Origin of the sequence: Arcicella sp. LKC2W (genome assembly GCF_034931005.1) — a bacterium.
Taxonomy (GTDB): domain Bacteria; phylum Bacteroidota; class Bacteroidia; order Cytophagales; family Spirosomataceae; genus Arcicella.
Genome location: NZ_JAYGIN010000017.1, coordinates 115,344 through 173,014 on the forward strand (window position 1 = coordinate 115,344; position 57,671 = coordinate 173,014).

Below are 57,671 nucleotides of genomic sequence, written 5' to 3' on the forward strand. Positions count from 1 at the left end.
GCCAGAATGCAGGAGCAGTTATCATTATCTACCGAAAAGAAGGTTGTGATACCTATAAACCCGCCGTTTGTACCGTTGGTTTGCCTGCTAATTTAGGGTATGTTGAAGTTGGGCGTGTGCCAGTTTCTGCTACAACTTATATTGACCGAAATCTTAAACGCAATACTGATTATAGTTACAGAACGGTTGTGTTATTTACCAATGGAACAAACTCAACAATGAGTGTTACTTCAGACCAAGCCTGTGCTAATTTACCGTTTCAAGGTCCAGTGATTACCAATGTAACTGTTGATAAAACAAATCCAACAGATGGGGAAATTACAGTCAAATGGATACGTCCAATTAGTTTAGACAAATCGCAGTTTAAAGGCCCATATCAATTCCGTTTATTCAGAGCTACTGGTGAAACTGGTGCCACTGGATTTACGCAAGTATCGCCAAATATTGATACCGACTTAACGGCGGGTAAATTAGATACGCTTTTTGCCGATAATAAATTAAATACAACTGATAATGTATATCGTTACCGCTTAGTATTTTACTATACTGATAACTCAACATTGACACCTTTAGATACCACTGAAATAGCAAGTAGTGTACGCTTAACTGCTACGGGCGGTTTAAAAAATGTAAGTTTATCATGGAAAGCAACTGTGCCGTGGAATAATGAAAATCAGATTCATAGAGTTTATCGTGAGACTAAACAAGGCTCTGGAATTTTTAATAGAATTGCCGAGGTTCCAGTTACCAATACAAGTACATTTAGATTTACAGACACAGGAGTAGATACTTACGCTGCTGATGGTGTTGTGATTGCTAAAATGTCTCCAGATTCATCATATTGCTATAAAATTGAAACTGTGGGTACGTATGGTGATGCCAAAATAAAACCAACCTTGTTGTATAATTTCTCGCAAATTACTTGTGCAACCCCATTTCTATTACCTTGTCCTCCTGATTTAACAATTGATATTTTAGATTGTAATCAATTGAAAAATGATGAATCAAAATGTAATCAGACAACTTTTGAGAATAAGTTGAAATGGACAATGCCAACCAAAACAAGTGCTATTGAAGAATGTGACCCTGAGATTGTGAAATATACCATTTACTTTGCACCACGTGCAGGAGTAGATTTCACTAAAATAGGAGAGGTAACATCTCCAAGACCACCCGATAGAGCATTTACACATACCAAAACTGACTCATATTTAGGTTGTTATTACGTTACAGCTACCAATCGTTTCGGGAAAGAAAGTGAGAAAAGTAATACCGTTTGTAAAGACAATTGTACAAGTTTTGACTTACCAAATATCTTTACGCCAAATGGTGATGGTAAAAATGATATTTTTCAAGCCATGAAATGTCCACAAGCTGTTCAGAGTGTAAACTTTATTGTTTATAATCGTGCAGGACAAAAGGTGTATGAATACGTAGGAGCAAAATTGGAATGGAATGGCAATGATGCCTCAGGTAATCAAATGCCAGCAGGTTCATATTTCTATACTTGTGACGTACAATTCTTAACATTAGACCCCACTTCACCATTATTAAGTCTGAAAGGTTGGGTTGAATTGGTTAGATAATAATCTTTGATTATCAACTATTAACGTCGTTGAGTAATTCCATAGCCGAATTATTCAACGACGTTTTTTTGGCAGAACCATGATTCAGAAGAATAGAATATTTCAAGATTTTACTTTAGTCATATTCTATTCTAAAATGATATATCGTTTTGTAAGCCTACCGTTAAATCATAGTTCAGAGGATTTTACAAACAAAAACGCCATGAAAAATTACTTTCATGGCGTTTTTATAATAGAGGATTGATACTATACTAAGCTATCAGCAATTTGCTTGAACTCTTCAACGTCAATACTCTTTGATTCAATTTTCATATTGGCGACAATTACATCAGAGATTTTAGAAGCATACACTTCATTAAACATCTTCATGAAATTGTCTTGTTTATTCTTGTCTGTCAAATACCCGTTAGCAATACGGTCAATCATTTCGTTCATGCTATCATCAGCACCACCCATCATGCCAAACTGTCCACGAATCATATCTTTCGTTCTCTCTAAAACTTCTGGATATTCAACTTTGATTTCGTTTTTAGTAGCGATTTCGTTTTTGATTAAATTCCAACGAATGTCTTTTTTAACATTCTCGAAATCATCTTCAATTTGTTCTGGAGTGAATTTCCCTTCGTTGATTTCAACTAACCAAGATTTCAAAAACTCTTCTGGCAATTCAATTGAAACATTTTCTAAAAGAGCTTTTTCTGAATCAATTTTCAATAAATATTCAGATTCACGCTTATAGTTAGACTTGATGATTTCCATAATTTCAGCACGGAAATCTTCTTCCGAAGAAACTTTACCTTCACCTAAAATTTTATCAAAAAATGCTTGGTTCAATTCAGCAGGCATTTGACGAGTAATATCTTCTACTACAAAAGTTACTTCACCCGTTAAACCTGTTTTATTACCAGTTGCCAATTCAATTGATTTTTCATCAACAAAAGTAGCTTGTAAGTCAAATGTTAAAGTAGCATCTTTAGCAACTCCGATAAAAGTTCCTTTTGCTTCTTCTTTGATAGCTTTGAATGGAATTGCAGATTTTTCAGACCACTCACCTTGCGTAAATGTTCCAAAAATCATATCACCTTCCTCAATAGAATCTGGGTGAATTTGTTCTCCACCATTTTTCTTTAAGTTCTCAAGTGTTTCTTCTACTTCTTTCTCAGTTGCTTGAATATCATAAGTTTTTACCGCTGGAATTTTATCAAAATCAACTATAAATTCTCCTGCTAAGCCAAGATTATAAGTAAAGTTAAATTCCTTTTGGGTATCCCAATCAATAAGGTCTTGTTCCCCACGTGCAGGCATTGGTTCGCCTACAAGGTTTAGGTTGTTTTCACGGATGTATTCTTGTACAGCCTTTCCTAACATTTGGTTAATTTCTTCAACTAAGACTGATTTACCAAACATCTTTTGAACCATCTGCATTGGTACCATACCTGGACGGAAGCCTTTGATATTAGCACGCTTACGATAATCTTTAAGATTTTTATCAACTTGAGGTTTGTAATCTGCTTCTACAATTGAAACGACCAAACGGGCATTTACAGGGGTACTTTTTTCGAGAGAAATGTTCATTTTTTGATTTCGGATAGTTGATTACGGATTACGGATTTTATTTCCGTCAAATCAATTGATGGCATTAATTTTTAAATAATTTTATCAAGTGCTGATAATTTGAAACTCAATAAAATGCACTATAAATTCAGATTAGTGAGTATTTCGTAAATCCGCATTCCGAAATTACCAAACTGAAATTAAAAAAGCCCTCAAAACCGAATCGGTTAAAAGGGCTTTGATTCTTTTCACTTTATGACTTGATAAGTGAAATAGTACGGGCGGAGGGACTCGAACCCCCATGCCTCACGGCGCCAGATCCTAAGTCTGGTATGTCTACCAATTCCACCACGCCCGCTTGCGTTGTTGGATTCGTTCCTTTTGGGAGTGCAAAATTAAGAAGACCTTTTTTTATTTGCAAGAAGTTTGGCAAAAAAGTTTTTATTTTCTTTTAATTTATTTCAAAACCATCAATGCTTTTACCAATGGTTCTGAACCAGTATCTATTTTTACAAAGTATTTTCCGTTAGGTATGTTGCTGACATTCAGCACTATTTCAGTTCGAGAAAGACGGGTTGGATTGGTGTTTAATATTCGTCCGTACACGTCTGTTACCGTTAATTCTACATTGTTTTTAGCAAAAACTTCTGACGAAATGGTTGTTTCTACTTGGGCTGGGTTAGGAAAAATAGCTAAATCGGAGATTGGTGCTTCATTTTCATTCGCTAATACTGTTGGTGCTTTGAAAATAGGAGCTGGTTTAAATGTTTGGTCTAATAGTATATTTTTTACCGAACTGGCACTTGCTCCCATCCAATCTTGCAAAATGGCTGAATACACGGTTCTAAAATCTGTTTGTAAAGGAATATTATTGTCTTTGGTAGTGAGTAGGTTCAAATCAGGGTTTTTGCCAATTACTTGAGTTTTTACGGCATTGCCAAAAACAAATAATGGTGCCGCCCAACCGTGGTCTGTTCCCTTGCTACCGTTCGAGAATCCACGACGACCAAATTCTGAAAATGTCATACCTACCACACGGTCTTGTGTACCTTGTGCTTTTAGGTCATCCATGAAAGCGGTTATGCCTTCTGATAATCGTTGCATAAGTGTTGCGTGTGAACCCGTAGAAGTGTCGGTGGCTACTTGGGTTGAGTGTGTATCAAATCCACCAAGCGTAACATAGTATATTTTGGTTTGTAAACCTCCGTGAATAAGCCTCGCAACAATTTTTAATTGGTCTGCTAAACTATTGCTTGTTGGGTATGTTACTAAATTTTTACCTAAACCTGCTGCTGTTTTCAGTTGTCCTGCGTAGGCAAATGAAGAGGTTTGTTGTTGACGAATGAAAGCAGTATATTTTCCTCCTGCGGTATTTGGTAAAGGGCTTGGACTAATATTGGGTTTGTCGCCTACAATTCTTGCAAAAGCATCGGGGTCTTGAAGGGCAATGGCTGAGGTTATGGATGATGTATTAAAAACCGTTGCCGAAATGGACGAAATCTGAATCGCCAATGGGTCAGGGTTGGTTGTGCTTGGGTAATTATCGGGAAAACCAGGATAGCGGTCAGAAACATACCTGCCCAACCATCCTGAAGTTGAGAGTTTGTCTGAGTCAACGGCTGTAAACCAAATATCACTGGCTCTGAAGTGTGAAAAATTTGGATTAGGATACCCCGCCGAATGAACAATGGATAATTTCCCTTCGTTATAAAGCCTTTGCAAGCCTGTCATAGAAGGGTGCAATCCTGTTTGTTCTGTCCCCTTAAGTTTTAAAATTTTACTCTCGCTAATGGCAATATTTCCTCTTACCGTCGGAGAAGAATACACTCCATATTGGTCGATGGGTAACACCATGTTTAGTCCATCGTTTCCACCTGATAATTGAATGACAACTAAAATATTATCGTTGGTCTCAGCAGCATCCAACATGGCTTGCATAAACGGCGTGGTTGCTTGCGTATGTGCTTTTGCTCCGAATCCATCAAGAATTAAAGGCAAAAAGAAAGATGCTGAAGTATATTGTATAAAATCTCTACGTTTCATGTTAATTTGGACTTTAATGGATTGAGAAAATTCAAAAGATAAGTTGATTATGATTTTGATAAAAACCATAATCAACTTATCCCATTTGGAATTCAGCTAATCTAAGAATAAATGTTACCAATCGGTCTAAACGAGTTTTGGCGTTATTTTTCTTAGTATTATTAGTTGGTGCATTTGTGTATTCATCCCAAATTGTTACCCATTCGTAATAAGGTGCTCCTGCCATGAGTGGTTGTTCTACCAAATATTTCACTTGGTCGTCGGTCAATGGAAAAGAAAATAGGGCATCTGTTAATTCTCTAACCATTTTGTAAGGGTCTTTTGGGTCAGAAGTCAACAAAGGAAGTCCCAAAGTATTAATGTCAACCGCCGTTGCTGCAGCACCTTTAACTACATAATCCGTCCACGCTCCTCTCAAGGCAAGGGTAGTAGAGTTTATCCAAATTTCATAAAAATCTGTATCATAATATGGTCTCCAACCAAAAACAGAAGGTTGGTCAATGATGTCCATTTGTTGTTCTCTCAAACGTCCGTTAAAATAATTGGTAGCGGCATCGTACTTTGTACGCTCTTTTATAGGGTCGGGGAGTTGATAATTGAAACTTCTAAGCGTACCTACAACTAAATCAGCAGGAGATTTTATCTGTGAGCCGTACAAAGCCTCATCAAAAAAATGCTGACTATTAAACAATGTTTGTAGTGTAATTTTTATATCATAATTTTTTCTAAAAATAGCCGCTAAAGGTTCTATAAAATCTTTTTCAATTTGAGTTGAAATATCAGCTTGAACGAACCAACGATAAAATTTACGAACCATGAACCGAGCCGTTTCTGGCTGAGCCAAAATCATGTCAATTAATTCTTTCAGTTCCTCTTCGCCTGCACTAAGTCCAGATTTTCCTTTAATTATTCTTTTTTGATAAGCATCTGAAAAGACTTTATCGGCTGTATCATGAGAAGTTGAACGAAATTCTGACCCTATGTAAGTAGAACTGATATTTCTATAATTTAATGAACGCCAACCTGTTAGCACTCTTGCCGCCGCTTTTACATCGTCCTCATTATAATTTCCTTGTCCAATCGTGAATAATTCCATTAACTCACGAGCATAATTTTCATTGGGTTTCCCGACAACATTAATTGTTCCATCCAAGTATTGAAGCATAGCTGGGTCTTTAGTAATTTCTATGACAAATTCTCTGAAATTCCCAAAAGCATATTTGCGAAGTAATTGATTTTGACGGTACAAATAACGCACATCCGAAATGTCAGTCGAGGTTGAAACAAAGTGATTTTGCCAAAACAAAGTCGTTTTTTCTAATAAAGAAACAGGCTGTGTAACCATTAATCCAATCCACCACAATTTGAGTCGCCCCCGTCGGGTTCCATCAAAAGCATTACGTTCGGTATCGTTTGTACCAGTTCCACCCCAAACTAAATCATGAAAAGTTTTTTGATTCTCGTCAGTTGGGTCGGGAGGAGTAGCTTGATTTGCCAGTAATTTTTGAACGATAAAATCGGCTTTTTTGCCAGTAAATTCTTTTACTTGGGCAGGAGTTGCTCCGAAGGAAGCTCTACGCAATAAATGCGTTACTTGACGAGCCGTGAGATTTTGCGTAAAAGCGTCAATCAGTGCCATAAAATGATTTTCGGAAGTTGAATATAAAGAGTTTAATGCTTAGACTATAATAAGGAATGATGGTTTAACGAGTCGTGAAGAAATTGTAAATAATTGATTGGCAGGCGAATAGAAGGGCTTTTTTTAATGATGATGATTCAAAAATACAATATTTTGGAAATAATAAAGAAATATTTATTGTATCTTTTAAAGATTAAATGTGGCATTTTCTACTTGAAAGAAAGTTGATAACCCATTGTTCTTCGATAGATTACATGAAAAAGCGTCAATGAGTTTGGAGTCATTGACGCTAAAAGAGATTAAAAGAATGCAATCAATTATTGATTCTCTTGAAATAACTTATCCATATTTATTTACGGAACTATCTACAATTTGTCGCAGAATAAAATTAGCCCACAGATTGTACTGATTCAACGGATTTACACGGATAAATTTAAAGAAAAATCAGTGTAAATCTGTTCTATCCGTGGTCTAATTTTGTCTTGCGACAAATAGTAGATTATTCCGTTTATTTATTCAAAATACGCTTAATATCATTAGCTTGAGTGAGATAGTCTTTGAATTTGTCGTAACTGTCGGAAATCATCAACCCCTTGAATTTCAGTAAGGTAGTGATGTATTCGTCTAAAACATCAATGATATTTTCTTGATTTTGACGGAAAATGGGAATCCATGTTTCTGGATTTGATTTTGCCAAACGAACCGTCGATTCAAAACCAGAACTTGCCAAATTAAAAATACTTTCTTCGTCTTTTTCCTTTGCCAAAACCGTTGAAGCAAGAGCAAACGAGCAAATATGCGAAATATGCGAAATATAAGCCGTATGAATATCGTGTGCCGTTGAGTCCAAATACGTAACCCGCATTTTTAAGCCTTCTTCGTACATTTTTTTAATGAGTTCAACCAACTCAGGCTTAGAATCTTCCACATCACAAAGCACACAGTTCTTGTGGTCAAATAAATTCCTAATAGCCGCATCTGGACCCGAAAATTCTGTTCCAGCCATCGGGTGAGTTGCCACAAAATTTTGACGATTTGGGTGAGACTTTACCGCATCAATAACAGGTTTTTTTGTTGACCCAACCTCAATAACTACATGGTTTGGAGAAATTACATCCAACACCTTCGGGAGCAAAGAGATTAGCGTATCCACAGGTGTAGCCATGATAATAATATCAGATTGACTAATGGCTTCATCCAAAGTGGAGATAACGTCAACTAAACCCAAAATAAGGGCTTTTTCAGTATGCAAAGCATTGTTATCAACCCCAATTATTTTATCAGCAAAATTATTTTCTTTCAGACTGAGAGCCATTGAGCCACCAATGAGTCCAAGTCCAACAACGGTAATTGTCATATTTTTAGTGATGAGTTATAATCGATGAGTTATGAATGATAAGTTATGTTCATGAATAACACTCACAACTTATTACTCATAACCCATCACTATTTTAGATATTTCCTTCAAAAACTTTTACGGCAGGACCAATTAGATAAATATTATCATAGCCGTTTTCTGTACGATTAAACTCAATGCGAAGATTACCGCCTACAACTTTTATATCCACAAATTTATCAAAACCCAATCTCGAATTTGCCGACAATGCACAAGCCGTTACACCCGTTCCGCAAGCATAAGTTTCATCCTCTACACCACGTTCATACGTGCGAACGTTCAACTTATTATCACTTACAACCTCTACAAAATTAACATTAGTTCCACCTTTACTCACAAATGGTTCTCCGTATCGAACCGCTTTTCCTTTGGCAAACACATCAAAATCTTCCAAATTTTCAACGTATTCTACATAATGAGGAGAGCCAGTATTCATAAAATCATACGACTCTGTTTTTTCCATCGAATTGACATCAATCATTTTCAACGAAATAACCTCTGGTGTAATCTTCGCTTCGTGTTCACCATCAGTTGCAATAAAAGTGGTAGAGTTGCCAATAACGCCCAAATCATGAGCAAAACGAACCAAACAACGACCACCATTTCCACACATTGAACCTTCCGTTCCGTCAGAATTGAAATATACCATTCTGAAATCATAACCCTCAGCATTTTGCAAAAGCATAAGTCCATCTGCCCCAACGCCAAAACGACGGTGACACAAATCTGCAATTAATTTTTGAGAAACAGGAAATGTTTCATCACGGTCATCAATAACCACAAAATCATTACCTGTACCTTGATATTTATAAAATTTCATAAAATGTGCAACGATTTTCCAAAATCGTAGATTAACCAATATTATATTTTTCTTTTAACACTTTCAAATGATGTAATTCATGTCCCGCAATCATCGTCACCAAAGCACGAACAGAAACAGGATTATTATTAGCAAATCCAATTTGAGAAGCAATCTCATCCGAGAAAGTAGAGAACAACGCAATTGACCCTTCACGAACCAAACGATACTGCTCCAACAAAGATTCAAAATTTTGAGATGAAAATTGTGCTGCATTAGCATAATCATTTTCATCAAAAGGCGGCAAAGACTGTTTTTCTCCCCGTGCTATACACAACGCACGGTACCCAAAAATTCTTTCCGTATCTGTCTAATGACCCAAAATTTCTTTCGGCGACCACTTTCCTTCAGCATATTTGAAGTTTTTTTGTGCTTCAGACAAATTTTTATACAAATTTTTTACAACATCTTTTTGTAACGTAAGTGCTTTAATAACATTTTGATTTTCAACTTGTTCTATGTAGTAAGAGAAATAAATATTCTGCGGATATTCGCTCTGAAGAGGTTTTGACATAATTTTTTTTCGTTTTTTTTTCACAAAGGTATTGCATTGTCAGAAATTTCGACTAATTTTGCATCACAATCAACGAAAACGAAATGATTTTAAAGTCAAAATTAATTTGTTTAGAAGATAAAGTAAAAGGTTTGGTAGTTCAGTTGGTTAGAATACATGCCTGTCACGCATGGGGTCGCGGGTTCGAGTCCCGTCCAGACCGCCAATTATTAAGATAAAGCACTGATTTTCAGTGCTTTATTCGTTTATACGGGTTTTTGGAAAGTACAAAAAAAGTGCTTTGAATATCGTTTAAAATCAATAGGTATCATTACATTTAGTACCTGTTTTTGTACCGTATTATTATGCCAGATGAATTATATGTTTGTGGAATAATCTTAACAATTAATCCAATAAGCAAGTATGAAATCTTTATATGTACGTTACGAATTTATTTTTAATCGTAAGAAAAGCCTTAATTCTAATGGTGAAGCTCTAATCCAAATTAGAATGTATCTCAACGGTTTAAATAAATTTTACTCCACAGGGATTTATGTAAAACCCTCAGAATGGAACGAGTCTAAAAACGTTCCTAAAAGCCCTATTCTTCTCCGCAAAGTAAATTCCATTAAACAAGAACTCTCAGATTTTGAATTTGATTATAGAAAGCGTTTTGGCAGTTTTGAATTAAAACACTTTGACAGATTTGGAGAAGTGCTTGAGTTGCCTTCAACTGAAAAAATCAAAGAGACTTCTTTTGTACACTTTATGGTTAATCAGCATCTTGCTGAAAAGTCTTTAAGACAAGCATCTTGGGGCAAAAGGCTGCATACATTAAAGGTATTTAATGAGTTTAGACCTAATGTCTCCTTTTCGGAAATTAACTATTCATTAATAGAGGGGTTTGATTTTTTCCTGCATAGCAAAAAATTACACGCTAATACAATTGCTAATCACCACAAACATATTAAGAAATATATTTTACGGGCTATTAAGGACGATTTGATAGAGCAGAAAGCTAATCCATATTTGTTTTTCAAGGTAAAGAAAGTTGAGGCAAGAAGTCAGTTTCTGACGAGTGATGAGATAGAGCGTTTAGAAAATCTTGTTTTTGAAGAGTCCAATACAATTCAAGAAAGGGTTAGAGATATGTTCTTGTTTGGGATTTATACAGGTCTAAGATTTAATGATATTTATAAGCTACGAAAAATGAACTTTTATGATAGTCCTGATGGAATGGTATTAAATTATCAAGCTAATAAAACCTTGAAGCATGGAGTTAAGTTTTTAGATATTCTATTCTATGGCAAACCGAGAAAAATTGTTGATAAGTATATTCCAGATGATAATACAAAGACACTTTTCAAAGGTTTGACTAATCCTAAAGTTAACATTATTCTTAAAACATTATCAACAAAGGCAAGGATAGCCAAGCCTCTGTGTTTTAAAGATGCTCGTGACACTTTTGCCACACAGTTAATCAATCTAAACTTACCACTTACAATAATACAGGCGGAGTTGCAGCACGGTAACATTAGAATAACCTCAAAATATCTTCATGTTACTGGTGATGGTACTAAGAAAGCAATGAAAAATTTATGGAAGCAATGATGAGTAGTTATCCTCAAGATAAATTTGAGACAAATATTAAACTTGAAATTCCTGAAATCATTGAAAGGGATAGTATGTATAGACTTTACGGTAAAAACAGTAATAGTAATACTGCTATGGGAAAGAAGGTTTCTGTGAAACATTATCTAAATTTCAAAATCAAACAAAACTTGGTTCATGTTTATGATGGAGAGTATGACGCAATAGGTTATACAAATGCCTCTACTTTTCCATTATATGTGCAAATTACCTTTAATAGGAAAACAACAACAGTAAGAAGTGCGACTCGATTATTTTTGTCAGAGGAAGAGTTTATTGAGAAACAACATGATGTAGACTTTGTAGAAATAACAAATAGAGAAATCAAATTTATAACCTTTCATATTGAAAGATTATATCAATATTCATTACAAAGTTTTGGGCAAGAGTATCATTTAAGAAAAGAAGAGTTACAAAGAGATAAACGAGTATTTGATAGTCTTATTTTTAAGTATTTTGAAGAGAAAAACGTTATTAATGGTTTTGTTTATTCTGATAATCACATTGATAAGTATATAGATTCATTACTATATGATGAGATTTTGAGTTTCATTAAAAAGATTGAAAAGAGTGATGCTGAAACTTCAGCCGTTTCAAGAGTAGAGCTATTGCATTCAGAATACATCAATTCATTCATTGACATTTTGAATTCTACCCAAATGAGATTAGAACCGTTGAAGTTACTTACATTCTTAGAAAGGCGAAATCAGAAATATAGTGTAATAAGAAGTCATTATTCTTCCGAAATATGGAATTTCAGTATTTATTATGAGATATTGGCTAAAGATACCATGTGTAAGTATTCCAGATTAGGAGCAACAATCTTAGATTTTATAGATGGAGATTTTAGAGAGGTTTTTCTTCAAAAGTTTAGATTTGAAAGAAAAACGGCATCTTCGATTCTTTATGACATAGAGAAGTTATTACATTTAAGAAAAATTATATAATTTTTCTTAAATGTTTAGTTTAAACAAACATCTATTATTAATATTGTGTGTCAATAAACATCAAATGACATCAATATAAATGAAATCATTATCCTTGTCCCCACAAGACCCAAATTTTCAGCAAATCATCCTTGCTGAATTAGCCGAAATCAAGCGAAGACTTGATGTTCATGCTTCAACAGAGCAATCTATTGGAAAGCTACTACAACCAAAAGAGGTTTGCCAGAACTATGGAATTGCTCGAAACACCTTAGAAAAATTTTTCAACACAGGCTTACTTACTCCGCTTCGACTTTCTCCTGAGAGTCGCAAGATTTATGTAGCGGAAAGCCAGTTAAACCAAATTTTCAAATCTCAAATTAGCCGAAATCGGTAATCAAAAACATTATTATTTCTTAATCAATTTTTCACCAAGTGGGGCTTGGGCATAAAAAAACCGATGTGTTCCCGCACATCGGTTCGTCGGTCAGCCTTAGCCAAACCTAAATTTCAAAACAAAGGTATGAAAAACCTGCAAATTTCCAAACTCCACCTTCGGGTGGGGTTTGCTTTGTATTGCCCAAATTGTAAGAGTTCACTCACATTTTGGCTTAGTCATTTCCGTAATTCTCTCACATCGAAGTTGTTCCTGCTATTTAATTTTTCAACATTTATTCCTTTATTAAAATATGTCTGATTATCCTTTTAGATTCGAGAAGCACCCAAAGAAAAAAGGTGTTTGTCCAAATTGTGGTCATAAAGACCAATTTCGCTTTTATGAAGATTATTTAGGAAATAGGATGAGTAATATATATGGAAAATGTGAGCGTGTTAACAGTTGTGGCTATCATAAAGTACCAACGTTATCTCAGAATATTAAAACTAATAATATAGTTTTTGAAAACGCTGATAATCAAGTAGTTATTTTTCCAAATGAAGAATGGATTGCTAAATTTGAAAAGTGGGAACAGAATAGCTCAAGTAATTTACATCAATTTTGGATGGCCCGTGGAATTCCCCAGGAGCATTTTGAAAAGCACGGTGTTGCAACTGATAATCGAGGGAAAACGGTTTTTATTCTTAGGAATATTGAGAATAGAATCGTGAACGCTAAATGGTTCTCGTATGATGTCGATGGACATAGAGTCAAAGGGAAAAATTCTGTTAATGCTTATTCTATGAGTCCACCCAAAGATGGCAAGATTAAATACGGAATGTGTCTTTACGGAGAAAATTTATTAGACCCTACAAAGACAAAGACTGTGGTTGTGGTAGAGTCAGAAAAGACCAAAGTGATTGCATCCTTTTATTATCCAGAGTTTGATTGGGTTTCTTGTGGAGCTAAAGATGGTCTTACGGATAAGAAAATCTCTGTATTATTCGGAAGAAAAGTGATTTGGCTTTGTGATGCTGATATGGCTGGTCGAGATAATTCAAGCATCAAAAAACTTAAAAGCTATCAAATAAATTTTCAAGTTGTTGATTTATTTCCTCACATAAGAGAAGGAGGTTATGATATAGCTGATGCAATTGAGGAAGGAGTAAGGCCAGACATCTTGGATTCAGCGTATATTGTAAACGGTAAAGGTTCAGATAGCCATTCTGAAACCAGTAGTCAAGAGAGTAATAGTAATGAATTTATCCTTAAAAATAATTCTGTTCAATATAGAAAAGATACCTCAATTTGGATTAAAACACGTAATAACTGGGAGGTAGTGGCTGATAACTTCCATATTTTTATTAAATACTTTACCGATGATGAGAATGAACAGTACACTTGGATTATCGAATTGAAGGTAGCGAATCGAGAGCCTATTTTTATTGAAATTGCTCATGAAGATTTTTGTTCCGCTAAGAAAATGAAAACTATCTTAGCTTCTAAACGTTTGAGTTTCAAGGTAAATGATAACCATATTTCTGAGCTTCATTCATTGTTATTTAAGACCAAATTTGGCACGGCAACGAAAATAACTCGTTTTGGATTCCACAGAGATTCAAGCACTTATTTCTTTTCTAACCGTGCATTGACTTCTGATGGTCTTGTAGTAGAACCAGATGAGTTTGGTATTATTCAAAGCCTTGAGTATTGCCTTTCAATGCCATTGGCGAATACCAAGATGAAGAGACGTTTTATGCTGACAGATAGTGAAATAACCTTTAATCAATGGTTTGCAGTTTACGTCCAAGCCCATACTTTAGACAAAACTTTTGTTCCCGTTTGTTTTTATATTATGTCACTATTCAGAGATATTGTGGTGGCTCATAAAGGCTCATCGCCAATTTTGTATTTGAAAGGAGGTGCGGGTACTGGTAAGAGTAGTATTGTTCGTAATCTGACTTGTTTATTTGGTTTCCAGCCAGAGGAAATTAATCTAAAAACTAAGAATACCGAAGCGGCCCTGGTCAAATTAATGAGTCAAGCCACCAATGGTATGATTTGGATGGATGAGTTTTTTAACGGCTTTGAACACGAAGGACTTTTACAAGCTGCTTACGACAACGCTGGTTATCATAAAACTCCTGATTCAAGTAAAAGCAATACCGAAACGGATAGTATTGAGATTCATTCCGCTTTGGCTCTGACCAGTAATTTTATTCCTACTAATGATATATTCTTTTCTCGTTGCCTCTTGGTTCAGGTTGAGGATAAAAAGAAGACTAAAGAGCAAAAAGAAGGCTACGACAAGCTGAAAGAATTGGAGGCTTTTGGTTTGGGTTGTATCACAGTTGAGTTGCTTAAAAATCGGTCGTTAATCTTGGCGAATTATAATAGGGCTTTTAGAGAATTATCTGAACGTATAAGTATAGAGTTCAAAAGCGAATCTATACCAGAGCGTCTGTTTAGTAATATGGTGCAAACATTAACTTGTGCCTATATTTTGCAATGTAACGGCAAAATCGCCATTTGTGAGTCAATAGATGAAGAAGATATTTTAGATGATTTTGTAGAAATGGGCGTGGCGACCATAAGAAAGCAGTTTCAAATACAAAATGAAACTTCTGTATTAGCTGAATTTTTTGAGATTTTACAAATGCTTTACGAGACTTACCAAATCCATGAAGGCGTGCATTTTCGTCTTGATGGAGAGTATTTGTACTTACGTATGCCTTCGATTTATCCTATTTTTAAGCAACGTTATCGTAATGTTCACTATACGGATTCACCCGACAAGGATTCTATCATTCAAGAGGTGCTACGTATGGAAGAGCCACGAGAAATGAAGGAAGTTGTTAAAACCATCCGTTTTAGAGGTGAGGATAACGACCATGAAGATAAGATGAAAAATGCTGTAACTAATTCATTATCATTGAAGTATGATATTTATTGTTCCAAATTTTCACTGGATTTGAAGAATAGAACTCAGAGAGAAAGCATTTGAAAAATTTCATTTTTTTTAAGCACTTTTTTACAACATTACAACACGAAGCTTAATAGTCTGATTATCAATGTATTATTATTTTTTTTATTAATTATTGTGTTGTAAACGTGTTGTAAATGCGTTGTAATGTTGTAAAATGGTTTTTCGTGTTGTAGGCGTTGTAACGGTTTACAACACGTTTACAACACGGAAAATGGGTTAAGTATTTGATTTTCAATATTTTAACTTCGTGTTGTTGTGTTGTAAAAAAACACGCTTCAAAAATTGAATTACAAAATGTATTAGTCTAACTATCAACTTGTTATAATGCAATTTTATGGATATATGGGCCAACTAATTTTAAGAGTAGAAGATGTTCAGAAAGTATTAAACGTTTGCCGAACTGAAGCATATAGAATTATCAAAGATATTAAAGCCGATTGTCCATATTCCAACAAACTCAAAGGGGGGAAAGTTAGAACCGAAGACCTCGCAGAAACATATGGTTTGAAAGTTGAAGATATTCACAAAGCTTTAATTTAGCACGGATTATTCTTTCACAAAAAACGCTCGCCAATGATGGTGGGCTTTTTTTGTGTTTTACTATCATTAATTCATATAATCCACATTGTTCACATTGTCCAAAAGCTTAATTGGTTTTACTGTAATCTTGCGTTAAGTTTTACGAGGTTATACAATGTAATACTCTGTAATATAGCAATTTAAAACAATATAATTTGTGAGTAATGTAAATTTAAGTACAAACATTAACGTCAGGACGACGTTGGATGTAAAGAAAAAACTAATGGATGAGGCCGATAAGCGAGAATTGTCGATGTCGGAGTATGTTCTTCTTATTCTGGAAACAAATTGGAGCAAGTTAAATGAACCGCCAGAGGAAAATAGCGAGATTTTAGCTTTGCGTGAAAATTTAACCGAGCTTAAAAAAGCTTTACAAGATGCTCAAATTAAAGTCATTCAACTAAAGGAGGAAAATGCTCAATTAGTTGAAAGTCTCAGTAAAGAATCTAAAACGCTTTGGCAAGAAGCCACCGAGACAACCAACAAACTCAGCCAAGAACATATTCAAAGACAAATTGACGTTGCCTTGAATGGCTATCGGCAACAGTTGAGAGAACAATCAATTGCGAATGATAATCATGAGATAAATCTTTTAAATGCAAGACTTGAACTGTATGAAACTCCATTATTGAAAGGAATATTTAACATACTAAATCGAACCAATCGGAATATTAGAGATTTGCCAGACATTGTTACATGTCTAACTAACCACTATTATCACGAAGTTATTGTCCCTAACCAATTTCAACAACCATATTATCATGTCTAATAATTTTTATACAAAAGACCCGTTTGGCGTTTTTAATCTAAATCTTCCTGTTTCGGGGAATAGTGTAGGTAACCCGAGACCCAATTATTATCCGTTTTCGGAAATGCCTAAATCCTCTTCAATTTGGAAAACAATGGGCTTGTTTTGCGTAATTGTTGGCTTTGGCTTGATACTCTATTTTAGAGATGCTTTGGTGGATGGTTTCAGAAAAGTGATTGCTAAGGTAAATGGAAAAGTGAATCCAGAGGTGACAACAGATGAACTTGAAGACGGTATCAAACCTGAACCAAAGTTATTGACAGAATCCACTGAGCGAAAGGTGGAATGTATCCTTCTCATCAAAGATAAAGCCAAGTGGGATATTCAATATATCAATAAAAAGAAGGAAGAGCGAAAGGCTATTTATACCGAAGGATTGGGTTGGACTATCTATGAATAACGCTGTTATACCTTGTTATACCCCGTTACACTTCGTTATACGGCGTATAACGCTGTATAACGAAGTGTAACAAGCCAATCCTGTTTTACAGAATTGGTTTTTGTTTTGAATGTGAAAGGAGATTTTTATCTTTACTCACCCTTCAAAAACAGAACAGAATTGAACTATGAACTCCGAACAAGAACTTGATTTTTTAGAACAACAAATTCCAATTTTGGCAGAGATGGCTCTGCAACAAGCTTACTGGAGAACCTTATCTTTGGGTCATAAAGTAATGATTGCGGAAAATGGTTTTTTGATTGAGGTTTCACCAGATGGTAGCCGAACAGTAGTGAAAGAAATTGCTAAACGTGTAAAAGTTACTCAGAGATTGTTTACAATTGTAAAGTGATGTGTAATCGTGTACGATGCGTTTAGAACGCTGAATAAACGGTAAAACAAAAAGCCAAATCTGTATAACAGGTTTGGTTTTTTGTTTTACTATTTACGTTCTTTCATGGGTTTTACCTATATTTGAACATAGATATTTTCATGAGTTTTCATTTACATTAAAATCTTATTAATGCCTACCATTTACGATAATATAAAAGAACATTTAATACAAGGACTTAGTGAGGTTTTAGAAGTTTCGCACAGAGCCGATTTTTGTGTAGGATATTTTAACTTAAGAGGTTGGAAAAAAGTAGCAAACCAAGTTGAAAAATGGAATGGTGATGAAGATAATCAGTGCCGTTTATTAGTTGGAATGCACAAAGCTCCAGAAAATGTAATACGTGATTATTTTAATAAGGTTGAACAAAATACCATTGATACACAAACGGCAATTCTTCTCAAAAAACGTTTAGCCAAGGAGTTTAAGGAACAATTAATGGTTGGTATTCCAACCGAAGAGGACGAACAAGGGCTAAGAAGATTATCAAAACAACTTAAATCTAAAAAAGTAGTCGTCAAATTATTTTTGCGTTATCCACTTCACGCAAAACTTTATCTGCTATTTCGACATGATAAAGTGAATCCTGTTAATAGTTTTTTGGGTAGTAGTAACCTGACACTTGCAGGTTTAGCAAATCAAGGTGAACTTAACGTTGATATTCAAGAAAAAGATGCAAATCAAAAATTGGTAACTTGGTTTGAAGAACGATGGAATGATAAATTTTGTATTGATATTTCCACTGAGCTTGCCGAAATTATAGATACTTCTTGGGCTTCAAGTCATTATACACCGTATCAAATATATATCAAGATTGCCTATCATCTTTCAAGAGAAGCTCGTGCTGGTTTGGCTGAATTTCAATTACCAAAGGTTTTTCAAAAAGAACTGCTTGATTTTCAACAAAAAGCTGTTCAAGTAGCCGCAAGGCATCTAAATAAACGTGGCGGAGTGATTATTGGAGATGTAGTTGGTTTAGGAAAAACAATTACTGGAACAGCCTTAGTAAAAATGTTTGAAGAAGACTATCTTCTTGAAACGCTTATAATATGCCCCAAAAACTTGATGGGAATGTGGGACGATTATGTACACCGCTATCAGTTAAGAGCCAAAATTATTTCTATTACCCAAGCACAAACTGAATTACCCAAAATGCGTAGGTATCGTATTGTGTTGATTGACGAGAGTCATAACTTACGTAACCGTGAAGGAAAACGATATAAAGTAATTCAAGAATATATCCAACTCAATGATTCAAAGGTAATCTTGCTTTCTGCAACGCCTTATAATAAAACTTTCATTGATTTATCTAATCAATTACGCTTATTTATTCCTGACGATAAAGATTTAGGCATAACGCCCGAACAATTTATCAGCAGTATAGGTGGACGAATGCAGTTTGTATCAAAATATCAAACAGGTATTGGAAGTATAGCCGCCTTTGAAAAAAGCTCTTTCATTGAAGATTGGCGAGAATTGATGCGTTTATACTTGGTGAGGCGTACTCGAAGTTTTATCAAAAAACACTATACTCAAACCGACCCAACGAATAATCGTCAATACCTTACTTTTTCAGATGGCAGACGTTCATACTTCCCTGACCGATTTGCAAAAAAAGTAGAGTATGATTTTTCTCCAAATAACCCCAATGATTTATATGCTAAGTTATACTCTGAAAATGTTGTCAATATTATAAATAATTTAAATTTGCCAAGGTATGGTTTAGGCACAGTACAATATACCGAACAAAATCCAAAAATATTTCCTACATCCGAAGAATTGGCAATTCAATCAAATTTAGGTCGTGCAGGGGCAAGATTAAAAGGATTTGCACGAACGAATCTCTTTAAAAGGCTCGAAAGTAGTGGGTATTCATTTTTACTTTCGATAAGTCGCCATGTGCTTCGTAATTATATATTTTTATATGCCATCGAAAACAATTTGCCTTTCCCTATTGGTAAACAAGATGCTAATATGCTTGATGCTTATTTGGAAGAATCTGATAATGACGGTACGGAAATTATACTTTTTGGCAATACACAAGATGAAGAAATAGACCTTTTGCTTGATGATAAAGAGTATATGCAAAGAGCAGCAAAAATTTATAACTTATTTGAAACAAAATTTCATAAACGATTTGATTGGGTCGGAAGTCATTTATTCTCAGCACAATTAAAGAAGGCACTTTCAGACGACAGTATTAGTCTTTTAAGTATTTTGGAACTTGGAAAAAATTTAAACCCTTCTGAAGACCGTCAGCTAAACGCCCTTTACGAATTATGTGCAACGAAACATAAAAACGAAAAAATACTGATTTTTACTCAGTTTGCTGATACTGCTATTTATTTGAACAAACACTTAACACGTCAAGGTCTTAAAAATGTTGGATGTGTGACTGGTGATGTTGAGAATCCAACCGATTTTGCTCAGAGATTTAGTCCTGAAAGTAATCATATTAAAAATGTTAAAAACGAATTAAGAATATTGGTAACAACTGATGTATTATCAGAAGGACAAAACTTGCAAGATGCCCATATTATTCTTAATTATGATTTGCCTTGGGCTATCATTCGACTCATTCAGCGTGCAGGACGTGTAGATAGAATTGGGCAAAAATCTGAAAAAATCTATTGCTATTCCTTTCTCCCCGAAGATGGAATTGAGCGAATTATCCGACTTAGAAGCCGCCTTCAAAACCGTTTGGAAGAAAGTGATGAAGTGATAGGTTCGGACGAACTGTTTTTTGATAATCAAGTAATGCGAACTGAATTGACAAATCTGTATAATGAGAAATCAGGGATTTTAGATGAAGAAGATGATGGCGAAGTAGATTTAGCTTCTTTTGCCTACCAAATTTGGAAGAATGCCACCGAGAAAGACCCAACCTTATTAAAGTTTATTCCAGATACGCCCGAAGTGGTTTATGCTACAAAAGGGATTAACCGAAATATCTCTTTGTTTGATGGTATTGGGGGGAAAGATAACGGAGTAATTGTATATGCTCGCACACCTGACGATAATGATGTGATGTCGTGGTTAAACGATAAAAATGAAACCATTACTCAGTCGCAATTGACTATTTTGAAGGCTATTGCCTGTGAACCCGAAACCAAAAACCTTGAAAAAATCCCTAACCACCACAACTTAGTTGCTCAGGGATTAGAGATAATCAAGGAAATGGAAAAAAATACAGGTGGACAACTGGGGAAAAATACAGGCATTAGGTACAAAATTTATCATACTTTAAAACGATATTTTGAACATAATAAAGGGACAATATTTGTTACTGAAAGTTTAGAGCGTGCTATTGATGATATTTACAGATTCCCTTTGCGTGAAACTGCCAAAGAAGTGCTAAACCGATATTTTAAAACCCATGCCAAAGACGATGATTTGGTAAACTTGGTGGTTTCGCTAAGAGAAGAAAACAAGCTCTGTAATATCTCTGACGAAGAAACGCAGCAGAAAGACCCACAAATTATTTGTTCAATGGGGCTGAAATTGGCTTAAATAATTGACCAATTCGTAATTGTCGTTCCACTGGCACGACAATCTTTTTACAAATCAAATAGCTGAAATTATACTAAAACCATGGCCAAACTCAACCTTGAAAAAACACGACAATACCTACAAGAATTCAACTTTGCTGAACTTTTCATTGAAGAACTCAACTGGTCAAACCCAGTAACTAAATCAAGTCAGCTTGAAACTTATAAAGAAATAATTTTTACAAGAAAGCCTATTGCAGAACTTTCGGGAGCGGTTGTTTTTGAAATCACGATGCCCGATGGCAATATCCCAAACAGTAAAATTCGCACTGAAATCGCTAATGCAGTTCAGAAAATCAAAGGAGAAAATTTATTGATTTTTATAGATAATCACCGAAGCCAATCTTTATGGCATTGGGTGAAGATACAAGATAAAAACGGTTCGTCGGTACGAAAGATTAACAGAAGCCATTTCTACATGAAAGGGCAAGCGGGCGATTCTTTCATTCCTAAATTAGCTGGACTTTTTACCGACCTCTCAGAATTTGATGAAGACGGGCAAATTTCTATTGCTAAAGTTGCCGATAAATTTAAGCAAGCACTTGATGTAGAACGAGTTACGAAAGATTTCTATAAAAAATATGAATCAATTTTTGTTGATTTTGTTAAGCTAATCACTGGTATTGATAACGATGAAGACCGCCATTGGTACGCCTCAGTCATTCTGAATCGCCTAATGTTCATCTACTTCTTACAGAAAAAGGGCTTCATTGATAATGCTAATTATAACTATCTCACCGAAAAACTTAAAACTCCCCGAAACCTGAGCGTAGCCGAAGGTTTTTATTCCATCTTCCTCCAAAAACTTTTCTTTGAAGGTTTTGCAAAGCCTGAAGACCAACGTGATGCCGAAACAAAACGCCTAATCGGGAAAATAAAATATCTCAATGGTGGACTTTTCTTGAAACATAAAATCGAACTCAAATATGAAAATATAAGCATACCTGATGTAGCTTTTGAAAACCTTTTTGCCTTGTTCGATTCATTCAGTTGGTCGTTGAATGATACAATCGGGCAGAATGACAACGAAATTAACCCCGATGTGCTGGGGTATATTTTTGAAAAATATATCAATCAAAAAGAGTTTGGAGCGTATTATACTCGTCCCGAAATTACAGAATATCTCTGCGAACAAACCGTTAATAAACTCATTCTCGATAAACTCAATGGCGAGAAACTGAGTGCAGCAGTACCCGAAAGCCTACAAAAAAAGCTACAAACACCTCAGTACGAAAGCCTTTCAGACCTTTATACAAAACTTGATGCCCCAACCATCAAACGGCTGATTGATGATAAAACGGGTATTTTATCTGACCTTTCTTTGCTTGACCCTGCCTGTGGGTCGGGAGCATTTTTGGTGGCTGCCATGAAAACCCTTATCAATGTATATGCTGCCATAATGGGTAGAATTGAGTTTTCGGGTGATAAAAGCCTAATAGATTGGCTCAAAAAAACGCACGACGAACATCCAAGCCTTGAATATTACATCAAAAAACAAATCATTACCAATAATCTTTATGGTGTTGACATCATGGAGGAAGCTACCGAAATTGCCAAACTTCGCCTGTTTTTGGCATTGGTAGCTTCAGCTCAAACCGTTGACGACCTCGAACCGCTACCCAACATTGATTTTAATATCATGGCTGGCAACTCGCTCATGGGTTTGATGCGTGTGGATAGTAGCCGATTTGAAAAACACCAAGTAGTAAGCAATGTTTCGGCATCGGGAAAAGTAATTCAGAAAGCAGATTTATTTCGGAAGGCAGTTGTACAGACCGATATGTTTGCCGAAAGTAAAGCCAAAGGCTACCAACAACTCATTAACGAAAAAGAAGTAGCAATACGAGCTTACAAAAATGCTAATACGCTCAATATAAGTGATTTACAAGCATTGCGTGAAAGCATACAACAACAACGAAAAGATGCCTACGCCATACTAAACGAGCTTTTGCTCGACGAATTTAACGCCTTAAACATACGCTATGAAGAAGTAACGTGGGATACAAAAAAGAACAAAGAAGGCAAAGCCAACAAACGTCCGCTGACCATTACCGACATTGAAGCTCTCGAACCCTTTCATTGGGAGTATGAATTTTCGGAGATTTTCTCAAAAAAAAATGGCTTCGATGCCATTATTGCCAACCCGCCTTGGGAGGTTTTTCAGACTAATGAAAAGGAGTTTTTTCAAAAATATGCCGATAAAATTCAAAAGAAAAAACTTAGAATAGAAGATTGGGAGGAACAGAAAGAGGAATTAATGAAAGATGAAGAAATACAACGAGCATGGCTTGAGTATTCAAGCCATTTTCCTCATCAATGGCTTTATTTTAAAAAGAGCAATCATTTTAAAAATCAAATTTCTGAAGTTAATGGAAAACAAGTTGGTAATAAACCTAACCTTTATTGCTTATTTCTTGAACAAAGTATAAATTTATTAAAAGAACACGGCTATTGTGGTATCGTAATCCCAAGTGGTATATACACTGATTTAGGCACAAAACAGCTTCGTAAAATGCTCTTTGAAGAAACCGAAATTACAGGTTTGTTTTGTTTTGAAAACCGTAAAGAAATATTTGAAAATGTACATCGTAGTTACAAATTTATTGTTTTAAGTTTTGAGAAAGGAGGGAAAACAGTAAATTTTCCTACTGCTTTCATGCGACAAAATGTTGAAGATTTAACATTATTTCCAAAGTATGGTGCTTTATATCCAAACGTTGAAATGATTAAAAAACTATCACCTGATAGTCTTTCAATTATTGAGTTTAAAAATGAACAAGAAGTTTCTATCTCTCATAAAGTATCTCAATTCCCTTTACTGGCAGGAGATATTTCAGGGTGGAATGTAGAACTTTATGGGGAAGAAATAAATATGACTCGTGATTCTGATAAGTTTAAAACCGATGTAGATACTCTAATTGTGTATGAAGGAGGGATGGTACATCACTTTTTTCATCAATTTGATGAACCGAGATATTGGATAAATGAAAGACTAATAAATCAAGAATTTACAGATAAGAAGTATAAAAGACATAAGGCGAATAGCATTTTAACAAAAAAACAGATTGAAGAAGTAAAAAAAGTAATTATAAATGATTACGAGGTTTATAGATTAGTAATTAGAAAAATTGCACGAAATACAGATTCAAGAACTCTTATCACAACAATAGTTCCTAAAAAATGTGTTTTGGGAAATTCTCTTTCGGTTATTTTCCCATTTAAACATTCAGTTGAAAGTTTGAATGAGTTGGCATTCAGTAAGAGTGATTTACTTGTATTGACATCTTTACTTAATTCTCTTACTGTCGATTTTATTTTGAGAACAAGAGTGACAGCTAATCTAAATCTGTTTTTCTTAAACCAACTTCCTATCCCACGCATACAAGCAGGCGATAAGTTTTATAGCGAAATCGTAGAGCGAGCCGCCAAACTTATCTGCACCACCGAAGAGTTTGCCGAGCTATGGGATGAAGTAACAGGCGATCCTTGGACACCCACAAGCGGGGCTACCGATGCCACCGAACGCAACCAACTAAGAGCCGAACTTGATGCAATGGTTGCCTTTACCTACGGTATTTCGGGCGAAGAACTTGAATATATTCTGAGTACATTTCCATTAGTAACCGATGTGCAGAAGGCTTTGGTTGTTGAAGAATTTGAGAAGATTGTTGCTGAACACGTAGCCTTAAAAGCAAGCAATAAATTTGTAATGGAGCTTATCAATCAAGGTGAAAGCAATATATTAGAGTTTAAAAGTACGCTACGGTATGACCTTAGAACCCTTAAACCTGAAAAACATATTGAACACAGTGTACTAAAAACCATAGCAGCTTATCTTAATTCAGAAGGAGGGACTCTCATAATAGGTGTGGAAGACAACAAAAATATTTTGGGGCTACAACCCGACTTTGATTCATTCTCGAAAGGCGATAAATTAGATGAATTTCAGAAACACTTCGATAATCTTTTAAGTAAATCAATAGGAAGTCGTTTTCATCGCTATCTATCCGTAAGTTTTCCCGAAATCGAAGGCAAGCAAATTTGTATAATTGAAATCAAAGAAAAATCAGCCGAGCCAGTTTATATCAAAGATGATGCAGGAAACGAAACCTTTTATATTAGACGATTAGCCTCAACGATTGACTTAAAATTGAGCGAAGCAACAAAATATATTCAGGAACATTGGAAGTCTTGACCTTATAATTTACCCCTTTGTATATTATTGTTTGGATAAAACTGAAACCTATAACTTTACCTTCACACGATAAAAAAGTCACAGATTTACAAATAAAAAGTATGACCTTCGCCAAATTGTATATACACACTTTACCTCAAAAATGAATATCACCGAAATAGAAAAATTAATAGTTTCCTACAAATCCCATCTAAGAAAAGACCGTTTGAAAGATGAACTTTATAAATGGCAATTACTGGAAAAGTTTAAAGGCAGTCCTGATTTAGATGCTTCTGATTTTGCGACCGAAATCAAGAGTATTGACTATTCAAATCTGATTTTTCGTACAGGGAAAACTGTCATTAAACAATTTGCTGACGGAAAACCCATTGAGTATAGAGATTGCTTAGAAAATCTATTTGATGATAATCTTCCACTTATTGAACGAATAATAACATTTGAGTCCAAACTCACTCTTATTTATCGGGAATTATATGAAAATTTTGGTCATCATCACGACGAAAGAACGGCTGCCACTTTCCTAACTTTTCACAATCCAGATAAATACACTTTCTACAAAGATTCGTATTATAAAAAATATTGTGATTTAGTAGGAATTCCAAGTAGAAAAAAAGGCGAGAAATATGTTCATTATCTTGAATTAGTGGATGATTTAATTGGAAATTATATCAAAAAAGATGAAGAATTAATTGAGCTTTTTCAAGATATTATCGCCTCAAACGATTGTTACAAAGACCCGAATTTTAAAATTTTAGCCCAAGATATTATGTATCAAATGCTTGATAAATCACAACCAAGTCGAACTCAATACTGGTTATACGCCCCAGGAGAAAAGGCGGTACATTGGGATGAATTTTATCAAGAGGGAATTATGGCTTTAGGTTGGGATGAGTTACGTGATTTGACTGAGTATGATGGACGAGAAGCCATAGAACAAGATTTACAGAAAATAGGAAATACCACTAAATCTAAACGTAATGATACTTCTGCTAATGATGACTTTAGAAGTAAGATACAAATTGGTGATACAATTATTGTTAAGCGAGGGAAAAGCGAAATATTGGGTTGGGGAATAGTACAGTCAGACTACTACTTTGATGACTCAAGAACGTATTATAAGCATTGTCGTGATGTTGAGTGGAAGAAAAAAGGTGTTTGGAAAACAGACCATTCATTGGTAATTAAGACGCTCACAGATATTACTAATTATAAGTCAGAAAACTCTAATTTTACCTATTACCATCAAGCTCTATTTAGTATCATGAACGAAACGACCGAAGATAAAAAGAACACTTTTAAATCACCTCTCAACCAAATCTTATATGGCCCTCCAGGAACAGGGAAAACATATTCAACCATAGAATTAGCTTACAGAGCTATCAAAGGTGATGCCGCTTTTGAAGAAGATGGTTATGACGTTGCCAAGCAATGGTTCAAAAACGAGTTAGCAAAAAGTGAAGACCGTCAGCTTGATTTTATTACTTTCCATCAAAATTATAGCTATGAAGATTTTGTAATGGGTATCAAGCCAGACCTCAACGAAGGCGATGGTTTGAGTTTCAATCGACATGAAGGTATATTTTTTAAAATATGCCAAAGAGCGTTAGAAAATCTCAAGCAGTCATCGGAAGAGGGTAGTGTTGTAGAACCTACATTCAATGAAGTTTTTGATGATTTTATCCGTCCTTTGGCTGAGGATAATACGCCAATTACCATTCAGATGAAATCAAATAACCATTCCTTTAAACTCATCACTATAAATGAGAGAAATTTAGGTTTTGAAAAACAAGGTGGCGGAACAAATCATACTTTAACTCTTAAAACGATTAAAGACCTCTATGAAGGCAATAGAGAGTATAATATACAAGGTTTAGGGGTTTATTATTATCCACTAATTGAGAGACTAAAGGCTTTAGCAAGAACAAAATCTAAGCAAGTAAATGCTATTCCTCTCAAAAATTACGTAATCATCATTGACGAAATTAACAGAGCCAATATTTCACGAGTATTTGGTGAGTTAATTACTTTAATTGAAGAAGATAAACGTTGGGGTAACGACCACGAAATGGAAGTAAGGCTGCCAGATGGACACACCAAGTTTACCGTTCCTAAAAACCTTTATATCATCGGTACAATGAACACTGCCGATAAATCAATTGCTTTGTTGGATATTGCCTTGAGAAGACGGTTTGATTTTACGGCTTTATATCCTGATTCATCGAAAGTTAGCCCTAATTATCAAACGTTTTTTGAATCACTAAATGAGCAAATTATTGCTAAAAAAGGAATAGACTTCACCATTGGGCATTCTTATTTTATGACTAAAAATGGTGAAGAGTTAGACTTTGTGAAAACCATGAATAAGAAAGTTATTCCATTATTGAGTGAATATTTTTATAATGCGAAGGATAATAAAGTGGTTGTTGATTTAATAGAAAAAGCCATCGCCAAAGCTGGTTTTTCTCACACTGTTGTTTCAAGTGCTTATCAACTGTTCATTCAATGATACAATCAATTTATGAATTCGGTAAAGAGGTGAGTACTGGTTTTTCTGATGATAAAATCAAGCGTTTTAAAATCTATCTCGATGAAGTTTGGCAAAGTAGAAAACAGTACGGTTTAGATGAAGATGAGCGAGATTCTTTCTATGGCTCAGACAAGAAAAAACAACGTTTCCTGACCTTTGATGGAGATAAAATAAAAGCGAATAACTATGTTGGTTTTATTCAGTTTGAAGGGCTTACGGTTAATATTTATCCTAAGATTTGCCAAGATATGCACCAAGAGCAAGTTATCTCAAAGGTACTTTATTGGTTAAGTTACGGGAAGAAAATTAATTTGCCATTTGCTGAATTACCACTCGACCGTCAATCATTTGATACTTGGTTAGAAGCTTTTATTTTTCTGTTTGCACATCACACAGAAGAATTATTGACCAACCAACCGTATCAATCTTACCAAGAAATAACCGAAGAAACGAGTTATTTAAGAGGTTCGTTGGCCATTCCGCAGTATGTACAACATAATTTACTGACAGGAAGGCACCAGTTCTTTCATTGTACTTACGAGCCATTTTTATACGATAATCAGTTTAATCGGATTGTGAAATTTGTCTCTCGAATGCTTTTATCATTTACAAATAATGAAAAAAGTAAGCAAAAACTGAATAGTCTGTTGTTTTTATTGGATGATGTGGCGGACGAATATTGCCAAGAGAGCCACTGTGATTTAGTCAAGCTCAATCCGCTTTATCAAGATTTGGCGATTGTTTTAGAAATGTCTCGTATGTTTTTGTCGTCGTCAAGTATTAGTCAGTCGGATGCCAATAAAAATAATTTCTGCCTTTTACTGCCGATGGAGGTAGTTTTTGAAGAGTTTGTTTTCGGAATAATTGAGACTCATTTTAAAGATAGAAAACCCAATGCTCAGGGGAAAGGATTTTTGACAGAGCAAAATGTATTTCAGATAAAGAATGACATTATCCTGCAAAATCCTCAATTGGTGATTGACACCAAGTATAAAATCCGAGATAAAAAAGACAGCAAAAAGGGAATTTCACAAACTGATATGTACCAAATGCTCGCCTATTCTATCAGGCGAGAGATTGACCAAGTATTGTTGATTTATCCAAAAGTAGGAGAAAAGCCATCAGAAATAGATATTTTTACCATTGCTGATAAATTTGCTGATGGTAAATTAATAACAATTAAGGCGGTAGATATTGATATTTGTTGTGAAGAGAGTAAGATAATTGAGCAGATTGAGGAAGTTTTAACTTTTAATTAATAGAAAACTATTATCATCTTATTTAACCGTTTGTTCTAAATTCTCTTGCGTTCAATTAGAATTTACCTATTTTTGTTTCAAAAAATCTACCAATGTATCAATCAGGATTACACCTTATTTGTGACTGTCTTAGTAAAGAAACCACAGCTTTATCTGATTATAAAGCTTGCCAAATACTGCTTAACCAACTAATTGAAAGTGAAGGTTTATCAAAAATTGGAGAGGTTTATCATAATTTCCCTTCGGGTGGTTTTACAGGAGTGGTTTGTCTAACAGAGTCACATATTTCCATTCATACATGGCCAGAATTTGGGCGTATAACTTTTGATGTTTTTCTTTCTAATTATCAGAAAGTCAATAATCAAATAGCTCACAGAATTTACGATAAACTCATAGAATTGTTCAACGCCAATGTCATTGCTTCTCATGAGATTAACCGCTAATCAACTTTATAGTTATGACCAAGACCATCAATGTGGTGGTTGTTTGTCGTTGCTGAGAATTACGAAGGATGAGACCAAAAACTTGGTGTGTAAATCATGTGGTACTCTTCATGTGATACAAAAAAGTAACGTTTATGATGGTGAATTTCGGGTGGATGAAGTCCATAAGAATAAATTTCAAAATGGTAATTCTACCATTCCTGTTGGTACTAAATTAGCACTAAAAGGCATTAATTTTGAAGTTGTCGGAGTGCTAACAAAAGCAGAAGGAAATACTTACACATGGCAAGAATATTATTTGTATAACGACAAAGTAGGTTATCGTTTTTTGACTGAATATCAGGGGCATTGGATTTTCTTAGAAGAAATTGTTGATAAAAAACACATTAAAGAGCAGCCTTACGACAACGAAGCCGTTTACGACCATGAATATTATCGTTTGTTTAGCGATTACCACGCAAGTATAGAAAGTGCCAATGGAGAGTTTCCGATAAACTTGCTCAAAGTGTCTAAGACTTTGGTGAAGGAATACATTTTGCCTCCATTTTTAATAACATCGGAAAAAGATGATGATAAAAAACATTGGTTCAAAGGAGAATACCTTCCCACAGAAGAGCTTGATGAGGCTTTGCAAGGTAAAGTAACCTTGCCAGAGTCGTTTGGCATTGGCGTTGTAGAGCCTTATAAGCCAAGAGTTTGGTTTACTGAGTTAATGCAAATTAGCGTTGTTGCAGTGGCAATATTGTTCTTTATCCATGTGTTTTTTTCAAAAAGCGAATTAGTATTTGAAAAGAAGTTTTATAGCGAAACAATTAGTGAAATGCGTGATGTGGGTAGTGGTTATGACAGCTCAAAGGTCTATATATCGCCAAGTTTTCAATTAAAAAATGGGAATGCTAATTTAGAATTTACGCTTGAAGCAAACGTTGATAATAATTGGCTCGAAACAGATATTGTTTTAGTGAATGATAAAACGGGTGACGAATATAATGTGTCGATGGGAGTAGAGTTCTACTCAGGCATTGAAGGTGGTGAGTCTTGGACGGAAGGTAGTAAAGAAACAGATTCTATGATTGAAAGAATACCTGAAGGGTTATATCATTTAGAAATTTCTCCTTCTACCACATATCCAAATTTAGTGTCCAATTTTACGTTGAAGGTGAATCGAGGAGTGGCGGTTTATGGTGGTTTTTTCATTATTTTGCTTTTACTCTGTATTTATCCTATCATTAGCTACTATCAAGAAAAAACTTTTGAATATCGTCGTTGGCAAGCGAGTGACAATACTCCTTTTGAAGAAGATTCTTGGTTGGGCGTTTTTTAATCAAAATTGACTATGAAAATCAATAAGCAAGCACCCGAAAAAATTACTTACATTGGTGTAGTAGCTCTTATGTTATTCTACTATGGGTATTGTAGATATAATGGACAAGGATTATTTTATTTCATGGATTCTCATCCTGAAAAATGGTCGCCACAAGGTGCAAGTAATGGATTTCATCATAAATAAATATTTACAATCGAATCATTATGGATTCGTTTAAACCCTTTACCACAAAAACATGGAAAATATCATTCACCTAAAATCTGTTGTTGACTCAATTCTTTTCTCATTTATCGGTATTTGTATTTTGGTGATTTCTTTCGTGATTATCGAAAAAATAACGCCTGAGAATATCTATAAACAGGTGGTGGACAGAAATAATACAGCTATTGCCATCATTTTTGCCGCTTTTATTATTGCCATTGCTATCATCATTAGCTCGGCTATTCACGGATAATTATGCCCATACTTCTATTATTCGCCGTTTTTGTCATTGCTACTTGTGGACTTATCTACGAGCTTATTGCGGGAACGCTCGCCAGTTATTTATTGGGTGACTCCGTAACGCAATTTTCAACTATTATTGGGGTTTACTTATTTTCCATGGGCGTTGGTTCTTATTTCTCAAAGTTCGTTGAGAAAGAACTATTGGCTTGGTTCGTGAAAATTGAAATCTTAGTGGGTTTAGTGGGTGGAACAAGTTCTTCAATTTTGTTTTTGGTATTCGATAAAGTGGCTTCTTTCCGAATCATTCTTTATTTCCTCATCGGTCTTACGGGTGTTTTGGTAGGTTTAGAAATTCCCCTATTGATGCGAGTATTAGAAAAAAGCAAGTTTGAATTTAAAGAAATTGTCTCTAAAGTTTTCACCTTTGACTACATAGGAGCTTTGTTGGCGTCTGTACTTTTTCCCTTGCTTTTTGTGCCTTACATGGGTTTGATTCGCACCTCTTTTTTCTTTGGCGTTTTCAATACCATCGTTGCTTTAATTGTCTGTTATCAATTTTCGGATGAATTAAAGCATAAAATTGCCCTAAAAATATCCGCTTGGTCGGTGTTGGTTCTGTTAGTAATTGGCTTTATACTTTCCGATAAAATTATGTCGTGGTCGGAATCTATGGCGTATCAGGACAAGATTATTTTTGCGAAATCAAGCCATTACCAACGTATTATTTTAACTCGGAATAAACGAGAATTAAAACTATTTCTCAACGGAAATTTACAGTTTAGTTCAACCGATGAATACCGCTACCATGAAGCACTCGTTCACCCAGGAATGGCAAGTCGACAAGCTATTAAGAATGTCCTGATTTTAGGTGGTGGAGATGGTTTAGCGGTGCGTGAATTATTAAAATATTCTCAAATTCAACACATTACTTTGGTTGATTTGGATACTTACATGACGGATTTATTCAAGAAAAATCCGCTACTTACTTCGCTAAATCAAGGTTCTTTGACTAATCCTAAAGTAAAAGTTATCAATACTGATGCCTTTCAGTGGGCAAGAAATACCAATGAGCAATTTGATTTTGTAGTGATTGACTTTCCAGACCCTTCTAATTTCTCCGTTGGAAAACTATATACCAATACTTTTTACCGTGAAGTTTGCAAATTAATGAGTGATGAAGCTGTTTTGGTGGTGCAATCAACATCGCCGTATGTTGCTCCAAAATCGTTTTGGTGTGTTAATAAAACGCTTCAATCAGTCGGATTATTAACGCAACCTTATCATTGTTATGTGCCTTCATTTGGAGAATGGGGCTATGTTTTAGCTTCCAAATCGGCATTTCACGTAGCCGAAACTTATGTGCCAGACTTGAAATTTTTAACCAAAGATTCTTTCAAACAAATGGCGTATTTTCCGAAAGATATGCAGTCGGTTCAGACAGAAACAAATAAATTGAATAACCAGATTTTGGTACATTATTTTGAAGAAGAATGGGGAAAGGTGCAATGAAAAACAAGCTGACACGTAAAACATTCTTACTCCGTTCTTTGGCAGGATTGGGAGCTTTCTTTGGTTTGTCATGGGGAACAAAAGCAATTTTAAATCCTATAAAACCCACCATTAAAGGGCGAATATTGGGAGCTAATCATCAAATAGGACATTTATTAAGAAATTTATCAAGTCCTCAAAAAGCCGAAGAAAAGCAAAGCGAAGAAATCATTGAAGTACCCATTTTGATTGTGGGGACAGGGATTGCTGGACTAAGTGCCGCTCGAAAATTACAGAAAGCAGGTCACAAAAACTTTCTTTTAGTGGATTTAGAAGACCATATTGGCGGAAATGCTGATGCAGGGAAAAATGCAACAACTGCTTACCCTTGGGCAGCTCATTACTTGCCCATTCCTAATAATGAGGACAAAGAACTATTGACGTTTTTAGAAGAACAGTATATTATAACAGGTTATAATTCAGCAGGTTTACCCATTTATAATGAATATCATCTATGTCAATCACCACAAGAACGACTTTTTTTGAAAGGACGTTGGCAAGAAGGGTTAATTCCCAATTATGGTATTTCAGAAAGTGATAGAAAACAGATAAGTGATTTTTTAGCTTTGATGAATCAATATCGTCAAGCAAAAGGAACAGATGGACGTTGGGCTTTTGATATTCCTTTGGCGTTGGCATCAAAAGATGAAGTGTATCAACAATTAGATAAGATTTCAATGACTGACTTTTTGAGTCAGCATAATCTTGACTCTGAATATTTACTCTGGTACGTAAACTATTGTTGTAGAGACGATTATGGCATCACGAGTGCCAATACTTCTGCTTATGCTGGTATTCATTATTTTGCAGCGAGAAGAGGAAAGGCTGATAATGCTGAAAGTAATGCAGTATTGACTTGGGCAGAAGGAAACAACTTTTTAGCAAAAGCCTTATCAACCGATTTCAAAGATAAAATCAAGACTAAAACACTGGTAACGCAAGTAAATTGGAATAGTGATGGAGTAGAAGCTACCGCTTATGATTGGGATAAAAATGTTTCAGTGAAAATTAAAGCTCAGCGAATTATTTTGGCTACGCCACAATTTGTCAATCAGCGAATTTTACCAAAAGAATCCATTCAAATATCAACGGATTTATTTCAATACGCACCTTGGTTGGTTGCTAATATCACCGTCAATCAAATACCAATCGAAAGAGATGGTTTTTTATGTTGGGATAATGTGTCATACAATTCTACTTCATTGGGTTATATCAGTGCCACGCATCAACAAGTAAGTCGGGATATTGATAAATGGGTACTCACTTATTATTTGCCCTTATCGCATAAATCACCCGTAGAAGCTCGTAAAGATGCAATTAAGAAAACACACGAAGAATGGACGGAGGATATTTTGACCGATTTAGAAAGTTTTCATCCCAACATAAGAGAAACAATTGAAGAAATTAACCTTAAAATTTTGGGACATGGTATGATTGCTCCAATGATTGGCTTTCTTTCATCTGAAAACAGAAAATTAGCTTCCAGAAATATTGATAACCGAATATTCTTTGCTCACAGCGATTTGAGTGGAGTTTCTATTTTTGAAGAATCATTTTATCAAGGTAATCGAGTAGCCGATGAACTACTACCATATTTATCAATTTCATGACAAAACAACCTTGGATTACAAACGCAAAGACTGATTTATTATTCATCATTGCCCCAACTTTTGTGGCATTAGCACTTGCTTTTGTTTTTGCTCAGTCTTATTTTTTCCATGAAACAACGCCACTCTGGGCGTGGGTAGTTTTTGTATTATTGATAGATGTTGCTCATGTTCATAGTATGCTTTTTAAAACTTATTTTGATGCTGGGAGCTTTCAAAAACATAGAATCCTTTATACGCTCACTCCCTTACTTTGTTACTTCGCTTTTGTCTCAATTTATTGGCTTGGTGGAAGTGAATGGTTCTGGCGGATTTTAGCGTATTTAGCTGTATTTCACTTTATAAGGCAACAATATGGCTTTGTTCGCTTGTACAATCGACAACATAGTCAGTCAAAATATTTAGATTTATTTGATGAAATTACCATTTACGGAGCGACTATTCTGCCGATAATCCATTGGCATTTGAACTCACCAAGAGAATTTCTTTGGTTTGTAGAACAAGACTTTTATGCTTTTACCGCTACCAATTATTTGCCCATTATTAATTGGATTTATGCAGGATTAGTCGTGCTTTATTTAGCCAAAGAATTTTACTGTATTCTTAATCATCAAGTAAACATTCCTCGCATTTTATTGATTGCAGGAACAATGGCTTCTTGGTATTTTGGAATCGTTTACTTCAATAACGATTTAATTTTCACCATTCTGAATGTTGTAGCTCACGGCGTACCGTATATGTGCTTAATTTGGGTTGACCTTCATAAGCGAAAAGGGCAAGTAAAAGGATTTAGTAGGCTTGTATTCAATAAAAATGGGTTATTTTTTTTCATTATTATCATTATTTTAATTGCCTATTTTGAAGAAGCAATTTGGGACGCAACCCAATGGCGGAGCTACGATACACTTTTTTCTTGGGCTTATTGTTTGCCTACTACGTTTTCAACGATGTCTTTGTCGTTCTTAATACCTTTGTTAGCCCTTCCGCAAGTAACTCATTATGTTTTAGATGGTTTTATCTGGAAGAAAGGTTTTGAATGATGATTTATATCTTGATAATAGTCGAACATAATATTGCAACAGATTGAAGCTTTGTGAATTTTTGTGAAAGATTTTTTATGAGAGGAATAATCATTTAGAATTTATGAATAACCGTTTTTTTGAAACGTCAATACGTTATTTTACTTTTTAAAATAGAATTTAGTGGTTCTCAGAATTAGCAAGGAAGGATTTCAAACACAAGTTTTAGTTTTTTATGTTGATGAAGTTTTGGCGTTTAATTAAGTAGAAAAGCAATGGAAAAGAATATCAATTTCAAACTCATAAAGCCCGATAAATCAATATCTGACTATGTTTATTGTTTTTCATCCTTACAAAACCTATCTGATTTCAATGAAGCCGTAATTATTCCAAATGGAAGAATTGATTTAATATTTTCAAAAACTAAGGATAATCTGCTTCTTGTTTCATTGCTTGGTTTGGAAACTAAGCCTAAATATGCCAAACAGGAAGTTACTAATTTTTTCTCGGTGAGTTTCAACCCGCTTGCCGTAGAATATATATTGAATCTTTCTGTGGCTGATATTTTAAATGGTGGAAAAATATTAGATGAGAACTTCTGGGATATAAATATTGATGATTTAAACGATTTTGATAATCTGTGTTCCAAAGTTTCTGAAAAAATCCATTCACTCATACCTAAAAAAAATGATGAGCGAAAACGTAAATTATTTGATTTAATTTTTGAATCAAACGGCGAAATCTCCATTAAAGAACTTTCAAAAAAAATTGTTTGGAGTGAACGCCAAATTAATCGTTATTTCAATCATTATTTTGGACTTTCACTAAAAGCCTACTGCAATATACTTCGTTTTCAAGCTTCTCTTCCGCATATCAAAGAAGGCAAACTCTTGCCACAACTTAATTTTACAGACCAATCACACTTTATCAAAGAGGTTAAAAAGCTTTCAGGTGTTTCGCCCAAAGAATTATTCAAAAATGAAAATGACCGTTTTTTACAATTCTTAGTGTACAACGAGCAATAATTTTGTAGCATAAAATTTAAAATTATGCTATTACAAAATAAAAAAATCGCAATCGTAGGAGGTGGCCCTGGGGGATTGACATTGGCAAGACTTTTACAACTCAAAGGAGTTGATGTAAAAGTATATGAACGAGATATTGATAAAAATGCTCGTGTACAGGGTTCTCCACTTGATTTACACAAGGAGTCTGGTTTGGCTGCTTTGCAAAAAGCCCAATTATTTGAGGAATTTAATCAAAATTATCTGGTAGGTGCTGATAAAATGGTTATTGTTAATGAACGAGCAGAAATATTTTACAGCGACCACGAAACTAAACCCGATGAAAATTTTGGACATGAACATTTTCGTCCTGAGATAGACCGTGGCGTTTTGAGAAAAATACTGTTAGAGTGCTTAGAAACAGATACTGTTGTTTGGAATAGTCACTTCATTTCAATGGAAAAGCAAGATGAAGGTTGGCTTTTACATTTCAAGGATGGAACACAAACTTATGCTGACTTTGTGGTTGCTGCCGACGGAGCCAACTCAAAAATTCGCCCATACCTTACAGATATTAAACCTTTTTATTCGGGGATTACTATGCTCGAAGGTAACGTATATGATGCACAAAAGTCTGTTCCTCAGATTTCTGCCTTACTTCGTGGGGGAAAAATAATGGCTTTTGGAAATCAAAAAGATATTTTGATGGGACAAAAAGCAAAGGGCGAAATAGGCTATTACATAAGTTTCAAAGCAGATGAAAATTGGGCGAAAGAAAGTGATTTAGACTTCTCTGATAAGGCACAATTACTGGTTTGGTTTAAAAAAGAATACCATGAATGGAGTGATATTTGGGACGAGTTATTTGAAAATACAGCGGTTCCTTTTGTCCCACGTCCGATTTATTGTATGCCCTTAAATCAGTCATGGAAAACTTTGCCAAATTTGACAATGCTCGGGGATGCCGCACACCTGATGCCTCCTTTTGCAGGTGAAGGGGTAAATATGGCAATGCTTGACGCTCTGGAATTAAGCGAAACCTTAACTTCTGGAGAATACCAATCTTTACAAGATGCTGTGTGCATTTATGAAGTAAATATGCGAGAGAGAGCTTCATTTATGGCTAAGCAATCACTTGAAAATGGGGAGCGTATGCACTCAGAAAATGCGTTAAATACGATGTTGGAGTTTTTTAGCGGTCATTAGAAGGAAGTTCATGTAAACTTGATACACATTACATTATCGTTTAATTTCTTTTTGCCAAATGACAAATCTTGTAAAAATAAATTACACTAACTTGCCAACATGAAAGAATTGATAAATTACATTTTGCAGTTTGGAAGCCTAAATCAACAACAGATTGATTTAATTTCGAGAAAAGCTACTGAGTTAGAACTCCATAAAGATGATTATTTTTCTGAAGCGGGGAAAATTGCTCGACAAGTGGGCTTTGTAATAGAAGGTATTACACGGGTTTGCTATTACAATAATAAGGGCGAAGAAATTACCAAATATTTCATTGAAGAACATAATCTCGTGGTAGATTTTGAGAGTTTCAACGATGAGATTTGTTCATCTGCTTATGTACAAGCTGTTACGGATTGTAAATTGATTGTTTTTTCAAAAAAAGATTGGCAAGAACTGTTGGATACCATCGTTGGTTGGGACAAGATTGTCCATAAAATTATTTCAAAGGCATTAATGCAAAAAGTCGCCAGACGAAGTCCATTAGTCACGGAAGATGCTACTGAACGCTATTTGAAGTTTCTGGAAATATATCCCACTGTTGCTAACCGTGTTCCGCTTTCTTATATCGCTTCTTATTTAGGTATCACCCAATCGTCTCTAAGTAGAATTAGAAAAAATATTCGTTAAATCGCTTTTTGCCAAATGACAAATGATTTCATTTTTAAACAATGCAACTTGCATCAGAAATTTAAAATAACAAAGAAATGAAATCAGTATTAATTACAGGAGCTAACAGAAGTATTGGGTTAGAAACAACAAAGCAACTTTTAGAAAAAGGGCTATTTGTCTATTTAGGAACTCGTGACCTTGAAAAGGGAGAAGCAGTAGTAAAAGAATTGAACGAAAATGGATTTCATAATGTCAAGGCTATCCAGATTGATGTTACTAATCCCGAGTCAATTTTAGTGGCTAAGAATATTATCGAAGCGGAACAAGACAAATTAGATATTTTGATAAACAACGCTGGAGTTCTTGGAACAAATCCGCAACAAGCATCGGATACATCCATTGAAGATATTCAAAAAGTATTTGACACCAATTTCTTTGGCGTAATCCAAGTGACACAAACATTTTTACCATTACTTAAAAAATCAGATAGTCCAAGAATCAGCAATATCACTTCGGGACTTGGTTCTTTGACATTACATAGCGACCCTACTTGGAAATACTATTCTATCAAAACAGCAAGTTATGGCACTTCAAAGGCAGCTTTAAATGCTTACACCATTGTGTTGGCTTATGAACTAAAAGATTTACCATTTAAAGTAAATGCAATTGACCCAGGTTATACCGCTACAGATTTCAACCAATTTAGTGGGCCAGGAACCGTAGAAAGTGCCGCAAGTTTTGTAATTAAACATACCTTAACGGACGAGAATGCACCAACTGGGCAATATTATAGCAATGATATAGAAGATGAGTCAGGAATCAGTCCTTGGTAAAATCGTTGTAGACTATCGCTTTTAAGTTTTAGGTTTTGAGAGAGCAGTCAAAAACTGCTCTCTTTTTTATGGCTCTATTTCTATCATTAGTAAATAAAACTACGCCAAATAAATCACAGACCTTCATTTTGAATACAAACAACTCCATTTTGAACACAGTCAAACTTTTTGAACTTCAGACCTTTGTATCTCACAAATAAACAAAGCGATGAATAATAAATTAGAAAACAAAGTGGTAGTAGTAACGGGTGCATCCAAAGGAATTGGTGCTGGAATAGCCAAACAAATGGGTGCGTCTGGGGCAAAAGTAGTCGTAAATTATGCTTCAAGTAAAGAAAGTGCTGATGCGGTGGTTGCCGAAATAATCAGTTCGGGAGGAAATGCTGTTGCGGTTCAAGGAGATATGTCAAATCAGAGCGATGTTAAACGTCTTTTTGAAGAAACCTTAAATCTTTTTGGTGGTTTAGATGTTTTGGTAAATAACGCAGGTGTTTACGGATTTTCCTTATTAGAATCATTCACTGAGGATTCGTACCGACGCATTTTCGACCTGAATGTTTTAGGTGTACTTCTCGCATCTCAAGAAGCTGTCAAGTCATTTGGAGAAAATGGAGGTAGTATTATTAATATCAGTTCGTTTGCAGGAACAAGACCAGAGCCTTACTCGGTTGTTTATGCGGCATCAAAAGGGGCAGTTGATTCAATAACGTATGCTCTTTCTCAAGAATTAGGTGTAAAAAATATTCGAGTTAATTCTATTCGCCCAGGTGGTGTTTTTACGGATGGAGTAGCAAAATTAGGAGTTACAGAAGAATCTGAGGCAATTCAGTCTATTGTCGGCAGAAGTTCTTTGGGTCGTATGGCTACCCCAAATGACATTGGCAGTATGGCCGTATTTTTTGCTTCTGATGAATCAAGTATTATTACTGGACAAACCATTGAAGTGTCGGGTGGTTTTAAGTAAATTATAATCAAAACTAATGATACCAAATTGATAGAGAAGTTTTAACGCTTCTCTATTTTTATTTATAATTTCATAGAATGGAAAAGAGCCATAGAAATATTCAAACCATCAATTCAATTCAGTTTCAGAATTGCACCGTTTGCTGTCACTGCCAAAACCTTTACATCCGTTAATTACCTTTATTGACCATTCTAAGGTTACTTCAGTTCATGACGAAGAAAAGCCAAAGCTGCTGCTGAATTTCTACAATATTTCCATCAAAAGGAGTTTTCAAGGACAGCTAAAATACGGTAAAAATCACTACGATTTTGACGAAGGTACAATGTCATTCATTGCACCGAATCAAGTCATTGGTATTGATAATGAGGAAGATAGGAATAAAGATGGCTGGTCATTACTATTTCATCCTGATTTAGTTAGAGAATATCAGTTAGGAGAAGCCATCAAAAACTACGGATTTTTTTCATATTCAGTCAATGAGGCTCTGCATCTTTCGGACGAAGAAGAAAAAACCGTTGAAGCGATTGTTCAGAATATTCAAAAAGAGATAAACGCAAGGTTAGATAATTTTAGTCAGGACGTTATTGTATCAAATCTTGAATTGCTTTTGAGCTATTGTAACCGTTTTTATAGTCGCCAGTTTATCACCAGAAAAATGGCTACGAATGACCTCTTGACCAATTTTGAGCGTATTTTAGAAACTTATTTTGCCAATAATGCAGACATGACACTGCCAACTGTCGAAAAACTTGCCAGTGAATTAAACGTGTCATCATCATATTTAAGTGATATGCTGAGGAGTTTGACGGGACAAAATACGCAGCAACATATTCATAACAGATTGATTGAAAGAGCGAAAGAGATTCTCGTAACAACCGATTTAACCGTAAGTGAAATCGCTTATCAATTAGGATTTGAATACTCGCAATCTTTCAGCAAGCTATTCAAAAGTAAGACCAATTTAACACCCATTGAGTACCGACACAGTTATAATTAGAGGGGATATTAATGTTTTATAGAAAATCGAGAAGAAATGTCCAGTTTTTTAATTAAAAAACTGGACATTTCTTTTATAAATTGTATTCAAGTTGTCAAGTTTTTAGCTTTAAAAACTTGACAACTTGAGTAATGACTGATTATATTTGTAAAATGACAGTAGCAAATCAAATATCATCTACCATAAATCTTTTTCCAGAAGGGATGACTTTTGGGTATGAACAATTGAACATTGAAAAAGATAAATTTATGACTGCTGCCAAGGCTCTTGAACGATTGCAAAAGAAAGGTTTAATCAAGAAGATTGCAAAAGGGGTTTTCTATAAACCACAAATGACTATTTTTGGCGAATTGAAACCGAGTGAAGAGGAAGTTTTGAAATCTTATTTATTTCAAAATGGCAAAAGAATTGCGTACATCACAGGTTCATATCTTTATAACAAATTGGGGCTTACAACCCAATTAACACGAATTATAAGGATAGCGTGTTTTTCAAAGAGAATATACATCAAAAGGGGAACGGTCATAGCTAAACCTGTGAAAAGTTATGCAATGGTCACGAATGAAAATTATGAGATACTTGGAATATTGGATGCGATGAAAGACTTGAAAGATATTCCAGACGCAGATATAAATTCAGCTATTAGTGTTTTTGAAAATATCATTAAAGCCATTGAGGAGAAATCAAGGCTTCCCGAATTTATAGAATATGCTCTATTATATCCCCCAAGAGTAAGAGCATTATTAGGAGCAATTTTAGAGAATCAAGGTAATGACGAAAACATAAAAATCCTGAAAGCAAGTTTAAATCCTTTGACTGTCATTAAGATAGGTATTGAAAAGGCTTACTTACCCACTGTCTCAAACTGGAATATACAATGACGTTACACGAAAACCCAGAGCAATTCAAGCAAGCCATTCTTTTGACTGCTCAACAAATTGACATTTCAGAAATTTATGTAGAGAAAGATTATTGGGTAACGTATGCCCTATATACTATTTTTCACAATGAAATAGGCAAGCATACCGTTTTCAAAGGCGGAACGGCTTTATTGAAATGTGATGAATTGATTCAACGATTTTCAGAAGATATTGATTTAGTTATTCTCAGACAGGGTGGTGAATCCAGCAATCAGTTGGGCAATAAAGTAAAGAGAATTAGTAAAGCAGTAAGTGATATTTTACCCGAGGTTCAAGTAGTTAATATTACACAAAAAATGGGTATGAACCGTAAAACAGCACACACATATCCCAAAGTATTCAGTGGAGAATTCGGTCAAATAAGAGAAATTATTGTTGTTGAAGCTACTTGGTTAGGTTATTTTGAGCCTTACATAACTCGAAATATAAGTTCCTTTATTTATCGAATGTTGCAAAATGCAGGGCAAGAAATTGTGGCAAAGCAATATGGTTTATTACCCTTTGAGGTTTTAGTTTTAGACCCCAAACGGACTTTTTGCGAGAAGATTATGAGCCTTATTCGTTTCTCATATACCAGTCAGCCATTGAATGATTTAAGACTTAAAGTTCGACATACTTACGATTTACATAGACTTTTACAATTGGAAGAATTTGTGGTTTTTTTTGATTCAAAACAGTTTGATGAAATGCTTTTAAAAGTGGCAAATGATGATGTAAAAAGCTATAAAAATAATAACCTATGGCTGCAATATCACCCTAATAATGCTTTGATTTTTGCAGATACAGAAACAGTCTGGACAAATTTAAAGGAAGCATACAACGGAGCTTTTAGAGATTTAGTGTACGGGGAGTTTCCCAAAGATGAAGAAGTTTTGATAACACTTCTGAGGATAAGGGATAGAGTTGCAAGAGTTGAATGGATAGTGAATTTATAAAATGGGTATTAATCCTGTTACTTTTACACTCCTTTCAATATAAATATGAGTATTTCGATAAAACTAATTCTCAACATAATCTCAATAATTAAAAGTGCATCTTGTTGCACTTTTTGCGTTTAATATGATTTTTTTCTGCCTTTTATACTAATAAAGGCAATATATTGCACAAATGAATAAAAAGGTATTAGGCATCAAAATCAGAGATAGGAGGAAAATTTTGAAAATTCGGCAGGAAGATTTAGCCGAAATATCAGGAGTTGCTTTGCGTACTATTGTATCCGTTGAACGTGGAGAAGGTAATCCATCTTTAGAAACGTTACTTAAAATAGCTGAGGTTTTAGGAATGGAACTTCAAATGAATGTAAAATTATTATAAATTAAGATTGGAAAACTTATGATTCTATACCCGAAAAGGTATAAAATCTACTAATAACTCATAATTATACCTTTACAGGTATAAATTTCATTGAAATGAAAATAGCAGCATTTATTAAGGCAAAAAGGAAAAACTTAGGACTAACTCAAGGAATTCTTGCAGAAAAAGCAGGGGTTGGGCTAAGATTTGTTCGAGATTTAGAACAAGGAAAACCAACGCTAAGACTTGATAAGGTGAATCAGGTGTTAGATTTATTTGGTAGTGAAGTGGGTGTGATTAGAAAGGTGTACGATTTAGACTAAAATCTCAATTTTGTACCAGTTTTGTACTTTGCCATATTTCAAAATGTAATGTGTTGATAATCAGGCACTATTGCACTCCCGTCCAGACCGCAAAGAAGCTCAGAAATTTATTTCTGAGCTTCTTGCTTTTTATACTATGTCAGAATTGTTATTGATAGGCTTTTTGGTACATCATTAATGGAGCATTATTTACGCCGAACAAAATTTTATCACCGACAAAAACCATGTTTTTTACGTCACCACGAACGTTTAATCCTGAAATATTTTGAGGTAAATATTCAAAATTCCCTTTTCCTCTGTTGATAAATAACTGCCCATGATTGGCATCTAAATTTCCAATTCTTACTCGCATTTTTGAGTTGTTGCCTGCCAAAATCAAGTCTGGAAGTTTATCACCATTTATATCTTTAAATTTAATGGCGTTTACCATTGAAAATTGAGCTTGGATGGGCAGTTTCGTAAAATTTAATTCTCCGTTGTTATTCAATAAAATTCCTGAGGCTAATTCATGAATTTGAGTGGTGAATGATTCTTTGTCGTTCAGTAATGTTAGCAAATCTGAGGTTTTTGTTTCTGAATATGATTTATAATCGGTGTATTTTTTCTTGATGCTTGGTAATTGGCTCGATAGTTCGTCTAAGCTGTAAGCAGGATAATTTTGTCCCTGTATAAAATGGGACATAATCGGGTCAATGCTTCCATTGCCGTCAAAGTCTTTTACTGTGAGCGTGAATGGCTCGTTTACAGATGCTTTATATTGCGAATTAAGCCCCAAATTACCTAACACAAGGTCTTCGTCTCCATCATTGTCGATGTCTTGAGCTTCAATGCTTTGCCAAAAACCGTTTAAATTAGGCAGTTCTTTTTTCTCGAAATTGCCATTTTTATTCATCAAAATTGTAACGGGTATCCACTCGCCAACTAAAACAATATCTTTCAATCCGTCTTTATTAATATCAATGGCAGCGGCATCGGTAACGATTCCTAATTTTGCCAATTGCTCATTTGGAAGTTCTTTGAAAGTTCCTTTTTCGTTTATTAAAATGGACGATGGATTATACGCTGGATAATTATGGGGTACCACGTAACCTGCTAAAAACAAATCTAAATCGCCATCATTGTCGGCATCAAATGGTACAACTTTACTTTTTGAGCTTCTATTGAGAGGGAGTTTATCTTCCGATTTAGTAAAATTCCCTTTGCCATCGTTGAGGTATAAACGGTCTTGTAATAGAAAATCATCGACTAAATATTCATAACCACCACTGACTACATACAAGTCGAGGTCGCCGTCATTATCTGAGTCAAAAAAGGTCGCATCGGCATCGGTACACAGTTCGTCTTGCTTAAAAATAGCTTGCTGACTTTCTCTGAAATTTCCCAATTTATCTTGTAATAAAAGTTGTCCCTTTGAGCCTTTTCCTCCACCTAAAAATACATCTTCCAGCTTATCTCCATTTACATCTCCAACGGCTAAAGCTGGCCCTTGATACGAGTACATTTGCGGTAAAAGTAACTGTTTACTAAAATCATTGAAGGGCATTTGGCTATGTACAAAACTCGTATTCTTGATTTTCTCAAAGTAAGGATTATTGTTAATTTCTTGATAATCAGTGCCTTTTTGGTAAGTGACTGTATTTTGTTGATTGATGGGAAGGTTTTTGATTAGTTGCGTTGAGTTGTCATTCCAAATAATTCTGATACTATCAATTTTTGTATTCGTCCCTAAACCAAAATGTACAGGAGCAGAGACGCTACTCTGGAATCCACGCAAATTTGAGGATTCTTGATACTGTTTCAATCCTCCCGAATAAACATAAACTTTTGTGCCTTCAATGCTTTTGTTCCCATTTTTCAAGGCTATATCAACGTAATTTTGAGGTGTATTTTCTTGCTGTAAATTCTGATAAATGCTCGCTTCTTCATTGATATTATTGACGATTAATTCAAGGTCGCCATCATTGTCTAAATCGGCATAAACGGCTCCGTTTGAGTTGATTGGTAACTCAATTCCCCAATCTTTCGTTAGGTTCGAGAAGGTTAAATCTCCGTTGTTTTTGAAGATATAATTCGTTGTAAGCGTAGAAGGCATTTGTTTGATAATGTCGAGCATACTGGCGTTTTCATCACTTTTTTTGTCGGCGTAATATTTTACAAAATCCATGTTGGAATAATCTCGTAAATAACCGTTGGTAACGAATAAATCTTTGTAGCCGTCGTTGTCATAATCGGCAAAAAGTGCTGACCAACTCCAATCGGTATTGGAAATACCTGCGACTTGTCCAATGTCGCTAAATGTGCCATTTCCGTTGTTCATTTGCAACATATTTCGCATGACTTCTGGATGAAAACCATTTTTCAACATCGATAAATAGGCTTCGTAATTATCTGGACCAAATAACAATTTTTGCCGTTTATTATCCTCGGGAAGCATATCAAGCGTGATAATATCGGGCAATAAATCATTGTTGAAATCTGCAATGTCATTTCCCATCGAGAAATAACTGGTATGATCGGTCATCTTAGCAATATTGTCGCTAAATGTTCCGTCTTGATTATTGATATATAAATAATCCGACTCAATGTAGTCGTTAGAAACGTAAATATCGGGGAAGTTGTCGTTGTTCAAATCGGCAATGTGAAGCCCCAAACCAAAGCCAATTGGATTCCCCTTAATACCTGCCACAACGGAAACATCAATGAATTTTCCATTGTCGTTTCTGAGTAATTTATCACCCGCTAAAGAATCTCGCATGGCGTGGACTGCCTCAACATCAAAACGATTAAAGTCTTTTACATTATGATTCATCACGAAGGCATCTAAATCGCCATCTTTGTCATAATCAAAAAATGCAGTTTGGGTAGTAAAACCATTGCAATCAAGTCCATATTCTTTAGCTCTATCTGTAAATCGTGGCGACGAACCGTTCCAATTCTTATTATTGATGTAGAGTTTGTTTTTGCGTAATGCAGGATTGTCAACATTGCCAGAAACCGAGACATAAATATCATTCCAACCGTCGTTGTTTATATCTACTATCGAAACCCCCGTTTTCCATTCACCTTTAAATTCAATCCCTGATTTTTCGGTAACGTCTTCAAATTCAAGTCCTTCTCCTTTGTTAATATACAATTTATCGCTTCCCATATTGGCAGTGAAATAAAGGTCAATCAAACCGTCATTATTAAAATCAGCCGCCGCAACACCACCGCCATTATAGAAATATTCATAGTTTAAAACATTTTGTGTTTCGTTTTCTTCGATTTTATTGATAAAGCTAACGCCTGTTTTTGCAGAACTTAGTCTATCAAATTTTTTATTGTTAGTCTTGCAAGAGGTCAAAAAAAGGACAATAATTATGACAAAAAGAGGAGGAAGGAAAGGAAGGCGATTCATGTTTATATAAAGCATTTCGGGTTGACTTTAAATGAAAGAAACGGAGCAAATATAGCTCCGTTTCAGTAAATCTCTATTATGAAACAAAATTACTACTTATCCCACCAAATTTTAGATGTGAAAGTATCTCCACCTGTTAAAGCAGCAACCGCAGCTTTATAATTATCAGGGTTGTAAGATGCTTCCGTTGATTTGTATGGAATTCGTCGTGGAATTGTACCGTTTGAGAAACCGTTTGGATAAACAACCGCCGTTAATGCAGGGTATCCAGAACGTCTCCAGTTAGACCATGTTTCAATGAAGTTGAATGTGCTACCAGTAGCTACCCAAATTTGCTCATTGATTTGTTTTAAAGATGCTTCTGTTGAACTAACATTCAAAGGGTTTTTCGTTAAAAATGCGTCCATTGCAGTTACTGCTTTTGCAATTGAAGCATCTGCACTTGCAGCAGTATTAAATTGAGTTAATGAAGCTGCCGCTGCTTTTACGCCTGCTTTGTAGTGGTCTGCTGCGGTAGTTGTACCAACGTTCCAACCTCTTACTTTTGCTTCTGCTAAAAGAAGTTCAGTTTCTGAATAAGTCAATACGAAGTTTACACCACTTCTATCAATGAAAACGGAAGTACGTGGACGAGAATATTTACCTACACGTGCTACGTCTGCTCCTGTACCCGATGCTCCTGGATATTGTGGATGTTTGGCAACGTCAGTTGTACCGCCGTTCAAATCGTATCCATTTGGTAAACCAACTTGAATTGCTTCGCTGTTATCTCCTGCAAGATTTTGGTCAGTATTTTTGGCATAACCATCTTGAGAAACTTCTGCAATAGCACTCAAACGTGGGTCAGCCGTTGCTTTTAAATAATCAATGAAGGTTTTGCTCCATCTTACTTCACGATAATCATCTGGTACTCTTAATGCACCACTTGTATTATTTCCGTTTGTTGCGTTGTCTGTTAATACTTTTGCGTTATCGTCAATGCTTGCAAAAACACCACCTGTGTATGCTTTTTCAGCCCAAGTTTTAGCGGCTGCGGCATCAACTTTTGTTAAACGCATCGCTAATTTTAGCATTAATGAATAACCAAATTTTTTCCATTTCGTAACATTTCCACCATACATTAAATCTGCACTTGGACCTGCTTTTGAAGTGTTCAAAGCCGTAATGGCAGCATCTAATTCAGTAAGCATTGCTGGATAAATGGCTGATTGTGAATCGTATTTTGGTAACGTAATTCCTTCTTTAGCCTTTAATGCTTGAGAATATGGAACGTCTCCGTAACAGTCTGTGATACGAGATAAACAAAGCACTTTCATGATTGTACCAATGTTGTACAAATTTGACATTTCAGGTTTGTCTTTTGTCAAATTTTGCATTTCGTAAGACAATGAAGCCGCACGGTACGTTTCTTCGTGTACTCTTCCTTGATAAGCAATAAAACTTCCAGAAGGTACATATTTATCACCGTTTCCGTAATAAGAAAACGTTGAAGCAAGCACTTGAGTCCACATACTTTGGAAAAGTAATTGTGAATAACCCGTATTTCCGTACTCAAATTGAGATTGAGATAAAAGGTAATTTGGATTAAAAACTGCGGAACTCGTCTTGTTTGGGTCGGTATTTATAGACTCGAAATTGTCAGTACAAGAAGTCGTAAATACCGTAATTAATGTCAATATATATGCTATTTTTTTCATATTTATCCGAATTTAGAATTTAACATTTAGGTTGAAACCGTAAGTTCTGGTTGATGGTAAACTGTTACCTTCAATACCTGCGTAACTTAAAATCGGAGAGAAACCTGCTTCTGGGTCGATGTTGTCGGTATATTTCAAGAATGTAAATAAGTTTCTACAAACTAATGATACTTCAACTGCCTTGATTGGTGTGTTGCCAAATAACTTAGGATTGATTGTGTATCCTAAAGTCACTTGTCTTAACTTAATGAAACTTCCGTCCATTACGTTCAACGCTGAAATTCTTCTTGCTAAGTTTTGGTAGTAAGTTTGAGCTGGTACATTAACAGTATTAGCAGCACCGTCAGCCGTTACACCTTCTGCCACAACGCCAGTCTCACGACCTGCCAATGTGATTTGGTTCAAACCTCTGAAAATGGTGTAATAGTTAGTCGCAGAAAGCACTTTGTTACCAAAACGATAATCAATCAAGAATGAGAAATTGAAGTTTTTGTAAGTAAACTCATTGTTGAAACCACCATAAAATTTAGGTAAAACTGACCCCATTGGTGTACGTTCTGCTGCTTGTACAGGAATACCCGAAGCATCCACTACGATTTTACCGTTGTTATAAACGTAATCATAAGCCATGATTTGTGGGCCAGGTAAGCCTTTAATCAATGCAGTATTTGCGTTTAATGGACGGTAAGTTCCTAAACCTAATTGTTGTTGTTCTGAACCTGAACCGTTGATTTCAACAATTTTGTTGCTGATAAACGTAAAGTTCAATGAAGTTGACCATTTCAATTTTCCAGTAGATACAGGGATTGCCGTAATTAAAGCCTCTAAACCAGAATTCTGAGTAGAACCTGTTCCGATTTGTTGGTTGCTAAATCCAGTTGATTCCGACAATGAACCATTGATGATTTCATTGTTTGTTTTACGGTTAAAATACGCAAGGTCTAAGCCTAATCTATTTTTGTAAAACTTCAATTCAGTACCAATTTCAAATTCTGAAAGCGTATATGGTTTCAAGAATAAGTTTGGTAATGTGCTACTGAATGAACCCGTAGTTGTACCTTGAATGGCAGAACCTACACTATAATATTGTGAAGTACTGTAAGGACTTGCAGGCTCACCACTTACTACGGCATAAGATGCTCTTAATTTTCCGTAGCTCAATTTTGAAGAATTAGCCAATTCCGTGAAGTCATAACTTAATGATACTGAAGGCGTGAAAATACCGTAGTTGTTTACTGGTAAAGTTGAGAAAGCATCATAACGACCAGTTGTTGATAAAATTAACTGATTTTTGTAGTTGAAATCAACTGAATAATACGCAGAGTTTGTTTGCTTTTCGTTGTAGTCGTAAGAACGGTTGAATGAAAGCACGTTTAATGGACTGTAAAAGAATGGAATCACGAATGGTCCACCACCAATTGCCATTCTATCGTATTTGTTTTTACGAATTGCCACGCCACCAAGTACATCAACACTAATATCTTTTACTAAGTTGAAATTACCGCCAATGATTGCGTCTGCGTTAAGTTCAGAAGTTGAAGCCGTAGAAAGTTCATCAAATCCACCTTTCTGACCATTTGAGTAAGCCGTTCCTGTTGGCGTAATTTTGAAAATTCCGTCATTCAATTGGTCATAACCTAAACGAATTTGTGAGTAAATGTTTTTCGTAAAGTCATATTTCGCCGTGATTGCAGAAATCATGCGTTTACGTTTTACATCATTTTTGTAACGATTTACCACAAACCAAGGATTCGTTACATAAATATCATCGTTGTATTGGGTTTCGTTACCGTTTTCAGTTGTTGCATCAAAACCTGGATTCAACACATTTTGGTCGAGATTGGTTGCCAAGAAGTTAATGTTATTGGCGTTCATTGGGCCATCACTCAACTGTGGTTTGTTGGCGTTCAATTCATCAACATAGTTGAACATTAAATCAACTTTCAATTTATCCCCAAATTTCTGAGAACCTGTGAAGTTGAAAGTTTTGCGGTCAAGTCCGCTATTACGAAGAATAGAATTGTTACTCAAATTGGCAATTGATAAACGGAATGCCCCATTGTCGTTTCCGTTTGAAATTGAGATTGAGTTTGTCAAAGAAGAACCGCTTCTGTAAAAGTTTTTGATATTGTCTTTTACCGCTGAGTAAGCATAACTTTTACCGTCAAATTGAATCGTTGAAGCACCGTCTAATTTCTCACCCCAACTCAACATACCACTGTTCAATGCACTTGTTGTGTTGGTTGGTCTTTTTCCGTTCAAACCTTGTCCATAAACGTATTGGTAATCTGTAAAATTGATAGCTTGGTCAGTTACTGCATTTAGGTTATAGTCGATTGACATTTTACCTTTTTTACCTGACTTTGTAGTAATCAAAATTACACCGTTTGCTGCTCTTGCTCCATAAAGTGCCGAAGCCGAAGCACCTTTCAAAACCGACATACTTTCGATATCATCAGGGTTAAGGTTAGAGATACCGTCGCCGTTATCAGCACCACCCCATTCGCCAGCACTACCTCTTTGGGTATTATCAATTGGTACACCGTTCATTACGATTAATGGAGAACTTGCCGTAAAACTCGCCATACCTCTCAATAAGATTCTTGCTGAAGAACCAGAACCTCCGTTTGTACCCGAGATATTTAAACCTGCCACTCTACCAGCCATCGAATAAGCAACGTTGGTTTCTCTGGCTTTGGTCATTTGGTCACCACCAACCGTAGTTACCGCATAACCAACTTTACGAGCTTCTTTTGAAATACCTAATGCTGTTACAACTACTTCATTTAACGCTCCATTTTCAGGAGACAAAGCAACATTAATCACACTAAGACTGCCAACTGTTACTTTTTTTACCCCAAAACCTACATAGCTAAAACTAAGAATATCTCCTGCTTTTGCGTCGATAGAATACTCTCCTTTGTCGTTAGAAACAGTTCCTTTGGTTGTTCCTTGCAAGGCAACATTTACCCCGTAAAGTGGTGCTCCAGCTTCGTCTGATATTTTTCCTTTTATGCTCATTTTTTGGGCAAACCCTTGAAGCGAGCAAATAGCAAAAATGAAGCAGTAGCAAAACATTTGTAGCGTTTTCTTCATAATTTGTGTTTTAGTTTAAATTAGATTAAATAGTTTAATATTAACTGAAAATAAAATTATGTTTGAGCGAATAATTTTTTATTAATATTTGATTAACAATGCGGTAACTCATCTTAATGACGTTATAATAATAGAGTCTAAAACACAAAAAACGCCTTTCTGGACTATCAGAAAGGCGTTTTTTGTGGAAATGCTAAAATAATTTAAGTTCGATTTTATAAATCTAAAAACTCTCTATATTGAATGGTATATTCTTCAGAATAAAGTCTTTGGTAGTCTTTTGCGAATTTTTCATAAGAACTTTTGGCTAAAGAATGTTTCCCTAAATGAATTAATGACTTGCATTTTAGTGACATTGCTTTTTCATCAACCGAGTCAAATTTGAAAATATTATCGGCAATTTCTACAATTTTTTCAGCGTCATTCTCAACCGTAAGTTGTTCGGTATAAGCCAAAAGTGCATCAATAATTTTGTTGGAAATTTCGCCTTTAAAATCATCTAACCATTCATATTCAAGGTTGGATAAAAATGAACCTTGATTGATAATAGCTAATAATTTTTTGATTTGAAGATTACTCAAAACCTTTTTTGAATGAGTCAGATTTTGGATTTCGTAATAGTCAATATTGATTTGAGATGGCTCAAAAATGATTTTCCAATTGCCAGAATCTTTATTGATTTGAATGCCCAATAATTGCTCAAATATGGATTTCAATTTTGTAATATTAACAGAACGGTTATTTCTGGCACTATTTGTTGACTTGTCGTACCAAAATATTTCATTCAATTTTGAAGATTCGATGCCTTTGTTCCAACGAATTGAATTCAATAAAATGAACAAAAACATCTCTTTCAACAATGGCGAAAATTGATTGGTTAAATCTATATCTTGGTTATTGATAACTTTGAATGTCCCAAATAACGATATTTTTGCGGTATTGCTACCACTTTTCTCTTCTTTAATAGTCTCTCCTAAAAGGGAAACAAGAGGGCTTTCAACGCTTATTAATGGCTGTGTTTTCTCTTCTTTAGGTGTGAAAATAACTTCTTTTTTCGCTGATTTATTCCTCTTAAAATACCAAAGTCCTACGGCTAAGCTAAGGATAATCAATAAGCCATAAAGCCAAAATTTAAGATTGTTCTCTCCAAAACTACTGCTTGTTTGGGCATATACGGTAAGATTCGTCGGAGGGAAATTGAGTGAATAAATACTTATTTCGGTTGAGTCAACGGGTGTTCTATCGAAGAAACTTGTCACACAAAATAACTTCCCATTTTCTTTGTCATAATACAAATCCGCAAAACTGGACACGTCCATGAATTTATAGGGAATCTCTTTAGAAATTCTTTGGAACTGTGGTTTTGTAAGAGAACCTTCTATTAATTGTAAACTTGATTTTAACTTTAACTGATTGTAAATCAGTCCATAAAATGTTTTTTTATCGTCATTAATAATCATTGACGAAGCAACCACGAAAGAAGAATCAGGAAGAGGAAGTTGGTAAACTTTTTTGGTGGTGTTGGTTTGCCAATCAATTTCAAATAAGTCATAATAATTTTGTGGACTCAAGCCTTGGTCGCCAGATTTTGAGCCAAAACCCCCAAAAATAAAGGATTTTGTTGCTCCTTGATGTCCCAATCCAAACATATAACGTGGTTGGATAATGTCACCTTTTAGGGCAATATCCGACCATTTTTGGGTATTGAAAGAGAATTTTTGAACTCTATTTTTATACTTGAACTGCCCATATCCACCAATGAAAGCCAATGCGGTGTCATTTGGGTAAATGTATTTATTATGATGCCAGTATTCGGTTAAATTAAATTGCTCATTGGGCGAAATATCCCAAGTGTTTTGGGCTTCATTATAATGGAAAATTTTCTGTTCGTTCAGCCTAACATTGATTAACTTATTTTGATTTTTAAGAAAAATGCTATTATCGCTAAAAGTAAATTTTGGGTATTTTGTTGCAAAATCTTTAGCAGAAAAAGCGTCATTAAATGTATTGAAAAAGTACGTGCGGAGGTCGCTATTGATGATTATTCGGTGTGATTTTTCATCAAAAGCAAAGCTTGAATTACCTTTAAATTTGATTTTTTTCAAAAGTTTCCATTCGTAATGGTCTTTTAATAACCACTGAGGATTTTTGGCAACTGCTTGATTTTGAGCGATAATGTCTAATGATGAGTTCCCGAAAACTTCTTTTAGTGTCCAATGGTGAATGATTTCTTCGTCTGATTTTAGAATAATATTCCTCAAAAACATGGGTAAAGCATCGCTTGTCAAAAACTTCGGATTTGAACATTCTCCTGCATAAATTTTAAAGCATTTGTTAAACCTAAAAGGTAATGTTCCTTTGCCAAAAAGTTGATTATTGCAGTAGAATTGAAGCTGATTATCTTGAATGAAAATCCTAAAATGATTCCATTTAGCATATAAGGCAAGGGAGTCAAGTTGCCTACCGATTTTGATGTCTTGCCCAGTGGAAACAATTCTAAAATGTTGCTGTTTACCTTTTGAGTCTGACTGGAAAAGTAAATCAATATTTCTATTGTCGTCGTCAATAATTCTAAAAACGTAACCAAAATAGGAGCTTACTTTGGGTTTGAATTTTAAGTCAAATTCTAAAGCGGTGTTTTGTTTGGGACAAAAACTACGTTCTTTTCCTAAAATGAGTGATGTTCGCTTGTCAATGGCGACTTCATGCCCCAAAAATTCCAATCCATATTCTTGTCCAACCGCTACCTGATTTACCACCAGACCAACAAAGAATATATAAAGAAATTTAGATTTAAAGAGGCTCTTCCACATATTATCAATTGTAATGTATTAATGGGTTTGTTGATTGGGTAAATGCTAATCAGTTACTGAAAATTAGTTTTGATTTATTGCTTGATACAATAAGCTCACTTTCAATAAATTAATGGTGTTCATTTGAAATGAATAAGTCAAACCATAATTGCTTGATGTCTTATTAATCAAATATTAATTTTTTATTTATCGACCTTTATAAATTTGACGCTTGTAGCTTTTATACAAAGCTATTTTTTAACGAGTCAAAATGCAAATTCTAACAATGATTTAGTGCTAATTGTGCATCATTTAAGGCTCTTATCGTATAATGATTGTTTAAACTTTAACGAACATGAAAAAAATCTGTATTATATTACTGTTGGTATTTTCCATTTCAGCTTTTTCCCAAAATTCCATTCATCAAACATCTTCTCAATATCAATATCAATATCCTACTGATTCCGCAGTGAAGCAGAAATTGGAAAATTGGAGAAATCTAAAATTTGGAATGATTATCCATTGGGGTTTATACGCCGTGCCAGGAATTATTGAATCGTGGCAAATTTGTAATGAAGATTGGATTACCAGAGATTCTACCAGTAAATATGACGACTACAAAAAATGGTATTGGGGCTTAAATAGTCAGTTCAATCCTACCAAATTTGACCCTGAATCTTGGGCGAAATCTGCCAAAAGTGCGGGCATGAAATACGTTGTTTTTACCACAAAACACCACGACGGTTTTGCGATGTTCAATACCCAATTTTCTGATTTTAGCATTAGTAAAGGACCTTTTGCCACTAATCCAAAAGCGGATGTTGCCAAATACGTTTTTGATGCTTTCAGAAAAGAAAATTTTATGATTGGTGCGTATTATTCAAAACCAGATTGGCATTCGCAATTTTTTTGGTGGGATAGATACGCTACTCCCGATAGAAATGCTAATTATGATATTCGTAAATTTCCTTGGCGTTGGAATAAATTTAAGGAATTTACCCGTAACCAAATTAATGAATTAACGACCAATTACGGCAGTATTGATATTTTATGGCTTGATGGTGGCTGGGTGCGTCCACTCGAAACGGTCAATGACGAAGTGCGTTCGTGGGGGGCAAGAATTCCAGAATTTAATCAAGAAATTGATATGCCTGCTACCGCAAAAATGGCTCGTACAAATCAGAAAGGACTCTTGATTGTGGATAGAACGGTGCATGGCGAATTTGAAAATTATCGTACACCAGAGCAAAGTATTCCAAAAACAATGTCGGATACGCCTTGGGAAAGTTGTATTACACTCGGGGATGCGTGGGGATATGTGCCAAATGATAATTTTAAGACGGCAAATAAAGTCATTCACTCTTTAATTGAAGTGGTGGCAAAAGGCGGAAGTTTATTGCTTGGCGTTGGACCAACTGCCGAAGGAACGCTTTTGCCCGTGCAGATAGAACGCCTAAAACAAATTGGGGATTGGTTAAATACCAACGGAGAAGCTATTTATAATACCAGAGCTATCCAAGAATTTCATGATAAAGAGGTGTTTTTTACGAAAGGACAAAACGCAACGCATTATGCACTCGTGAGAATTCCCGAAGGACAATCTCCCGAAAGTATTATTTCATGGACGGGAAACCTGCCAAAAGCGGGTAGCAAAGTAACTTTATTGGGCGAAATTGTGAATTTGAAATGGGAAATAAAAGACAATGCCGTACAAGTCGCTTTACCCAAAAAAATGCTTGAAAAATATAAATCATCACCCGCTTTAGCCTTTAAATTTGAGCAATGAAATATTCTAAATATTCCTTCACATTCTTGTTCCTCATCGTTTACACGAGTGGATTTTCTCAGTACAAATTAGTTAGAAATGGATTTATTAATGAAAATGCGGAGGAAAAAGCCTGTCACGCCTCAACAATTGTTGAATTGTCAAAATCTCGATTAATGACAGCGTGGTTTGCGGGAGAATATGAGAGTAATCCCAAAGTCTGTATTTGGGTTTCCACTTTCGAAAAAAATGTTTGGAAAAAGCCCCAAAAAGTAGCTGACGGCATTTTTGAAGGAAAACAATATGCTTGTTGGAATCCTGTACTTCTCAAAAATAAACAGGGGAAATTATTTCTATTTTATAAAGTAGGTATAAATCCCAGAGAATGGTGGGGCATGATGAAAACCTCATTGAATGATGGCAAAACATGGTCGAAACCAGAAAAATTGCCCAATGATATGCTTGGACCAATCAGAAATAAATCTATTCAGTTGAGTTCTGGAGAAATTTTGCATCCATCAAGTACCGAAAGTGTAAAGGGAGAAATTTGGAAATCTCACCTCGAAATCTCAGATTCAAATGTCAAAAATTGGCAAAAAATTGATATTGATTGTGGCGAATATGGCGTAATTCAACCCAGTATTTTGGTGCATAAAGGAGAAATTTTGCAAATGCTTTTACGAAGTAAACAGAACAGAATCATTCAGTCTTGGTCGATTGATAAAGGAAAAACTTGGGGAAGATTAACACCCACTAATTTACCAAATCCCAACTCGGGCATTGATGCCGTAACGCTCAAAGATGGTTCATTTATCTTGATTTATAATCCGCTATTGGCTGGAAAAGAATGGTCGAATGGAAGAAATATTTTGAAAGTAGCTCATTCTAAAGACGGCATCAATTGGACGGATATTTACGAACTTGAAAACGAAAAACAAGGAGAATTTAGTTATCCAGCCGTCATTCAAACAAGTGATGGTCTAATTCATATTACTTACACTTTTGACCGTAAAAAAATCAAACACGTTGTTTTAAAAGCTAAATAAAATACACTGTTTAATAAGTGTTGATTAGGGAACTTCTCGAAAGTT

General features: G+C 35.1%; 43 protein-coding genes and 2 tRNA genes (1 of these 45 only partly in view). 33 read left to right on the forward strand and 12 right to left on the reverse strand.

Going from position 1 to position 57,671, the window contains the following annotated elements; all coding sequences use genetic code 11:
* On the forward strand, window positions 1-1,586 hold the 3' portion of the coding sequence (locus tag VB796_RS14630) for a gliding motility-associated C-terminal domain-containing protein (RefSeq protein ID WP_323347307.1). The gene continues 1,285 nt to the left of window position 1, outside the view; the window shows 1,586 of its 2,871 coding nt (coding positions 1,286-2,871); its start codon lies off the left edge, out of view; it ends in the stop codon at window positions 1,584-1,586.
* A gap of 246 nt (window positions 1,587-1,832) precedes the next feature.
* On the opposite strand, the gene VB796_RS14635 is transcribed toward VB796_RS14630, so the two are convergent.
* The 8 genes from VB796_RS14635 to VB796_RS14670 form a co-directional block, all read right to left on the reverse strand.
* A complete protein-coding gene (locus VB796_RS14635; RefSeq protein ID WP_323347308.1) occupies window positions 1,833-3,161 on the reverse strand; it encodes a trigger factor in 1,329 nt (442 codons plus the stop codon).
* Between the two features lie 255 nt (window positions 3,162-3,416).
* A tRNA-Leu gene (locus VB796_RS14640) sits at window positions 3,417-3,498 on the reverse strand.
* Window positions 3,499-3,596: 98 nt separating this feature from the next.
* Window positions 3,597-5,183: a DUF1501 domain-containing protein gene (locus tag VB796_RS14645; protein ID WP_323347309.1), complete on the reverse strand. Its 1,587-nt coding sequence runs from the start codon at window positions 5,181-5,183 to the stop codon at window positions 3,597-3,599.
* 76 nt (window positions 5,184-5,259) lie between these two features.
* Window positions 5,260-6,822, reverse strand: coding sequence for a DUF1800 domain-containing protein (locus VB796_RS14650; RefSeq protein ID WP_323347310.1), 1,563 nt, complete (start codon window positions 6,820-6,822; stop codon window positions 5,260-5,262).
* Window positions 6,823-7,330: 508 nt separating this feature from the next.
* A complete protein-coding gene (locus VB796_RS14655; protein WP_323347311.1) occupies window positions 7,331-8,179 on the reverse strand; it encodes a prephenate dehydrogenase in 849 nt (282 codons plus the stop codon).
* 94 nt (window positions 8,180-8,273) lie between these two features.
* On the reverse strand, window positions 8,274-9,038 hold the full coding sequence (dapF, locus tag VB796_RS14660) for a diaminopimelate epimerase (protein WP_323347312.1): 765 nt from the start codon (window positions 9,036-9,038) through the stop codon (window positions 8,274-8,276).
* A gap of 31 nt (window positions 9,039-9,069) precedes the next feature.
* The gene (locus VB796_RS14665) at window positions 9,070-9,354 is read right to left on the reverse strand and encodes a DinB family protein (protein ID WP_416233525.1); all 285 of its coding nucleotides are present in this window, start codon (window positions 9,352-9,354) and stop codon (window positions 9,070-9,072) included.
* A gap of 33 nt (window positions 9,355-9,387) precedes the next feature.
* Window positions 9,388-9,591, reverse strand: a complete 204-nt coding sequence (locus VB796_RS14670) for a hypothetical protein (RefSeq protein WP_323347313.1) — start codon at window positions 9,589-9,591, stop codon at window positions 9,388-9,390.
* 128 nt (window positions 9,592-9,719) lie between these two features.
* Between VB796_RS14670 and VB796_RS14675 the strand changes: the two genes are divergently transcribed.
* From VB796_RS14675 to VB796_RS14820, 30 genes are all read left to right on the forward strand, one after another.
* A tRNA-Asp gene (locus VB796_RS14675) sits at window positions 9,720-9,796 on the forward strand.
* Between the two features lie 197 nt (window positions 9,797-9,993).
* The gene (locus VB796_RS14680; protein ID WP_323347314.1) at window positions 9,994-11,181 is read left to right on the forward strand and encodes a site-specific integrase; all 1,188 of its coding nucleotides are present in this window, start codon (window positions 9,994-9,996) and stop codon (window positions 11,179-11,181) included.
* A complete protein-coding gene (locus VB796_RS14685; RefSeq protein ID WP_323347315.1) occupies window positions 11,169-12,167 on the forward strand; it encodes a hypothetical protein in 999 nt (332 codons plus the stop codon). The genes VB796_RS14680 and VB796_RS14685 overlap by 13 nt, the downstream gene beginning before the upstream one ends.
* Before the next feature lie 79 nt (window positions 12,168-12,246).
* A complete protein-coding gene (locus VB796_RS14690; RefSeq protein WP_323347316.1) occupies window positions 12,247-12,543 on the forward strand; it encodes a hypothetical protein in 297 nt (98 codons plus the stop codon).
* Between the two features lie 292 nt (window positions 12,544-12,835).
* A complete protein-coding gene (locus VB796_RS14695; protein WP_323347317.1) occupies window positions 12,836-15,526 on the forward strand; it encodes a DUF6371 domain-containing protein in 2,691 nt (896 codons plus the stop codon).
* Between the two features lie 324 nt (window positions 15,527-15,850).
* On the forward strand, window positions 15,851-16,048 hold the full coding sequence (locus VB796_RS14700; protein ID WP_323347318.1) for a hypothetical protein: 198 nt from the start codon (window positions 15,851-15,853) through the stop codon (window positions 16,046-16,048).
* A 262-nt stretch (window positions 16,049-16,310) separates the two neighbouring features.
* Complete coding sequence (locus VB796_RS14705) at window positions 16,311-16,856, forward strand: hypothetical protein (protein WP_323347319.1); 546 nt, start codon at window positions 16,311-16,313, stop codon at window positions 16,854-16,856.
* Window positions 16,849-17,295, forward strand: coding sequence for a hypothetical protein (locus VB796_RS14710; protein WP_323347320.1), 447 nt, complete (start codon window positions 16,849-16,851; stop codon window positions 17,293-17,295). The genes VB796_RS14705 and VB796_RS14710 overlap by 8 nt, the downstream gene beginning before the upstream one ends.
* A gap of 166 nt (window positions 17,296-17,461) precedes the next feature.
* The gene (locus tag VB796_RS14715; protein WP_323347321.1) at window positions 17,462-17,686 is read left to right on the forward strand and encodes a hypothetical protein; all 225 of its coding nucleotides are present in this window, start codon (window positions 17,462-17,464) and stop codon (window positions 17,684-17,686) included.
* A gap of 171 nt (window positions 17,687-17,857) precedes the next feature.
* Window positions 17,858-21,235, forward strand: a complete 3,378-nt coding sequence (locus tag VB796_RS14720; protein ID WP_323347322.1) for a helicase-related protein — start codon at window positions 17,858-17,860, stop codon at window positions 21,233-21,235.
* An 81-nt stretch (window positions 21,236-21,316) separates the two neighbouring features.
* Window positions 21,317-25,468, forward strand: coding sequence for an ATP-binding protein (locus tag VB796_RS14725; protein ID WP_323347323.1), 4,152 nt, complete (start codon window positions 21,317-21,319; stop codon window positions 25,466-25,468).
* Window positions 25,469-25,610: 142 nt separating this feature from the next.
* Window positions 25,611-27,974: an AAA family ATPase gene (locus VB796_RS14730; RefSeq protein WP_323347324.1), complete on the forward strand. Its 2,364-nt coding sequence runs from the start codon at window positions 25,611-25,613 to the stop codon at window positions 27,972-27,974.
* The gene (locus VB796_RS14735) at window positions 27,971-29,254 is read left to right on the forward strand and encodes an McrC family protein (RefSeq protein WP_323347325.1); all 1,284 of its coding nucleotides are present in this window, start codon (window positions 27,971-27,973) and stop codon (window positions 29,252-29,254) included. Before VB796_RS14730 ends, VB796_RS14735 begins: the two co-directional genes overlap by 4 nt.
* A 92-nt stretch (window positions 29,255-29,346) precedes the next feature.
* A complete protein-coding gene (locus VB796_RS14740) occupies window positions 29,347-29,697 on the forward strand; it encodes an S-adenosylmethionine decarboxylase (RefSeq protein ID WP_323347326.1) in 351 nt (116 codons plus the stop codon).
* Window positions 29,666-31,021 carry a DUF4178 domain-containing protein gene (locus tag VB796_RS14745; RefSeq protein ID WP_323347327.1) on the forward strand — a complete coding sequence of 452 codons (1,356 nt, stop codon included), beginning with the start codon at window positions 29,666-29,668 and terminating at the stop codon, window positions 31,019-31,021. The genes VB796_RS14740 and VB796_RS14745 overlap by 32 nt, the downstream gene beginning before the upstream one ends.
* A 12-nt stretch (window positions 31,022-31,033) precedes the next feature.
* Window positions 31,034-31,207, forward strand: a complete 174-nt coding sequence (locus tag VB796_RS14750) for a hypothetical protein (protein ID WP_158279512.1) — start codon at window positions 31,034-31,036, stop codon at window positions 31,205-31,207.
* Between the two features lie 52 nt (window positions 31,208-31,259).
* Entirely contained in the window at window positions 31,260-31,478 is a 219-nt protein-coding gene (locus VB796_RS14755) for a DUF350 domain-containing protein (RefSeq protein ID WP_109741772.1), read from the forward strand.
* 2 nt (window positions 31,479-31,480) lie between these two features.
* Window positions 31,481-32,977, forward strand: a complete 1,497-nt coding sequence (locus VB796_RS14760) for a polyamine aminopropyltransferase (protein WP_323347328.1) — start codon at window positions 31,481-31,483, stop codon at window positions 32,975-32,977.
* The gene (locus VB796_RS14765; RefSeq protein WP_323347329.1) at window positions 32,974-34,626 is read left to right on the forward strand and encodes an NAD(P)-binding protein; all 1,653 of its coding nucleotides are present in this window, start codon (window positions 32,974-32,976) and stop codon (window positions 34,624-34,626) included. The genes VB796_RS14760 and VB796_RS14765 overlap by 4 nt, the downstream gene beginning before the upstream one ends.
* Entirely contained in the window at window positions 34,623-35,663 is a 1,041-nt protein-coding gene (locus VB796_RS14770; protein ID WP_323347330.1) for a hypothetical protein, read from the forward strand. The genes VB796_RS14765 and VB796_RS14770 overlap by 4 nt, the downstream gene beginning before the upstream one ends.
* A gap of 254 nt (window positions 35,664-35,917) precedes the next feature.
* Window positions 35,918-36,667: an AraC family transcriptional regulator gene (locus VB796_RS14775; protein WP_323347331.1), complete on the forward strand. Its 750-nt coding sequence runs from the start codon at window positions 35,918-35,920 to the stop codon at window positions 36,665-36,667.
* A 24-nt stretch (window positions 36,668-36,691) separates the two neighbouring features.
* Window positions 36,692-37,852, forward strand: coding sequence for an NAD(P)/FAD-dependent oxidoreductase (locus VB796_RS14780; protein WP_323347332.1), 1,161 nt, complete (start codon window positions 36,692-36,694; stop codon window positions 37,850-37,852).
* Between the two features lie 99 nt (window positions 37,853-37,951).
* Window positions 37,952-38,521: a Crp/Fnr family transcriptional regulator gene (locus tag VB796_RS14785; protein WP_323347333.1), complete on the forward strand. Its 570-nt coding sequence runs from the start codon at window positions 37,952-37,954 to the stop codon at window positions 38,519-38,521.
* 77 nt (window positions 38,522-38,598) lie between these two features.
* Window positions 38,599-39,336, forward strand: a complete 738-nt coding sequence (locus VB796_RS14790; RefSeq protein ID WP_323347334.1) for an SDR family oxidoreductase — start codon at window positions 38,599-38,601, stop codon at window positions 39,334-39,336.
* A 208-nt stretch (window positions 39,337-39,544) separates the two neighbouring features.
* On the forward strand, window positions 39,545-40,300 hold the full coding sequence (locus VB796_RS14795) for an SDR family oxidoreductase (protein ID WP_323347335.1): 756 nt from the start codon (window positions 39,545-39,547) through the stop codon (window positions 40,298-40,300).
* 139 nt (window positions 40,301-40,439) lie between these two features.
* Window positions 40,440-41,297, forward strand: a complete 858-nt coding sequence (locus tag VB796_RS14800) for a helix-turn-helix transcriptional regulator (RefSeq protein ID WP_323347336.1) — start codon at window positions 40,440-40,442, stop codon at window positions 41,295-41,297.
* Window positions 41,298-41,449: 152 nt separating this feature from the next.
* On the forward strand, window positions 41,450-42,178 hold the full coding sequence (locus tag VB796_RS14805; RefSeq protein WP_323347337.1) for a DUF6088 family protein: 729 nt from the start codon (window positions 41,450-41,452) through the stop codon (window positions 42,176-42,178).
* Window positions 42,175-43,152, forward strand: a complete 978-nt coding sequence (locus VB796_RS14810) for a nucleotidyl transferase AbiEii/AbiGii toxin family protein (RefSeq protein WP_323347338.1) — start codon at window positions 42,175-42,177, stop codon at window positions 43,150-43,152. The genes VB796_RS14805 and VB796_RS14810 overlap by 4 nt, the downstream gene beginning before the upstream one ends.
* 172 nt (window positions 43,153-43,324) lie before the next feature.
* Window positions 43,325-43,531: a helix-turn-helix transcriptional regulator gene (locus VB796_RS14815; RefSeq protein ID WP_323347339.1), complete on the forward strand. Its 207-nt coding sequence runs from the start codon at window positions 43,325-43,327 to the stop codon at window positions 43,529-43,531.
* Window positions 43,532-43,626: 95 nt separating this feature from the next.
* Window positions 43,627-43,833, forward strand: a complete 207-nt coding sequence (locus VB796_RS14820) for a helix-turn-helix transcriptional regulator (protein ID WP_323347340.1) — start codon at window positions 43,627-43,629, stop codon at window positions 43,831-43,833.
* A gap of 148 nt (window positions 43,834-43,981) precedes the next feature.
* Here the strand turns inward: VB796_RS14820 and VB796_RS14825 are convergent, their stop codons facing one another.
* From VB796_RS14825 to VB796_RS14840, 4 genes are all read right to left on the reverse strand, one after another.
* The gene (locus VB796_RS14825) at window positions 43,982-47,230 is read right to left on the reverse strand and encodes a VCBS repeat-containing protein (protein WP_323347341.1); all 3,249 of its coding nucleotides are present in this window, start codon (window positions 47,228-47,230) and stop codon (window positions 43,982-43,984) included.
* A 92-nt stretch (window positions 47,231-47,322) separates the two neighbouring features.
* The gene (locus VB796_RS14830) at window positions 47,323-48,927 is read right to left on the reverse strand and encodes a SusD/RagB family nutrient-binding outer membrane lipoprotein (protein ID WP_323347342.1); all 1,605 of its coding nucleotides are present in this window, start codon (window positions 48,925-48,927) and stop codon (window positions 47,323-47,325) included.
* Window positions 48,928-48,939: 12 nt separating this feature from the next.
* The gene (locus VB796_RS14835; RefSeq protein ID WP_323347343.1) at window positions 48,940-52,023 is read right to left on the reverse strand and encodes a SusC/RagA family TonB-linked outer membrane protein; all 3,084 of its coding nucleotides are present in this window, start codon (window positions 52,021-52,023) and stop codon (window positions 48,940-48,942) included.
* A 215-nt stretch (window positions 52,024-52,238) separates the two neighbouring features.
* Window positions 52,239-54,836 (reverse strand): hypothetical protein, encoded by a 2,598-nt coding sequence (locus VB796_RS14840; RefSeq protein ID WP_323347344.1) that lies wholly within the window; start codon window positions 54,834-54,836, stop codon window positions 52,239-52,241.
* Window positions 54,837-55,170: 334 nt separating this feature from the next.
* Here VB796_RS14840 and VB796_RS14845 point away from each other — a divergent pair, with 334 nt between their 5' ends.
* Both VB796_RS14845 and VB796_RS14850 read left to right on the forward strand, forming a co-directional pair.
* Window positions 55,171-56,601, forward strand: coding sequence for an alpha-L-fucosidase (locus VB796_RS14845; RefSeq protein ID WP_323347345.1), 1,431 nt, complete (start codon window positions 55,171-55,173; stop codon window positions 56,599-56,601).
* Complete coding sequence (locus VB796_RS14850; protein WP_323347346.1) at window positions 56,598-57,626, forward strand: sialidase family protein; 1,029 nt, start codon at window positions 56,598-56,600, stop codon at window positions 57,624-57,626. Before VB796_RS14845 ends, VB796_RS14850 begins: the two co-directional genes overlap by 4 nt.
* The last annotated feature ends 45 nt before the right edge of the window (window positions 57,627-57,671 follow it).

Bases quoted from the DNA above. Each gene is read 5' to 3' on its own strand.
- VB796_RS14780 (WP_323347332.1), top strand. From the start codon at position 36,692: ATGCTATTACAAAATAAAAAAATCGCAATCGTAGGAGGTGGCCCTGGG.
- VB796_RS14765 (WP_323347329.1), top strand. From the start codon at position 32,974: ATGAAAAACAAGCTGACACGTAAAACATTCTTACTCCGTTCTTTGGCA.
- VB796_RS14680 (WP_323347314.1), top strand. From the start codon at position 9,994: ATGAAATCTTTATATGTACGTTACGAATTTATTTTTAATCGTAAGAAA.
- VB796_RS14840 (WP_323347344.1), bottom strand. From the start codon at position 54,836: ATGTGGAAGAGCCTCTTTAAATCTAAATTTCTTTATATATTCTTTGTT.
- VB796_RS14685 (WP_323347315.1), top strand. From the start codon at position 11,169: ATGGAAGCAATGATGAGTAGTTATCCTCAAGATAAATTTGAGACAAAT.
- VB796_RS14645 (WP_323347309.1), bottom strand. From the start codon at position 5,183: ATGAAACGTAGAGATTTTATACAATATACTTCAGCATCTTTCTTTTTG.
- VB796_RS14790 (WP_323347334.1), top strand. From the start codon at position 38,599: ATGAAATCAGTATTAATTACAGGAGCTAACAGAAGTATTGGGTTAGAA.
- VB796_RS14760 (WP_323347328.1), top strand. From the start codon at position 31,481: ATGCCCATACTTCTATTATTCGCCGTTTTTGTCATTGCTACTTGTGGA.
- VB796_RS14705 (WP_323347319.1), top strand. From the start codon at position 16,311: ATGGATGAGGCCGATAAGCGAGAATTGTCGATGTCGGAGTATGTTCTT.
- VB796_RS14655 (WP_323347311.1), bottom strand. From the start codon at position 8,179: ATGACAATTACCGTTGTTGGACTTGGACTCATTGGTGGCTCAATGGCT.
- VB796_RS14715 (WP_323347321.1), top strand. From the start codon at position 17,462: ATGAACTCCGAACAAGAACTTGATTTTTTAGAACAACAAATTCCAATT.
- VB796_RS14845 (WP_323347345.1), top strand. From the start codon at position 55,171: ATGAAAAAAATCTGTATTATATTACTGTTGGTATTTTCCATTTCAGCT.
- VB796_RS14750 (WP_158279512.1), top strand. From the start codon at position 31,034: ATGAAAATCAATAAGCAAGCACCCGAAAAAATTACTTACATTGGTGTA.
- VB796_RS14650 (WP_323347310.1), bottom strand. From the start codon at position 6,822: ATGGCACTGATTGACGCTTTTACGCAAAATCTCACGGCTCGTCAAGTA.
- VB796_RS14690 (WP_323347316.1), top strand. From the start codon at position 12,247: ATGAAATCATTATCCTTGTCCCCACAAGACCCAAATTTTCAGCAAATC.
- VB796_RS14810 (WP_323347338.1), top strand. From the start codon at position 42,175: ATGACGTTACACGAAAACCCAGAGCAATTCAAGCAAGCCATTCTTTTG.
- VB796_RS14820 (WP_323347340.1), top strand. From the start codon at position 43,627: ATGAAAATAGCAGCATTTATTAAGGCAAAAAGGAAAAACTTAGGACTA.
- VB796_RS14740 (WP_323347326.1), top strand. From the start codon at position 29,347: ATGTATCAATCAGGATTACACCTTATTTGTGACTGTCTTAGTAAAGAA.
- VB796_RS14825 (WP_323347341.1), bottom strand. From the start codon at position 47,230: ATGAATCGCCTTCCTTTCCTTCCTCCTCTTTTTGTCATAATTATTGTC.
- VB796_RS14835 (WP_323347343.1), bottom strand. From the start codon at position 52,023: ATGAAGAAAACGCTACAAATGTTTTGCTACTGCTTCATTTTTGCTATT.
- VB796_RS14710 (WP_323347320.1), top strand. From the start codon at position 16,849: ATGTCTAATAATTTTTATACAAAAGACCCGTTTGGCGTTTTTAATCTA.
- VB796_RS14670 (WP_323347313.1), bottom strand. From the start codon at position 9,591: ATGTCAAAACCTCTTCAGAGCGAATATCCGCAGAATATTTATTTCTCT.
- VB796_RS14795 (WP_323347335.1), top strand. From the start codon at position 39,545: ATGAATAATAAATTAGAAAACAAAGTGGTAGTAGTAACGGGTGCATCC.
- VB796_RS14805 (WP_323347337.1), top strand. From the start codon at position 41,450: ATGACAGTAGCAAATCAAATATCATCTACCATAAATCTTTTTCCAGAA.
- VB796_RS14735 (WP_323347325.1), top strand. From the start codon at position 27,971: ATGATACAATCAATTTATGAATTCGGTAAAGAGGTGAGTACTGGTTTT.
- VB796_RS14695 (WP_323347317.1), top strand. From the start codon at position 12,836: ATGTCTGATTATCCTTTTAGATTCGAGAAGCACCCAAAGAAAAAAGGT.
- VB796_RS14850 (WP_323347346.1), top strand. From the start codon at position 56,598: ATGAAATATTCTAAATATTCCTTCACATTCTTGTTCCTCATCGTTTAC.
- VB796_RS14730 (WP_323347324.1), top strand. From the start codon at position 25,611: ATGAATATCACCGAAATAGAAAAATTAATAGTTTCCTACAAATCCCAT.
- VB796_RS14755 (WP_109741772.1), top strand. From the start codon at position 31,260: ATGGAAAATATCATTCACCTAAAATCTGTTGTTGACTCAATTCTTTTC.
- VB796_RS14700 (WP_323347318.1), top strand. From the start codon at position 15,851: ATGGGCCAACTAATTTTAAGAGTAGAAGATGTTCAGAAAGTATTAAAC.
- dapF (WP_323347312.1), bottom strand. From the start codon at position 9,038: ATGAAATTTTATAAATATCAAGGTACAGGTAATGATTTTGTGGTTATT.
- VB796_RS14775 (WP_323347331.1), top strand. From the start codon at position 35,918: ATGGAAAAGAATATCAATTTCAAACTCATAAAGCCCGATAAATCAATA.
- VB796_RS14720 (WP_323347322.1), top strand. From the start codon at position 17,858: ATGCCTACCATTTACGATAATATAAAAGAACATTTAATACAAGGACTT.
- VB796_RS14725 (WP_323347323.1), top strand. From the start codon at position 21,317: ATGGCCAAACTCAACCTTGAAAAAACACGACAATACCTACAAGAATTC.
- VB796_RS14635 (WP_323347308.1), bottom strand. From the start codon at position 3,161: ATGAACATTTCTCTCGAAAAAAGTACCCCTGTAAATGCCCGTTTGGTC.
- VB796_RS14770 (WP_323347330.1), top strand. From the start codon at position 34,623: ATGACAAAACAACCTTGGATTACAAACGCAAAGACTGATTTATTATTC.
- VB796_RS14830 (WP_323347342.1), bottom strand. From the start codon at position 48,927: ATGAAAAAAATAGCATATATATTGACATTAATTACGGTATTTACGACT.
- VB796_RS14785 (WP_323347333.1), top strand. From the start codon at position 37,952: ATGAAAGAATTGATAAATTACATTTTGCAGTTTGGAAGCCTAAATCAA.
- VB796_RS14745 (WP_323347327.1), top strand. From the start codon at position 29,666: ATGTCATTGCTTCTCATGAGATTAACCGCTAATCAACTTTATAGTTAT.
- VB796_RS14815 (WP_323347339.1), top strand. From the start codon at position 43,325: ATGAATAAAAAGGTATTAGGCATCAAAATCAGAGATAGGAGGAAAATT.